General features: G+C 71.9%; 37 protein-coding genes and 2 pseudogenes (2 of these 39 only partly in view). 26 read left to right on the top strand and 13 right to left on the bottom strand.

Annotated features, from left to right (window positions below; all coding sequences use genetic code 11):
* The 4 genes from E4198_RS04700 to E4198_RS04685 form a co-directional block, all read left to right on the top strand.
* Positions 1-1,942, top strand: the 3' portion of a protein-coding gene (locus E4198_RS04700; protein ID WP_136182048.1) for a bifunctional GNAT family N-acetyltransferase/acetate--CoA ligase family protein. The gene continues 884 nt to the left of window position 1, outside the view; the window shows 1,942 of its 2,826 coding nt (coding positions 885-2,826); its start codon lies off the left edge, out of view; the stop codon is at positions 1,940-1,942.
* A 137-nt stretch (positions 1,943-2,079) separates the two neighbouring features.
* On the top strand, positions 2,080-2,679 hold the full coding sequence (locus tag E4198_RS04695) for a DUF5998 family protein (protein ID WP_027763157.1): 600 nt from the start codon (positions 2,080-2,082) through the stop codon (positions 2,677-2,679).
* A gap of 62 nt (positions 2,680-2,741) precedes the next feature.
* Positions 2,742-3,893 carry a nucleotide pyrophosphatase/phosphodiesterase family protein gene (locus E4198_RS04690; protein WP_247597856.1) on the top strand — a complete coding sequence of 384 codons (1,152 nt, stop codon included), beginning with the start codon at positions 2,742-2,744 and terminating at the stop codon, positions 3,891-3,893.
* Between the two features lie 96 nt (positions 3,894-3,989).
* On the top strand, positions 3,990-4,760 hold the full coding sequence (locus E4198_RS04685; RefSeq protein WP_136182046.1) for a thymidine kinase: 771 nt from the start codon (positions 3,990-3,992) through the stop codon (positions 4,758-4,760).
* A gap of 22 nt (positions 4,761-4,782) precedes the next feature.
* On the opposite strand, the gene E4198_RS04680 is transcribed toward E4198_RS04685, so the two are convergent.
* Complete coding sequence (locus tag E4198_RS04680) at positions 4,783-5,592, bottom strand: VOC family protein (RefSeq protein ID WP_136182045.1); 810 nt, start codon at positions 5,590-5,592, stop codon at positions 4,783-4,785.
* Positions 5,593-5,719: 127 nt separating this feature from the next.
* On the opposite strand from E4198_RS04680, the gene E4198_RS04675 reads away from it, so the two are divergent.
* Entirely contained in the window at positions 5,720-6,550 is an 831-nt protein-coding gene (locus E4198_RS04675; protein ID WP_136182044.1) for a sulfurtransferase, read from the top strand.
* Positions 6,551-6,617: 67 nt separating this feature from the next.
* Here the strand turns inward: E4198_RS04675 and sepH are convergent, their stop codons facing one another.
* Positions 6,618-7,685: a septation protein SepH gene (sepH, locus tag E4198_RS04670; protein WP_136182043.1), complete on the bottom strand. Its 1,068-nt coding sequence runs from the start codon at positions 7,683-7,685 to the stop codon at positions 6,618-6,620.
* A gap of 411 nt (positions 7,686-8,096) precedes the next feature.
* Positions 8,097-9,416 (bottom strand): D-arabinono-1,4-lactone oxidase, encoded by a 1,320-nt coding sequence (locus tag E4198_RS04665; protein WP_136182042.1) that lies wholly within the window; start codon positions 9,414-9,416, stop codon positions 8,097-8,099.
* Between the two features lie 129 nt (positions 9,417-9,545).
* Between E4198_RS04665 and E4198_RS04660 the strand changes: the two genes are divergently transcribed.
* Both E4198_RS04660 and E4198_RS04655 read left to right on the top strand, forming a co-directional pair.
* Entirely contained in the window at positions 9,546-10,658 is a 1,113-nt protein-coding gene (locus E4198_RS04660) for a ferrochelatase (RefSeq protein ID WP_136182041.1), read from the top strand.
* Between the two features lie 105 nt (positions 10,659-10,763).
* Entirely contained in the window at positions 10,764-11,540 is a 777-nt protein-coding gene (locus tag E4198_RS04655) for an inositol monophosphatase family protein (protein WP_247597855.1), read from the top strand.
* A gap of 381 nt (positions 11,541-11,921) precedes the next feature.
* Here the strand turns inward: E4198_RS04655 and E4198_RS04650 are convergent, their stop codons facing one another.
* A complete protein-coding gene (locus tag E4198_RS04650) occupies positions 11,922-12,116 on the bottom strand; it encodes a hypothetical protein (RefSeq protein WP_136182039.1) in 195 nt (64 codons plus the stop codon).
* Between the two features lie 411 nt (positions 12,117-12,527).
* On the opposite strand from E4198_RS04650, the gene E4198_RS04645 reads away from it, so the two are divergent.
* The 4 genes from E4198_RS04645 (at position 12,528) to E4198_RS04630 (ending at position 16,089) form a co-directional block, all read left to right on the top strand.
* Positions 12,528-13,181 carry a response regulator transcription factor gene (locus E4198_RS04645; protein ID WP_027763166.1) on the top strand — a complete coding sequence of 218 codons (654 nt, stop codon included), beginning with the start codon at positions 12,528-12,530 and terminating at the stop codon, positions 13,179-13,181.
* 3 nt (positions 13,182-13,184) lie between these two features.
* A complete protein-coding gene (locus E4198_RS04640) occupies positions 13,185-14,444 on the top strand; it encodes a HAMP domain-containing sensor histidine kinase (protein ID WP_136182038.1) in 1,260 nt (419 codons plus the stop codon).
* Between the two features lie 426 nt (positions 14,445-14,870).
* A complete protein-coding gene (locus tag E4198_RS04635) occupies positions 14,871-15,170 on the top strand; it encodes a DUF4193 domain-containing protein (RefSeq protein WP_023528427.1) in 300 nt (99 codons plus the stop codon).
* Positions 15,171-15,186: 16 nt separating this feature from the next.
* Complete coding sequence (locus tag E4198_RS04630; protein WP_247597557.1) at positions 15,187-16,089, top strand: EcsC family protein; 903 nt, start codon at positions 15,187-15,189, stop codon at positions 16,087-16,089.
* A 45-nt stretch (positions 16,090-16,134) separates the two neighbouring features.
* Here the strand turns inward: E4198_RS04630 and E4198_RS04625 are convergent, their stop codons facing one another.
* Positions 16,135-16,662 carry a DUF3093 domain-containing protein gene (locus E4198_RS04625; protein ID WP_136182037.1) on the bottom strand — a complete coding sequence of 176 codons (528 nt, stop codon included), beginning with the start codon at positions 16,660-16,662 and terminating at the stop codon, positions 16,135-16,137.
* Positions 16,663-16,723: 61 nt separating this feature from the next.
* Between E4198_RS04625 and E4198_RS04620 the strand changes: the two genes are divergently transcribed.
* The 6 genes and pseudogenes from E4198_RS04620 to E4198_RS04595 all read left to right on the top strand — a co-directional run bounded on the left by E4198_RS04620 (position 16,724) and on the right by E4198_RS04595 (position 20,728).
* The gene (locus tag E4198_RS04620) at positions 16,724-17,317 is read left to right on the top strand and encodes a PaaI family thioesterase (protein ID WP_247597556.1); all 594 of its coding nucleotides are present in this window, start codon (positions 16,724-16,726) and stop codon (positions 17,315-17,317) included.
* A complete protein-coding gene (gene dut, locus E4198_RS04615; protein ID WP_136182035.1) occupies positions 17,314-17,838 on the top strand; it encodes a dUTP diphosphatase in 525 nt (174 codons plus the stop codon). Before E4198_RS04620 ends, dut begins: the two co-directional genes overlap by 4 nt.
* Position 17,839: 1 nt before the next feature.
* Positions 17,840-18,631 (top strand): DUF3710 domain-containing protein, encoded by a 792-nt coding sequence (locus E4198_RS04610; protein ID WP_136182034.1) that lies wholly within the window; start codon positions 17,840-17,842, stop codon positions 18,629-18,631.
* A gap of 134 nt (positions 18,632-18,765) precedes the next feature.
* Positions 18,766-19,523 (top strand): annotated as a pseudogene (locus E4198_RS04605) (ABC transporter ATP-binding protein).
* A complete protein-coding gene (locus tag E4198_RS04600) occupies positions 19,520-19,918 on the top strand; it encodes an OB-fold nucleic acid binding domain-containing protein (RefSeq protein ID WP_136182033.1) in 399 nt (132 codons plus the stop codon). The pseudogene E4198_RS04605 and the gene E4198_RS04600 overlap by 4 nt, the downstream one beginning before the upstream one ends.
* A 3-nt stretch (positions 19,919-19,921) precedes the next feature.
* On the top strand, positions 19,922-20,728 hold the full coding sequence (locus E4198_RS04595; RefSeq protein ID WP_136182032.1) for a DUF3159 domain-containing protein: 807 nt from the start codon (positions 19,922-19,924) through the stop codon (positions 20,726-20,728).
* A gap of 384 nt (positions 20,729-21,112) precedes the next feature.
* On the opposite strand, the gene E4198_RS04590 is transcribed toward E4198_RS04595, so the two are convergent.
* Both E4198_RS04590 and E4198_RS04585 read right to left on the bottom strand, forming a co-directional pair.
* A complete protein-coding gene (locus E4198_RS04590) occupies positions 21,113-21,781 on the bottom strand; it encodes a TrkA family potassium uptake protein (protein ID WP_027763173.1) in 669 nt (222 codons plus the stop codon).
* Entirely contained in the window at positions 21,778-22,449 is a 672-nt protein-coding gene (locus E4198_RS04585) for a TrkA family potassium uptake protein (RefSeq protein WP_027763174.1), read from the bottom strand. Before E4198_RS04585 ends, E4198_RS04590 begins: the two co-directional genes overlap by 4 nt.
* A gap of 69 nt (positions 22,450-22,518) precedes the next feature.
* Here E4198_RS04585 and E4198_RS04580 point away from each other — a divergent pair, with 69 nt between their 5' ends.
* The 3 genes and pseudogenes from E4198_RS04580 to E4198_RS04565 all read left to right on the top strand — a co-directional run.
* The gene (locus E4198_RS04580) at positions 22,519-24,600 is read left to right on the top strand and encodes an APC family permease (protein WP_136182031.1); all 2,082 of its coding nucleotides are present in this window, start codon (positions 22,519-22,521) and stop codon (positions 24,598-24,600) included.
* A 317-nt stretch (positions 24,601-24,917) separates the two neighbouring features.
* Positions 24,918-26,297 carry a class I SAM-dependent RNA methyltransferase gene (locus E4198_RS04570; RefSeq protein ID WP_136182030.1) on the top strand — a complete coding sequence of 460 codons (1,380 nt, stop codon included), beginning with the start codon at positions 24,918-24,920 and terminating at the stop codon, positions 26,295-26,297.
* 241 nt (positions 26,298-26,538) lie between these two features.
* A pseudogene (locus tag E4198_RS04565) lies at positions 26,539-27,094 on the top strand (transposase); the annotation flags it as partial.
* A 440-nt stretch (positions 27,095-27,534) separates the two neighbouring features.
* Here E4198_RS04565 and E4198_RS04560 read toward each other — a convergent pair.
* The 6 genes from E4198_RS04560 to E4198_RS04535 form a co-directional block, all read right to left on the bottom strand.
* On the bottom strand, positions 27,535-28,452 hold the full coding sequence (locus E4198_RS04560; protein WP_136182028.1) for a DUF6039 family protein: 918 nt from the start codon (positions 28,450-28,452) through the stop codon (positions 27,535-27,537).
* Positions 28,453-28,699: 247 nt separating this feature from the next.
* On the bottom strand, positions 28,700-30,304 hold the full coding sequence (locus E4198_RS04555) for an amino acid adenylation domain-containing protein (RefSeq protein ID WP_168711370.1): 1,605 nt from the start codon (positions 30,302-30,304) through the stop codon (positions 28,700-28,702).
* 8 nt (positions 30,305-30,312) lie between these two features.
* Positions 30,313-30,495, bottom strand: coding sequence for an acyl carrier protein (locus tag E4198_RS04550; protein ID WP_247597555.1), 183 nt, complete (start codon positions 30,493-30,495; stop codon positions 30,313-30,315).
* Between the two features lie 138 nt (positions 30,496-30,633).
* Positions 30,634-31,338, bottom strand: a complete 705-nt coding sequence (locus tag E4198_RS04545) for a Crp/Fnr family transcriptional regulator (protein ID WP_136182025.1) — start codon at positions 31,336-31,338, stop codon at positions 30,634-30,636.
* A 259-nt stretch (positions 31,339-31,597) separates the two neighbouring features.
* Positions 31,598-31,828, bottom strand: a complete 231-nt coding sequence (locus E4198_RS04540; protein ID WP_136182024.1) for a ferredoxin — start codon at positions 31,826-31,828, stop codon at positions 31,598-31,600.
* Between the two features lie 7 nt (positions 31,829-31,835).
* Positions 31,836-33,035 (bottom strand): cytochrome P450, encoded by a 1,200-nt coding sequence (locus E4198_RS04535; protein ID WP_136182023.1) that lies wholly within the window; start codon positions 33,033-33,035, stop codon positions 31,836-31,838.
* A 660-nt stretch (positions 33,036-33,695) separates the two neighbouring features.
* On the opposite strand from E4198_RS04535, the gene E4198_RS04530 reads away from it, so the two are divergent.
* From E4198_RS04530 to E4198_RS04505, 6 genes are all read left to right on the top strand, one after another.
* A complete protein-coding gene (locus E4198_RS04530; RefSeq protein ID WP_168711369.1) occupies positions 33,696-34,850 on the top strand; it encodes an alpha/beta hydrolase in 1,155 nt (384 codons plus the stop codon).
* Between the two features lie 144 nt (positions 34,851-34,994).
* On the top strand, positions 34,995-35,828 hold the full coding sequence (locus E4198_RS04525) for an enoyl-CoA hydratase-related protein (RefSeq protein ID WP_210732778.1): 834 nt from the start codon (positions 34,995-34,997) through the stop codon (positions 35,826-35,828).
* The gene (gene fabD, locus E4198_RS04520; protein ID WP_136182021.1) at positions 35,828-38,137 is read left to right on the top strand and encodes an ACP S-malonyltransferase; all 2,310 of its coding nucleotides are present in this window, start codon (positions 35,828-35,830) and stop codon (positions 38,135-38,137) included. Before E4198_RS04525 ends, fabD begins: the two co-directional genes overlap by 1 nt.
* A 58-nt stretch (positions 38,138-38,195) precedes the next feature.
* A complete protein-coding gene (locus E4198_RS04515) occupies positions 38,196-39,068 on the top strand; it encodes a DUF6039 family protein (protein ID WP_136182020.1) in 873 nt (290 codons plus the stop codon).
* 124 nt (positions 39,069-39,192) lie between these two features.
* Positions 39,193-52,581, top strand: a complete 13,389-nt coding sequence (locus tag E4198_RS04510; protein ID WP_136182019.1) for a non-ribosomal peptide synthetase — start codon at positions 39,193-39,195, stop codon at positions 52,579-52,581.
* On the top strand, positions 52,578-57,671 hold the beginning of the coding sequence (locus E4198_RS04505; RefSeq protein ID WP_136182018.1) for an SDR family NAD(P)-dependent oxidoreductase. Its footprint extends 17,079 nt past the window's final position; 5,094 of the gene's 22,173 nt are visible here — the first part of the coding sequence; it begins with the start codon at positions 52,578-52,580; the stop codon falls past the right edge of the window. The genes E4198_RS04510 and E4198_RS04505 overlap by 4 nt, the downstream gene beginning before the upstream one ends.

Below are 57,671 nucleotides of genomic sequence, written 5' to 3'. Positions count from 1 at the left end.
CGTCGTCGCCGTCCCCGCCGCGGAGGTGGCCGACGTCGTCGCCGACTGCGGCGAACACGGCGTGCAGGGCCTGGTCGTGCTCTCCGCCGACTTCACCCGCGACGGACAGCGCGAACTCGTCCGCCACGCCCGCTCGTACGGCATGCGCGTCATCGGGCCGAACGCGCTCGGCATCATGAACACCGCCCCGGACGTGCGCCTCAACGCCACGCCGTCGCCGCGGATGCCCCGGCGGGGGCGGGTGGGTCTGTTCACCCAGTCCGGCGCGATCGGCATCGCGCTGCTCGAAGGGCTGCACCGGCGCGGCGCGGGTCTGTCCACCTTCGTCTCCGCCGGCAACCGCGCCGACGTCTCCGGCAACGACGTGCTCCAGTTCTGGGACGAGGACCCGGACACTGACGTCGCGCTGATGTACCTGGAATCCATCGGCAACCCGCGGAAGTTCACCCGTCTCGCCAAACGGATCTCCGTCCGCAAGCCCGTCGTCGTGGTCAAGGGTGCCCGGCACAGCGGCAGCGCCCCGCCGCCCGGGCACGCCGCACCGGCCTCGCGTACGCCCGCCGCCACCGTGTCCTCGCTGCTGCGGCAGGCGGGGGTGATCACCGTCGACACCGTGACCGAGCAGGTGGACGCGGGAGCACTGCTGGCGTCCCAGCCGCTGCCCGCCGGGCCGCGCGTCGCGCTGCTCGGCAACACCGAGTCGCTGAGCCTGCTCACCCACGACGCCTGCCTCACCGACGGACTGCGCCCCCTGCCGGCCCGCGACCTCACCACCGCCGCCACCACGGGCGACTTCCGGGAGGCCGTCCGCGAGGCGCTGGCCGAGGCGCAGACCGACGCGGTCGTCGTGACCGCCATCCCCGGCGTCGGCGAGGTGCCGGTCGGGTCGCTCGCCGACGCGCTGGCCGACGCCGCATCCGGTGCGGAGAAGCCGCTGGCCGTCGTGCACCTGGCGATCGCCGGGCTCGACGAGGCGCTGGCCACCCGCGGCATCCCCAGCTACCCCTCACCGGAACGGGCGGTGCGTGCCCTCGCCCACGCCGTGCGGCACGCGGCATGGCGCCGCGACGCACAGGAGCCGGGCCGCGTCCCGCAGTTCGACGTGGACGAAGGGGCAGCCGCCCGGCTGGTCGCCCGCGCCACCCGCGGCGACGGGTCCGGGGAGGACGCCCCCGGCGCCCGTACGGCCCACCCCGCGGCAGCGCGTGCGGCCCGGCCCACGACGGTGGCCGCCGCCGAACCCGGGCTGCACGGCAGCCTGCCGCTGGGCCAGGCCGGGACGGCCGAGCTGCTCGGCCACTACGGCATCGCCGTCCAGCCCACCCTGCCCGCCGCCTCCGCGGACGACGCCGTCGCCGCGGCCCGCCGGCTCGGCTACCCGGTGGCGCTCAAGACCACCGCCCCGCACCTGCGGCACCGTGCCGACCTCGGGGGCGTACGCCTGGACGTGGCGAGCAAACACCAGCTCCGCCGGGCGTACGCCGACCTGACCTCGTCCCTGGGGAAGCCCGCCGAGCTGCGGCCGGTCGTGCAGGCCATGGCACCGCGCGGCGTGGACACCGTGGTCCGTGCGGCCGTCGACCCGTCGATCGGCGCCGTGCTGTCCTTCGGCCTCGCCGGGGCACCGTCGGAGCTGCTCGGCGACACCGCGCAGCGCCTGGTCCCCGCCACCGACCGGGACGTCCAGGGGCTGGTCCGGTCGCTGCGCGCGGCCCCCCTCCTCTTCGGCTGGAGGGGGGCGCAGCCGGTCGACACCGCCGCCCTGGAGGACCTGCTGCTGCGGGTCTCCCGGCTGCTGGACGACCACCCGCGGATCGTTGCGGTCGATCTGGAGCCGGTGGTGGTGGCGCCGCGCGGGCTGACCGTGCTGGGCGCGGCCGTACGGGTCGCCGAACCGCCGCCGCGGGGCGACCTCGGCCGCCGCACCCTGCCCGCGTACTGACCGGGCCGCCTTCCCCCGCCGGACCGGGCCGCCGTCCCGGATGCCGCCCGCCCGGTCCTGCGGCATACCGGCGAGGCGGACCGGCGCCGCCGTACGGACCGGCAGAACCTTCCCTCGCAGGCCCTAGGATGGTCCGCATGGCGAAGACCGGTACGACGACCCAGGGACTGCGCTCCGCGATCGAGCGCAGCGGCTACTACCCCGCCCTCGTCGCCGAGGCGGTCGAGGCGGCCGTCGGCGGCGAACCCGTGTCGTCCTACCTGGTGCACCAGGAGACGACGTTCGACTCCAACGAGATCCGCCGGCACGTCACCGTCCTCGTCCTCACCGGCACCCGCTTCCTGGTCAGCCACACCGACGAGCAGCCGGCCGACGGCACCTCCGCCTCGCCGTACGCCACCACCTCGACCGAGTCGGTGAAGCTGGAGCGGATCGCCTCCGTCGTCCTCTCCCGCGTCGTCGCCGACCCGGAGTCCTACACCCCCGGCACCCTGCCGCGCGAGGTGGTGCTGACCATCGGCTGGGGCGCGGTCTCCCGCATCGACCTGGAGCCCGCGGCCTGCGGCGACCCCAACTGCGAGGCGGACCACGGCTACACCGGCTCCACCACGGCCGACGACCTCTCCCTCCGGGTGAGCGAGGCGGGCGACGGGCCGGAGACCGTACGGCAGGCGCTGGCCTTCGCGCAGGCGCTCTCCGAGGCGACGGCGGCGGCCCGCCCGGGTGCCCACCGGTGACACCGCCGCACACGGCGCGACCCGTCCCGGAGGACCCCTACCCGGCCGACGAGGCGACGCCCCTGGATCCGCGCACCGCGCCCGTTCCCCGCTACGGCGACGGCTCACTGGCCGACCTGCTGCCGACCCTCGCCTCCGGACAGGGGGTGCCCGGCCTGGAGGCGGGTCTCCCGCTGGAGCCGGCCGACCGGGTCTGCGTCTTCCTGGTCGACGGAATGGGGTGGGAGGCTCTGGCGGCCCACCCCGAGGAGGCGCCGTTCCTCACCTCGCTGCTGCCGAGTTCGCTGGGCGGCAGCGGACGCCCGCTCACCAGCGGATTCCCCTCCACCACTGCCACCTCGCTGGCCTCGGTCGGCACCGGCCTCCCACCCGGCGCGCACGGCCTGCCCGGCTACACCGTCCGCAACCCGGACACCGGCGCGCTGATGAATCAGCTCCGCTGGCGCCCGTGGACGGACCCCCACCTGTGGCAGCCGCACCCCACGGTCTTCCGCCTCGCCCACGCCGCCGGCGTGGCGACCTGCCAGGTCACCGCGCCGCACTTCGAGCACACCCCGCTGACCACGGTGGCCCTCTCCGGCGGCACCTTCCACGGACGGCTGGCCGCGGAGGAGCGGATGGACACCGCCGCGGAACGCCTCAGCGCCGCCGACCGCACCCTGGTGTACACCTACTACGCCGAACTCGACGGTCACGGCCACCGCTACGGCATGGACTCCGACGCCTGGCGCGGCCAGCTCCAGTACGTCGACCGGCTCGCCCAGCGCCTCGCCGAGCAGCTGCCGCCCCGCTCCGCCCTCTACGTGACCGCCGACCACGGCATGGTCGACGTACCCGAAAGCCCGCAGTTCCGCTTCGACTTCGACGAGGACTGGGAACTCTCCGCCGGCGTCGCCTCGCTCGGCGGCGAGGGACGCATGCGGCACCTGTACGCGGTGCCCGGCGCGGCCGGCGCCGTCGCCGACGTCTGGCGCGAGGTGCTCGCCGGCCACGCCTGGGTCGCCACCCGTGAGGAGGCCGTCGCACTCGGCTGGTTCGGCCCTCGGGTGGAGGACCGCGTCCGCGACCGTCTCGGCGACGTCGTCGTGGCGATGAACGGGAACGCCGCGGTGGTCGCCACCCGGCGGGAGCCCAAGGAATCTGCGCTGATCGGCATGCACGGCTCCGCGACCCGCGCGGAGCAGATGGTCCCGCTGCTGGAGGTCCGCACCTAGCGCCACGCCGCACGACGGACCGTCACGCCCCACCGTCACGCCCCACCGCGACTGCGACCGCCCACCGTCCCCCGACCCGAAAGGTCCGTCTTCTCCATGCCCGAGCTGGTCTTCTTCTCCGGCACGATGGACTGCGGCAAGAGCACGCTGGCCCTCCAGATCGAGCACAACCGGTCGGCACGCGGCCTCCAGGGCATGATCTTCACCCGGAACGACCGGGCGGGGGAGGGGCTGTTGTCCTCCCGCCTGGGCCTGGTGACGGAGGCAGTCGAGACGGACGAGGACTTCGACTTCCACCTGCATCTCGTCCGGCACCTGACCGCGGGCGGGCGCAGCGACTACGTGATCGCCGACGAGGCGCAGTTCCTCTCCCCGGACCAGGTCGACCAGCTGGCCCGCATCGTGGACGACCTCGGCATAGACGTGTACGCCTTCGGCATCACCACCGACTTCCGCACCAAGCTCTTTCCCGGCTCCCAGCGGCTGATGGAACTGGCCGACCGCATCGAGGCGTTGCAGGTCGAGGCGCTGTGCTGGTGCGGTGCCCGCGCCACCCACAACGCGCGTACGGTCGGCGGGCGCATGGTGGTCGAGGGTGCGCAGGTCGTCGTCGGCGACATCGGCGGACGGGGCGGCCCGGCCGCGGAGATCGGCTACGAGGTGCTGTGCAGGCGGCACCACCGCCGTCGGCTCACGGCGGTGACGGCGGGTGCCGCGCCGCTCTCCCCGGACGTTCTGCCCGTGGATGCCGTGGCCGCGCCTCCGCCGCCGCGCCCGGCTCCCGGCGGAGTGAACGGCTCGGCCCCCGCGAACGGCTCGGCCCCGGCGCCGGAGGGTGTGCGGGGGCCCGGAGGCTCACCCGCCTGAGACCGCCGGGCTCGCGCCCCCTTCAGGACGCATCGCCGGACGCCCCCGGCTGCTCCCGTACGCTGAACTCCGCCCCCTCGGCGTCCGCCACCGTCGCCCGCACACCGTACGGCGTGGGATGCGGCTCCCGGACCAGTCGGCCGCCCAGTTCCCGGGCCCGCCGCACCGTGTCCTCGACGTCGCGGACGGCGAAGCAGGTCTTCCAGTGCGGTCCGTGCGCCGACGGCCGGGCCCCGTCCGTGCCGCGCACGGTCGCCACCGGCCGGTCTCCGACCAGCAGTGTCAGCCGGTCCTGCTCGTCGCCTCCCGGGTCGGGCTTGGTCCCGTAGCCGAACACCGATGGATAGAAGGCGCCCGGCCCCGCGGTCGTGTGCGTCAGCAGCTCGAACCACACGGGCGTCCCCGGGGCGTTCTCCACCACCTGGACACCGGTGTCCTCGTCGCTCTGCCAGACGCCGAACGCGGCGCCGCCGGGATCGGCGGCGACCACCAGCCGTCCCGTGTCGCCGAAGTCGAGCGGGCCCACGGCGACGGTACCGCCGCACAGCCGGATGAGGGCCGCCGTCTCGTCGGCGTCGTCGCTGGCCAGGTAGGGGGTCCAGGCGGCAGGGAAGCGCCGGCCCGACGGAGTCTCGCCGAGTCCGGCCACCTCACGCCCGTCGAGCACCGCCCTGACGTACGGGCCGAGCTGTTGCGGTCCGGCGGTGAACTCCCAGCCGAAGAGGCCCTGGTAGAAGTCCCGGCTGCGGTCGAGGTCGCGCACCATGAGACTGGCCCAACACGGCGTGCCCGGAGTCTGCCGTCGCTGCCGCGCGCTGACTGTCTGCGTCATCTGCTGCTCCCCTGACCATCGTCGGTGCGGTCTCTTCCGTGTACCCGTGCGGTGGATTGTGTCATCCGGTCCCGTAGCGCGGGCGGAGGCGCGGGACGGCGGGACGCGGTTGCGGGAGGATGGCGTCATGACCGCACTCCTCACCGCCTCCGCGCTGGCAGCCGAACTGGCCGGTCCCCGGCCGCCGGTGCTGCTCGACGTCCGCTACGTCCCCGGCGGCCCGCCCGGCCGCCCCGCCTACGCCGAAGGCCACCTGCCGGGCGCCGTCTACGTCGACATGGACACCGAACTCGCCGCGCCCGCGGGGCCGGGCACCGGACGCCACCCGCTGCCCGCGCCGGAGGTGTTCGGCGCCGCGATGCGCCGCGCCGGCGTGTCCGCCGACCGTCCCGTGGTCACCTACGACGGGGGCCTCGGGTGGGCCGCCGCGCGCGCCTGGTGGCTGCTGCGCTGGGCCGGGCACCCGGACGTGCGCGTGCTGGACGGCGGTCTCCCGGTCTGGGACGGGCCGCTGACGAAGGACCTGCCCGAGCCCGCCGTCGGCGACTTCACGCCCGTACCCGGTTCCCTGCCCACGCTGGACGCGGACGGGGCGGCGGAGCTCGCCCGCCGTGGGGCGCTGCTCGACGCCCGTGCCGGCGAGCGGTACCGCGGCGAGGTGGAGCCGCTCGACCCGGTCGCCGGACACATCCCCGGCGCCCTCTCCGCGCCCACCACCGCGACCGTCACCGACCGGGGCACTTTCCGCCCGGCCGCGGAACTCGCCGCGCACTTCGCCGCGCTCGGCGTCACACCGGGCACCGAGGTCGGCGTGTACTGCGGCTCCGGCGTGTCGGCCGCGCACGAACTGCTGGCCCTCGCCGAGGCGGGGATCGACGCCGCGCTCTACCCGGGCTCGTGGAGCGAGTGGACCGCCGACCCGGCGCGGCCGGTGGCCATCGGCCCGGAAGCGGGCTGAGACCGGCCTGGGCGGCCGGCCCCGCCCCTCCGCGGGAAGTCCGCGAGGGGCGGGGCCGGCCGCCCGGTCACTCCTTCTTGCGCCGCGTGCCGAAGACGATCTCGTCCCAGCTGGGCACCGCGGCCCGCCGGCCGGGCCGGACGCCGTCCGCCTCGGCCTGCCGATCGGTGTTCCCCGTGAGCCGTTCGCGGTGCGCCTTCACCGAACGGGGCATCAGCACGTCCGCGTACGCGGAGCCCGCGCTGGCCGCGGGGGCGGGCGGGTCGATCTGCTCCCGGTCCTCGTCGGACTCGCGGTCGGCGACGGCCGTGCCGTCCTCCTCAGCGTCGGCCGACTGCACGGCGGCGGGCCGCTCGGGCACGACCAGGTCACCCCGGAAGCTCGGCACCGCCTCCAGCAGGCTGGTCAGCGAGTCGGCGGCTTCCGCGGGGGCGCCGTCGGCCGATGCGGGCGGCAGTGCGGCGGGCTCCAGATCCGGCCGGTCCCCGCGCTCGCCCCGGTCTCCGCGGTCCCGCGGCAGTCGCGCGATGCGCGGCACGAAGGGGAAGCTCGGCTCGGGGGTGTCGTCGGTCTCGCCGATGAGTGAACGCGCCTCGTCGTCCACGGCCTGCACCAGCCGCCGCGGCGGGTCGTACGTCCAGCCGGCCGAGTGCGGTTCGCCGGCGACCCGGTAGGCGAGCACCACTTCCCAGGTGCCGTCGTCCCGGCGCCAGGAGTCCCACAGCACGGTGTCCTTGTCCGCGCCGCGCAGCAGCAGCCGCTCGGCCACCACCTCGCCGAGCTGCGGACCGGTGCTCTCGCCCGGGCGACGCACGGGTGTCTTCCGGGCGCGCTCCGCCATGAACGCGCGCTCGGCCAGTACCGGGCCCTCGAAGCGGCGGACCCGCTCGACGGGGATGCCGGCCATCTGCGCGACCTCTTCGGCGGTGGCGCCGGCTCGTATCCGGGCCTGGATGTCCCGGGGGCGCAGGTGGCTCTCCACCTCGATTTCGATCTGCCCCAGGCGCGCACGGTCGTTGCGCACCGCGGCGCGCAGCCGTTCGTCGATCGGAAGGGTGTATTCCGTGCTGTCGGCAGCCTTGAGCACCAGCCGTGTGCCGTCGTTGCTGACGGCCACGACACGCAGTTCGGGCATGGGAACCTCCCCGGTGGTGCCTGCCGACGTCACGTGCGTCGCTGCTCCCGCTTGGACGAGTGTGGCCTGCCCGGGTGCAGCCTGCCACAACCTTGCCGACTCGCCCGGCGTGTCGAGCCCCGGTCCCGCTCCGCCGTTATGGCACGGTGACACGTTGGCCACTCAACGTGACGGGATGTCACGCTGGGCAGCGAAGCCAGGGTCGGGGCCGAGGCCAGGGCTCGTCACACTACTCCATTCGGACCATCCGGGTGTGGGTGACGCGCCGCCGAACTCCCGTCCGCGGGTGGGCTTCAGGCGCTCGGCGCGCCCTCGCGCGCCGCGTCGAGCCGTCCGGACATTCACTAGATCGACACAAGTGGAAGGCTGCGATCCGGTCTCTGGGGAGTTGGGTGTCCCACCCGACTCCGCTCAGTCCCCGAGTACCCGCCTCAGATAGTCGTTGCCGAACGCCCGCCCCGGGTCGAGACGGTCACGCAGTGCCAGGAAATCCCCGAACCGCGGGTACGCCTCCGCCAGCCACGTGGCGTCCCGCGAGTGCAGCTTCCCCCAGTGTGGGCGCCCGCTGTGCGCCGCCATGATCCGTTCCGCGGCTGTGAAGTACGCCTCGTGCGGTGCCCCCCGGTACATGTGCACGGCGAGGTAGACGCTGTCCCGCCCGCTCGCCGTCGACAGGGTGATGTCGTCGGCCGGTGCGGTGCGCACCTCGACGGGGAAGCTCACCCGGAAGTCCGACCGCTCGATGAGAGCCCGGAGTTCGCGCAGCGCCGCCATCCCGGCCTCGCGCGGCAGCGCGTACTCCATCTCCAGGAACCGCACCCGCCGCGGCGTGGTGAACACCCGGTAGGGGACGTCGGTGTAGCTGCGCGCGGACAGCGCCCGGCCGGCGATCCGGGCGGTCCCGGGAACCGTTCCCGGCACGGCTCGGCCCAGTGCGCACACGGCGCGGAACACGCCGTTCGACAGCAGTTCGTCGTCCACCCAGCCGCGCACGCGGTGCAGCGGCCTCGGGGGGCCCGGACTGCGGTTGTTGCGCTTGGTGTTGCAGTGCTCGGTGTGCGGGAACCAGTAGAACTCGACGTGCTCGTTCTCCGCCGCGAGCTGGTCGAACTCCTCGGTCACCCGCCCGAACGGCATCGGTTCCTCCCGGGCGGTGAGCAGGAACAACGGCTCGACGGCGAAGGTGAGTTCGCTGATCACGCCCAGTGCGCCCAGACCGACGCGGGCCGCGGCGAACACGTCGGCGTTCTCCTCGGCCGAGCACCGCAGGACCGAGCCGCCCGCGAGCACCAGCTCCAGCCCGACGACCTGTGCCGCCAGCCCCGCCGAGTCGCGGCCCGTGCCGTGCGTGCCGGTGCTCACCGCCCCGGCCACCGTCTGCTCCATGATGTCGCCCATGTTGGTCAGCGACAGACCCTCGCCGGCGAGGGCCTCGTTGAGCTGCCACAGCGGCGTGCCCGCCGCGACCGTGACCGTGCCGGCCGCCCGGTCGATGTTCCGCACCCCGCACAGCCGGTCCGTGCGCAGCAGCACACCCTCCGTCGCCGCGACCGTGGTGAAGGAGTGGCCGGTGCCTGCCGCCTTCACCGGCAGGCCGTCCTCCGCCGCCCGGCGCACCGCCTCGGCCAGCGCCGCCGTCGAGGACGGCGCCACCGTGCGGACCGGACGCATCCCGACGTTCCCCGCCCAGTTCCGCCACGTCGGCGAGCCGCTCCTGCTCGGTGCGCGCATACCCGACCCCCTCCTGCGGCGGACTCCTCGTACGGCCCGTGCCCACGGGCCGCCTCCCCCGGCGGCTGCGGGGATCATACTCACGGGCCCTGCGCGGCTCGGGGCGGCCCGGGTGGCAGGATCGATGACATGTCCGACGCGCTCGAAGCCCGCCCCTACGACGCCCTGCTCCTCCTCTCCTTCGGCGGCCCGGAGGGACCCGAGGACGTGGTGCCCTTCCTGGAGAACGTCACCCGGGGCCGCGGAATCCCCCGGGAACGTTTGGAGGAGGTCGGACGGCACTACTACCGGTTCGGCGGCGTCAGCCCCATCAACGCGCAGAACCGGGCACTGGCGGAGGCGCTGCGCAAGGACTTCGCCGCGCACGGACTCCACCTCCCGGTCCACTGGGGCAACCGCAACTGGGAGCCGTACCTCACCGACGCCCTCCGCGACGCCGTCCAGGGCGGCGCGCGCCGCGTCCTGGTGCTCACCACCAGCGCCTACGCCTCCTACTCCGGCTGCCGGCAGTACCGCGAGAACCTCGCCGAGTCGCTTGCCGCGCTGGAGGAGGAGGGCCTGGCGCTGCCGCGCGTCGACAAGCTGCGCCACTACTTCAACCACCCCGGATTCCTCGACCCGGTGACCGACGGCGTCCTGGCCGCCCTGGGCAGGCTCCCGGAGGCCGTGCGCGACGGCGCCCACCTCGCCTTCTGCACCCACTCCATCCCCACCGCGTCCGCCGAGACCTCCGGCCCGGACGGCGGCGCGTACGTCGCCCAGCACCTGGACGCGGCCCGGGTGATCGCCGAAGCGGTACGGGAGGCCACCGGCGTCGACCGGCCCTGGCAGCTCGTCTACCAGTCGCGCAGCGGCTCGCCGCAGGTGCCCTGGCTCGAGCCGGACGTCTGCGACCACCTGGAGGACCTGTACGGCTCCGGTGCGCCCGCGGTCGTCATGATCCCCGTCGGCTTCGTCTCCGACCACATGGAGGTGCTGTACGACCTCGACACCGAGGCCATGGCCAAGGCCGAGGAACTGGGACTGCCCGCCGCCCGCTCGGCGACCGTGGGCGACGATCCGCGCTTCGCCGCGGCCGTCCGCGAACTGGTGCGGGAACGGGCCGCCACCGAACGCGGCGAACGGCCGCGGCGCTGCGCGCTCGGCACCCTCGGGCCGAGCCACGACGTGTGCCCGGCCGGCTGCTGCCCGGCCCGCACGCCGAAACCCGCCGCGGCCGGCGCGGACAGCCCCTACACCTGACCCCGCCCGACCCCGACGACGAGGAGCACGACCACCGTGACCGACGGACACCACCGCCCCCGCGCCGCCTCAGACCCCGACGCGCTCGAGCGGCTCAAGGCCGACCTGCTGGAGACCGCGCTGGCGGCGGCGGAACGGGCCGGTGTGCTGCTGCGCGACGGGAGGCCGGACGACCTGGGAGTGGCGGCCACGAAGACCAGCCCCATCGACGTCGTGACCGAGATGGACCTCGCCGCCGAGAAGCTGATCACCGGGCACCTCGCCGAGCACCGGCCGGACGACGGCGTGCTCGGCGAAGAGGGCGCCTCGGTGGACGGCACCAGCGGAGTGCGCTGGATCATCGACCCGATCGACGGCACCGTCAACTACCTCTACGGCCTCCCGTCCTGGGGCGTCTCTGTCGCCGCGGAGTACCGGGGCGAGACCGTCGTCGGCGTCGTCGAGATCCCCTCCCGCGCGGAGACCTTCCGGGCCGTCGCCGGACACGGCGCCTTCCGCAACGGCCGGCCGGTGCGGTGCCGGACCTCTCCCTCGCTCGACCAGGCCCTCGTCGGCACCGGTTTCAACTACGTCCAGGAGCGGCGCGTCGCCCAGGCGGAGGTGGCGCGCCGTCTCGTCCCGCAGGTCCGCGACATCCGCCGGTCCGGCTCGGCGGCCGTCGACCTCTGCGACGTGGCCGCGGGCCGGCTCGACGGCTTCTACGAACGCGGACTGCACCGCTGGGACTGGGCGGCCGGCGACCTGATCGCCCGCGAGGCCGGTGCGCTGACCGGTGGCCGGCCGGGCGAGCCGCTGGGCGAGGCCCTGACGGTCGCTGCCTCCCCGGGGGTCTTCCGCGCCCTCCAGCCCCTCCTCGACGCCCTCGGCGCCTGGCACGACTGAACCCCCGTCCGTGCGGGTCTCCGCACAGCCCGCAGAGGGGCGCCGGCGGCCGTCGCCGCCTCCCCGGAAGCACCGTCGTGAAGGCGCTCGCCGGGCGCAATGGTGCCGTCCGGCTGAGCGGGAAGGCCCGGCAATGCGCGGTCCTTGGCGGTCCTCGGTCCCGCCAGGTGCTCGCTGTCCGGGCGGGACCGAGGTGATGCACCCCGACCGCGTCCCTCGCGCGCGTGAGCCGACCACCGGCCCTCGCTCCGCACGCCGGACCGGCGGTCGCTCCGCACAGGGGTGTGCCCCGGGCCTTCGGGCCCGGGGCACATCCCTGTGTCGGCTGTGTCGGCGGCGATGGCGCAGCCCGTCGTGGAGGGACGGCCGCGAACGTCAGTGTCAGCAGGGGGAGGCGCTGACCCCCCGGCTGATGCGGTCCACGTCCACGCCGTGATCGGCGGCGATGCGCCGCAGATCCTCCAGTTCGGCCTGCTCGACGTCCACGAGGAAGTCGTCGCCCGACTCACGAGCGGCGTGCAGATCGGACTGGGTGCTCCGTATCCGCTGCAGAATGCCTGCGGTGAACGCGTCCATGTGCGCCCCCTCGTCATGGTCGGCGGCACGGGGGTGTGCCGAGGGTGATGGGCACGATCACGACGTGCTGCCCGGCCGGCGCGAAAGCCCGGGTGGGTCGGGCCATGCCGCCGGCAAGGCGTGATCGTTGGGTGTGCACTCGTCCTCCCCACCTTGATGCCGGGGAAAACCTCACCGGCGGTGAAAAAAATCCCCGGTCGTCCCGCGTACACTCCCGCAGTCCGTCACCTCCTCTTACCGCCGGTTTACCGGCAGGGCGGGCAGGATGAGGGGAGCACGCCGCTGGGGTGCGGCGCGGTGGTCCCGTGCCGCCGCACCCGTGACCGCCCCGGCGGCACAGCTGCCCGCCCCGCCGGGGTGCACCGAGGACAGGGCCGGACCGACCGGACCGGACAGGGAAGGAAGACCGCCGTGCGCGTACTCGTCGTCGAGGACGAGCAGCTGCTCGCCGATGCCGTGGCGACCGGACTGAGGCGGGAGGCCATGGCCGTCGACGTGGTCTACGACGGCGCGGCCGCCGAGGAGCGCGTGGGCGTCAACGACTACGACGTCGTCGTCCTCGACCGGGACCTGCCGCTGGTGCACGGCGACGACGTCTGCCGGGCGATCGTCGAGTCCGGTCTGCCCACCCGCGTGCTGATGCTCACCGCGTCGGGCGATGTCAGCGACCGCGTCGAGGGCCTGGAGATCGGCGCCGACGACTACCTTCCCAAGCCCTTCGCGTTCAGCGAGCTGATCGCCCGGGTCCGTGCCCTGGGCCGTCGTACGACGGCCGCGCTGCCGCCGGTGCTGGAGCGAGCGGGGATCAAGCTGGACCCCAACCGCCGCGAGGTGTTCCGGGAGGGCCGGCAGGTGCAGCTCGCGCCGAAGGAGTTCGCGGTGCTGGAGGTGCTGATGCGCGGCGAGGGGAATGTGGTCTCCGCCGAGCAGCTGCTGGAGAAGGCGTGGGACGAGAACACCGATCCGTTCACCAATGTCGTCCGCGTCACCGTGATGACCCTGCGCCGCAAGCTCGGCGAGCCTCCGGTCATCCTCACCGTCCCCGGCGCCGGGTACCGGATCTGAGCCATGGCCGACGCTCCTACGCCCGCGCCCGATCCGCCGCCCCCCGACGCGCCCCCGAAGCCCACCTGGGACCCGCGTGAGCCGTCCCGCCCGTACCCCTGGCTGCGGCCCACGATCCGGATACGGCTCACGCTCCTGTACGGCGGCATGTTCCTCATCGCCGGCATGGTGCTGCTGACGATCATCTATCTGCTCGCCGCCCAGGCGCTGTACGAGATCAACGAGCTGCCGTTCAAGATCATCGGCGTGGAGGCGCAGCTGACCTCCAACACCTGCCCGGAGCTGGCCGGGCGGATGCCGGCCGAGGAGCTGATGCGCCGCCTCGCGCAGTGCAACGACGTGCAGCGTGCCCATGCCCTGGACGAGCTGCTGCGCAGCTCGCTGCTGGCGCTCATGGGCCTCGCCCTGGCCGCGTTCGCGTTCGGCTACGTGATGGCCGGCCGGGTGCTGTCTCCGCTGGGCCGCATCACCCGCACCGCTCGCCAGGTGGCCGGGTCGGACCTGCACAAGCGCATCGAGCTGGAGGGTCCGGACGACGAGCTGAAGGAGCTCTCCGACACCTTCGACGAGATGCTGGACCGGCTGGACCGGGCGTTCACCGCGCAGCAGCGCTTCGTCGCCAACGCCTCGCACGAGCTGCGCACCCCGCTCGCCATCAACCGCACGCTGCTGGAGGTGCAGCTCTCCGACCCGGACGCCTCCCCGGAGGTCCACCAGCTCGGCAAGACCCTGCTGGCCACCAACGAACGCAGCGAGCAGCTGGTGGAGGGCCTGCTGCTGCTCGCCCGCAGCGAGAACGAGATCGTCGACCGCAAGCCCGTCGACCTCGCCGAGGTGGCCGGCCGGGCCGTGGAGCAGATGCGTGCCGACGCCCAGACGGCGCGCGTGGAGCTGGGCGGCCTGCGCCCGCCGGCGTACGTGCAGGGGAACGGGGTACTGCTGGAGCGGGTGGCGCTGAACCTGGTGCAAAACGCCGTGCGCTACAACCTTCCCGAGGGCGGCTGGGTGGCGGTGAGCACCGAGGCGCAGCCCGGGCACGCGCTGCTGGTCGTGGAGAACACCGGGCCGCACGTCCCGGCCTACGAGGTGGACAACCTGTTCGAGCCGTTCCGGCGTCTTCGTTCCGAGCGGACCGGAAGCGACCGGGGCGTCGGCCTGGGGCTGTCCATCGTGCGGTCCGTGGTGCGGGCCCACGGCGGCACAGTGCAGGCGCGGCCGCGGGACGAGGGCGGCCTGGTCGTGTGGGTCGTGCTGCCCGTCTGAGCCGTGCGTCGCGGCTCGCCCGAGGGTGGACCGAAGGGGTGTGAGGAGGAGCACATGTACGGAATTCGGCGGACACGGACGCCACCGGGACGGGCGCCCGCGCGGCTGTGATCGATCACACAGGCAATTTCGGCCGCATCGACGCTGTGTGATCTTCGGCCGGGAAGAAATGCCGGAACGTCCGGGTTTCGCCTGGTGTCGATCGTGGGCAGACCACGGAGTGGCGCGCGCCAAGTGCGACTTTCGGACCATCTACGGTCCTGATCGACTGCCCACCCGATCGCCTCTTCGGGGGTCGGGGCGGGTGTCGATTGAGTAACAGACCTTGATGTGAGGCAAAATCTCCGCCTCAGGTCGGGCACAAGCCCGGCCTCTCACGCGTTACGTGCGCTGAGACACCGCATACACCCAGAGGGGGAGAGCGACATGGCAACGGATTACGACACCCCACGCAAGACCGACGACGACGTCAACGAAGACAGCATCGAGGAACTCAAGGCGCGACGTAACGACAAGTCCGCTTCCAACGTCGACGTGGACGAGTTCGAGCAGGCCGAGGGCCTCGAACTGCCCGGCGCCGACCTGTCCAACGAGGAGCTGTCGGTCCGCGTCCTGCCGCGGCAGGCGGACGAGTTCACCTGCATGAGCTGCTTCCTGGTGCACCACCGTTCGCAGCTGGCGGCCGAGAAGAACGGGCACCCGATCTGCCGCGACTGCGCGGCCTGATCAGCTACGCCCCGCCGTGGCGGCAGACGACGCACGTGATGCCGAGCGAGGAGCCCAGGACGAGGGCGCCTCGCTCGCACCGGTGCCCGCGCGCCGCCGCCTGCCGCGCGTCCGGTGGGCGCGCCGGAGCGGCGCCGACGCGGCCGACGGCGACGTCGGTGCCGTAGGAGGGGCGGAACCGGCTGCCGAGGCCGAGCGGGCCGGGAGCGGGGACGTTCCGGAAGCAGCAGACCCCCTCGATCCGGACGCCCCCGACGACCGCTCACGGCGCGGCCGGGTCCGCGCCTTCCTCGGCGTGGTCGCCGACCGCATCGTGCAGACCGCGCCGCGCATCCCGGTGCGCGACCTGGAGACACTGCGCCGCCAGTTCCCGGGCCTCGGCCCGGAGGAGATCGCCGACCGCCTCGTCTCGGGTGCTCTGAAGGGCTCGGCGACGGTCGGCGCCGGGGTGGGCGCGGCCGCGATGATGCCCGTCCCACCGGCGATGCCCACCGAACTCGCCGCCGAGATCGTCGGCGTCGCCTCCATCGAGCTCAAGCTGATCGCCGAACTGCACGAGGTGTACGGCCGCCGTGCCCCCGGCACCCTCCAGCAGCGCACCACCGCCTACCTCCAGGCGTGGACCTCCGAGCGGCGGATCGACCTCACCAAACCCGCGACGGTGAACGCCGCCCTCGGCGTGCAGATGCGCCGCGAACTGCGGCAGCAGCTCCTCAAACGGACGCTGCGCAACCTGCCCAGCCTCACTCCGTTCATGGTGGGTGCGGCCGTGGGTGCGGTGATGAACCGGCGCGACACCGCGAAGCTCGCAGAGCGGGTCCGCACCGACCTCCGACGGGTCGCCGTCCCCTGGCACGAGCTGCCACCGCCGGGTGAACTTCCCCCGCCCGGTGCTCCCGGGCTCCCGCCCGGCCGCTGAGCCCGCCCGCAAGGGTCCCGGGCCCCACGAGTCCCTCAGGGCCCGTCAGCCCTCCGGAGCGCCTGCCCCGGCCGCCTGCAGCGCCACCACCAGCGCCTCGGGCCGACGCGTCGAGACGTACACGTACGGCGTCGGGTCCTCCGGGTCCGTGACCTCCACCCGCACCGCCGTGCGCACGTACCCCCGCAGCAGCATGTGCGCCCGCGGGTCGGCCTTGTACGTGCGCCACGCCTGCGCCTCGTCCGCGTCCAGCGCCCATGCCTCACCCAGCGCGGCGACGGGGATGCGCGCGTCCCCGGCGACCAGTGAGCCGGCGACGACCCGCACCCGGGCCGAGCCGTACGCACTCACCCCGACCGCGGCAGCCGCGCCCGTCACCACCAGCCCGACCAGCATGGCCACCGCCCCCACCGGCAGCAGGATCAGCCCGCTGGACAGCCCGGCCAGCACGGCGATCAGCCACCACGACCGCGGCGCCGTCAGCCGCTCGTCGAACGGCCTGGCCGGCCGTGCGGCCCCCTGCGGGGAGGGTGCGGACGGGGACGACGCCGAGGGGGTGGAAGGCTGCTCCATGCCTCCAGCTTGGCACGGCCGCGCGGAGCCGCCGCCCTCCGCGCCGGTAAGGTCTGCACACGTGAGTGCAGACCGACCCGCCCGAACCTCCCTGACGCCGCCGGACGACGCCGTGACCCCGGTCCGTCACCCCGATGCGCCCGCCCCCGGCGAGGTGCTCGGCTCCCACTACGACCAGTGCTTCGGCTGCGGCGAGAAGCAGCCGCACGGCCTGCACCTGGAGGCCCGCGCGGGGGAGGGCGTGACCGTCACCGCCGAGTTCACCGTCAAGCCCGCCCACCAGGGCGCACCCGGTCTCGCCCACGGCGGGGTGCTCACCACCGCCCTGGACGAGACCCTCGGCTCCCTCAACTGGCTGATGCACGTCATCTCCGTGACGGGCCGTCTGGAGGCCGACTTCGTCCGCCCGGTCCCCGTGGACACGGTGCTGCACCTGGACGCCCGTGCCCTCGCCCGGCACGGCCGCAAGATCTACTGCACGGCCACCGGCCGCATCGGCGGCGCGGACGGGCCGGTCGCCGTCCGCGCGGACGCCGTCTTCGTCGAGGTCAAGGTCGAGCACTTCGTCGACCACGGCCGCGAGGCCGAGATCAAGGCCGCCATGGCCGACCCGGACCAGGTCCGCCGCGCCCGCGCCTTCGAGGTGAACCCGTGAGCCGGCCGCCCGTCGACGTGCTGATCCGCCGCCTCGCCCCCGAGGTGCCGCTCCCCGCCTACGCCCACCCCGGCGACGCCGGCCTCGACCTGGTCACCACCGAGGCCGCCGTGCTCGCCCCCGGCGAACGGACCCTGCTGCCCACCGGGGTTTCCCTCGCGCTGCCCGACGGGTACGCCGCCTTCGTGCACCCCCGATCCGGCCTCGCCGCCCGCTGCGGCCTCTCGCTGCTCAATGCCCCCGGAACCGTGGACGCCGGGTACCGTGGAGAGATCAAGGTGATCGTGGCGAACCTCGACCCGCGCGAGACGGTGCGGTTCGAACGGTTCGACCGCATCGCCCAACTCGTCGTTCAGCAGGTGGAGAAGGTGCGCTTCCACGAGGTGGAGGAGCTGCCGGGCTCGGCACGGGCCGCGGGGGGCTTCGGTTCGACCGGGGGCCACGGCACCGGCACCGCTGCACGCCAAGAAGATTCCGTTGTGGTCGAATCCGGCCTGGACGCCGACCTGAGAGGACAGTGACGTGTTCGGACGTCGTCGCAAGAAGAGCGAAAAGCCTGAGAGGGGCGCCTCGGACGAGTTCGAGACCGAGCAGTCCGACGGTGGCGGGGGCGACGCCACCGGCGCCGACGGCGTGACCGACGCCGAGGCGCAGCGCGTCAAGCTGCCTCCGGCCCCGCGACCGGACGGCCCGTGGGACCTCTCGGAGGTCGGCGAGCCCGGCAAGGGTCGCGTCAATCTCGGCGGCATCTACGTTCCCGGCGTGGAGGGCATGGAACTCCGCGTCGAGGTCGCCGGCGACGCGATCGTCGCGGCCACCGTCGTGCTCCGCGACAGCGCCGTCCAGCTCCAGGCCTTCGCCGCGCCCAAGCGCGAGGGCATCTGGGAGGAGGTCCGCGAGGAGATCGCCGCCGGCATCACCAAGCAGGGCGGCGTCATCGACGAGAAGGAGGGCTCGCTCGGCTGGGAGCTGCGTGCCCAGGTCCCCGTCCAGCTGCCCGACGGCAAGCATGGCGTGCAGGTCGTGCGGTTCATCGGCGTCGACGGCCCGCGCTGGTTCCTGCGCGGCGTGATCTCCGGCCAGGGTGCCGTCCAGCCGGAGCAGGCCGGGCTGCTCGAGTCGATCTTCCGTGACACCGTCGTGGTGCGCGGCGACTCGCCGATGGCCCCGCGCGACCCGATCGTCCTCCAGCTCCCCGAGGACGCCCAGATGGTTCCCGAGGGTGTCCGGCAGGAGACCGTCGAGGAGGGCTCCCGGTTCGCCGGAGGCATCGACAAGCTCCAGCGCGGCCCCGAGATCACCGAGGTCCGCTGACCCCTGCCGCAGCCGCGCACCGCGCGGTACGGTCGTCCCGGCCCCGCCGCCGCGACACGCCTCGGGGCGTCGCGGAGCGGGGCCGGAGGTCCGTAGGAGGGGCCTCCGGGCACGCACGGGGACCAGGGACGCACATGAGCGACGCCGCACCGGCGGAGGCCGGCACCTCGCCGGAGCAGCGGCCCGAGCCGATGGTCGTCGAGGGCCTGCACCGCACGTACGGCAGCGGCGCCACCGCCGTGCACGCGCTGCGCGGCGTCTCGTTCACCGTGCCGCGCGGCCGGCTCACCGCCGTCGGCGGACGCTCCGGATCGGCTAAGACCACTCTCCTCAACCTCGTCGGCGGGCTCGACACCCCCGACGACGGCACGGTCACCGTCGACGGCACCGCCCTCGCCGACCTGACCCGCGAGCAGCTGCTGGAGCTGCGCCGGGACCGCGTCGGCTTCGTCTTCCAGGGCTTCGGCCTGCTCCAGGTGCTCGCCGCGGCCGAGACCGTCGGCGTCCCGCTGCGTCTGCGGCGTGCTCCCACCGCCGAACGCGAGGAGCGCGTCGCGCTGCTGCTCTCCCTCGTCGGCCTCGCCGACCATGCCGCACAGCGTCCCGGTGAACTCTCTGGCGGCCAGCAGCAGCGCGTCGCGCTCGCCCGCGCCCTCGCCAACCGCCCCCGCCTGCTCCTCGCCGACGAGCCCACCGGCCAGCTCGACGCCGACACCGGACTCGCCGTGATGGAACTGCTCCGCGCCGTCGTTCGCAGCGAGGGCATCACCGCCCTGTGGCCACCCGCGACGAGGCGCTCCTTGGTCTCGCCGCCGAGGTACTGGAGCTCACCGACGGCCGGGTCCCGCAGGGCCGGGATCCCTTGCCCGGCGCGGGTACGCTGGCGCTATGAAAGGTGCCACCCGCGACGAGCCCGCCCACGGGCGCTTCCGGCGCTTCCTGGAGCGGCTGTCCTCCTCGGAGGAAGATCTGCGGTCCGCCGAACTGCGCGAGGACACGGCGACCACCGGCTGCACGCGCATCAGCGAGTGCGCGGACCGGCAGTTCGTCCGCGTGACCGGTACACTGCGCACCGTGACGCTGCGGCCACGCGCCGGAGTTCCCACCCTGGAGGCCGAACTCTTCGACGGTTCGGCCGCCCTGGACGTGGTGTGGCTCGGCAGGCGGGCGATCGCGGGTATCGAACCCGGGCGCAAGGTGATCGCCTGGGGCCGGCTGGCGATGAACCGGGGCCGCCCCGTGCTCTTCAACCCCAAGTACGAACTGCGACCCCTCGGACAGGAGTAGCGGGTGACCTCACTCGACAGGGACACCGCCCACCAGAACCGTGAAGGGGTCACGCCCCCGCCCGCTGAGGACGGGACCCCGGCGTCACCCGACGGAGCGACGTACCAGGCCGAGACGCACGCCGCGCTGCTGGAGGCGTTCGGCGGCCTCCGCGGGTTCATCGAGACGACCGTCCCCGGGCTCTGCTTCATCCTGATCTACACGATCAACCGGGACATCCACACCGCGGCCATCGCCGCACTCGTCCTCTCCGCCCTGATGGGCGTCGCACGGCTCCTCGGCCGCAGCACGGTCAAGCATGCCTTCAGCGGCGTCTTCGGCGTCGCGGTGGGCGTAGCCTTCGCCGTCTTCACCGGGGACGCGAAGGACTTCTACCTGCCGGGCATGCTGTACGGGCTCGGCCTCGCGCTGGCCTACCTGATCAGCGCGGCCACCGGCTATCCGCTGCTCGGCATCATCCTGGGGCCGATCTTCAAGGAGAACCTCTCCTGGCGCACCCGTAACCCGGGCCGCAAGCGCGCCTACGTCAAGGCCAGCTACGCCTGGGGCTTCATCTTCCTGACCAAGTCGGCGATCCTCTTCCCCCTGTACTTCTTCGCCGACCCGACCCGCTTCGGCTGGGTCACCGTCGCCCTGAAGATCCCCCCGCTGCTGCTGGCCGTCTACCTCACCTGGATCTTCCTGGCGAAGGCCCCGCCGCCGATCAACGTCCTCGCCGAGATGGAGGCCGAGGAGGAGGCGAAGGCCGCGGAGGCCGCCCCGAAGGCCGACGACACCCCCGCGCCCGAACGCGGCCGTCACCGCGCGTAGGCCCTCCGGGCCGGGCGGCCGACCCGCCCGCCACGGGCCGGGCACAGCCCGGAGGGCGGTGCTCCGCCCGCGACCGCCCCGCACTGTTCGGCGCCTCGGCCCGCCGCAGCAGCGGCGGGTCGAGCGCGTGCCCGACGGCGCCGCCGGGACCCGGCCGGTCGCGGGGGACTGGAGCGCCGACGGGCGCCCCCTCTCCGCCGTCACCGGCTCCCCGCCCACACCGGTCGGCCCGACGTGGCGGCCTGCGGGGTGGTCTCCGGGCGCGCGGGGCCGCAGCGTGAGAGCCACCGGCGTCACCTGCGTTCACCGGGAGTCCTCCGGACACGTGCGGGCGGGGCGGAACCCCGCAGCCGCGAGGCGCCGTACGTCGGCTGCCCCCGGGCGTCAGCCTGACCCGCGGACGGACAGCAGGTCCTCCAGCTGCTCCTCCCGCGCCGGCGCGGCCACGAACAGCAGCTCGTCCCCGGCCTCCAGGGCGTCGTTCGGGTTCGGTGTGAGCACCCGGTTCCCCCGGATGATCGTCACAAGCGCGGTGTCCTGCGGCCAGGCCACGTCGCCGACCCGCGTTCCCGCCAGCGCGGCCTCCGGCGCGAGCGTCAGCTCGACGAGGTTCGCGTCGCCCTGCGAGAAGCGCAGCAGCCGCACCAGGTCGCCGACGCTCACGGCTTCCTCGACCAGCGCCGACATCAGGCGCGGTGTCGACACCGCGACGTCGACGCCCCACGACTCGTTGAAGAGCCACTCGTTCTTCGGGTTGTTGACCCGGGCCACCACCCGCGGCACCCCGTACTCGGTCTTCGCCAGCAGCGAGACCACGAGGTTCACCTTGTCGTCGCCGGTCGCTGCGATCACCACATGGCACCGTTCCAGCGCCGCCTCGTCCAGCGACGTGATCTCGCACGCGTCGGCCAGTAGCCACTCCGCCAGCGGGACGCGCTCGACGGAGATCGCCGACGGCGTCTTGTCGATGAGCAGCACCTCGTGGCCGTTCTCGAGGAGTTCGCCCGCGATGGAGCGGCCGACGGCTCCGGCACCCGCAATCGCCACCCTCATCGCTGCTGCGCCTCCTCGGGGCCCTTCGCGAAGGCCGCTTCCGTCTCGGCGACCTGGTCGGTGCGCATCATCACATGCACCAGGTCACCCTCCTGCAGCACGGTCTGCGACGTCGGCAGCATGGCCTCGCCCAGCCGGGTGAGGAAGGCCACGCGTACGCCCGTCTCCTCCTGGAGCCGGCTGACCCGGTGGCCCACCCACTCCTCGGACGCGTGCACCTCCGCGAGCTGCACGCCGCCGCTGGGGTCGCGCCACAGTGGTTCCGCGCCCGACGGCAGGAGCCGTCGCAGCATCTGGTCGGCGGTCCAGCGCACGGTCGCGACCGTGGGGATGCCGAGCCGCTGGTAGACCTCGGCGCGGCGCGGGTCGTAGATGCGGGCGGCGACGTTCTCCACGCCGAAGTTCTCCCGCGCGACCCGGGCCGAGATGATGTTGGAGTTGTCGCCGCTGCTGACGGCGGCGAACGCGCCGGCCTCCTCGATTCCGGCCTCCCGGAGGGTGTCCTGGTCGAAGCCGAGCCCGGTCACTCGACGCCCGCCGAAGCCGGAGCCCAGCCGACGGAACGCCGTGGGGTCGCGGTCGACCACGGCGACCGTGTGACCCTGCTGTTCCAGGGCCTGTGCGAGCTCGGCGCCTACGCGTCCGCAGCCCATGATCACAATGTGCACGCCCGTCCCTCTCATCCGCTGCAGCGGGCCGTATCAGCATCGCACGACTGCCCGCGTACGATCCTCCCCGTGCCGAAGTTGACCGACCTGCCGAAGCGGATTCTCATCGGGCGGGCCCTGCGCAGCGACCGGCTTGGACAGACCCTCCTGCCCAAGCGCATCGCCCTTCCCGTGTTCGCCTCGGACCCGCTCTCCTCCGTGGCGTACGCGCCCGGCGAAGTGCTGATCATGCTGTCACTCGCCGGGGTCACCGCGTACCACTTCTCGCCGTGGATCACACTGGCGGTTGTCGTACTGATGTTCACCGTCGTGGCGTCGTACCGGCAGAACGTGCGGGCCTACCCCTCCGGCGGTGGCGACTACGAGGTCGCGAACACCAACCTGGGCCGGCGCTCGGGTCTCACCGTGGCGAGCGCGCTGCTGGTCGACTACGTGCTGACGGTCGCGGTGTCGATCTCCTCCGGAGTGGAGAACCTGGGGTCGGCGATCCCCTTCATCGTGGAGCACAAGATCGCCTCCGCCGTGGCGATCATCGCGCTGCTCACCGTGATGAACCTGCGAGGCGTGAAGGAGTCGGGGAGGCTCTTCGCCATCCCCACCTACTGCTTCGTCTTCGGCGTGTTCTGCCTGATCGCGTGGGGCGCGGTCCGTCACTGGATGTTCGGCGACGACCTGCGCGCGCCCAGCGCCGGCTACGAGATCCAGACCGAGCACCCCGGCGGCCTCACCGGCATCGCCCTCGCCTTCCTGCTGCTGCGGGCCTTCTCCTCCGGCTGTGCCGCGCTCACCGGCGTCGAGGCGATCAGCAACGGCGTGCCCGCGTTCCGCAAACCGAAGTCGAGGAACGCGGCCAACACCCTGGCGATGATGGGCGCCATCTCGGTCACCATGTTCTGCGGCATCATCGGCCTCGCCCTGGCGACCGACGTGAAGATGGCGGAGAACCCGGCCACGGAAATCCTCATCGACGGGGCGCCCGCGGGCGAGGACTACACCCAGGACCCGGTGATCACCCAGGTCGCTGCGGGCGTCTTCGGCGACGGCTCGTTCGCGTTCGTCTTCCTCGCCGCCGCCACCGCCCTGGTCCTCTTCCTCGCCGCGAACACCGCCTACAACGGTTTCCCACTGCTCGGCTCGATCCTCGCCCAGGACCGCTACCTGCCCCGCCAGCTCCACACCCGCGGCGACCGGCTGGCCTTCTCCAACGGCATCGTGCTGCTCGCCGGCGCCGCCGCGATACTGGTCGCCGTCTACGACGCCGACTCCACCAAGCTCATCCAGCTCTACATCGTCGGCGTGTTCGTCTCCTTCACCGTCAGCCAGACGGGCATGGTGCGGCACTGGAACCGCCTGCTGTCCGAGAACCCCTCCCGGGCCGCGGCCCGGGCCATGAAGCGTTCCCGCGCCATCAACGCCTTCGGCGCCTTCTTCACCGGCCTGGTGCTGGTCGTCGTCCTCATCACGAAGTTCACCCACGGCGCCTGGGTCTCCCTCGTCGGCATGGCGCTCTTCTACGCCGTGATGACTGCGATCCGCCGCCACTACGACAACGTCTCCGAGGAACTCGTGGTCGAGGAGACCGAGGAGGAGCCCGTGCGTCCCTCCCGGGTGCACTCCATCGTCCTCGTCTCCAAGATCCACAAGCCGACGCTGCGCGCCCTCTCCTACGCCCGCCTCGTCCGCTCCGACACCCTCGAGGCCGTCACCATCAGCGTCGACGAGGAGGAGACCCGCGAGCTGCGCGCCGCGTGGGACCGCCGCGGCATCGACGTACCGCTGAAGATCCTGGAGTCGCCGTACCGCGAGGTGACCCGTCCGGTGATCGACTACGTGAAGCGGCTGCGCCGCGAGTCGCCGCGCGACGTGGTGGCCGTCTACATCCCGGAGTACGTGGTCGGCCACTGGTACGAGCAGCTGCTGCACAACCAGAGCGCGCTGCGCCTCAAGGGCCGCCTGCTCTTCACCCCCGGCGTGATGGTCACCTCGGTGCCGTGGCAGCTGGAGTCCTCGGAGATCGCCAAGCGGCGGGCCCGCAAGTACGCCGACTGGAACGCGCCCGGCGCCGTCCGCCGGGGGCCCGTCCCCGGCGCCCCACCGCGTGGCAACGGCAACGGCCATCGCAACGGCGACGACGGCCGCCCGCCGCGCTGAGCCGCCGCCCACGCCGTCCTCCGGGCGGGAATCCCGTCGCCGGCCCGGCACTAGGGCACGTTTCGAAAGTCCCGCCCGAGGGGCGGCGCCATGCACGCCCATCTGCTGCGTTGTCGGTCGTCAGCGCAGCCCGCTGCGCTTTCCTCCCTCCGCCTTGCATCTGCACGCTCCCCCAGGGCTTCGCCTGGGAGGTGCCCCCACGACGCCGCCCCGCCCGCTCTCCGGGCGGACGGCGCTACTTTCGAAACACGCCCTAGACTGGACGGCTGCCGCCCCAGCAAGCCCGTCAGCACCCGACGCAGTGGAGCCACCCCCTCATGTCCCAGTCCCCGGACGCCCCCGGCGCCGACCGTCCCGTCGATGCCGCCGCCACCGCCTCCGGTGAGGCGTCCCTCGTCGGCCAGGAGCACACCGTGACCGTCGGGCCCGTCGCCCACGGCGGCCACTGCGTCGCCCGCACCGACGAGGGCCAGGTCCTCTTCGTGCGGCACACTCTCCCCGGCGAACGGGTCCGCGTCCGCGTCACCGAGGGCCAGGAGGGCGCCCGCTTCCTCCGCGCCGACGCCGTCGAGGTGCTGGAGGCGTCCAAGGACCGCGTCCCCGCCCCCTGCCCGTTCTCCGGCCCCGGCCGCTGTGGCGGCTGCGACTGGCAGCACGCCAAGCCCGGCGCCCAGCGCCGGCTCAAGGCCGACGTGCTCGCCGAACAGCTCCAGCGCCTCGCCGGCCTCACCGCCGAGGACGTCAACTGGGACGGCACCGTCGAACCCGCCCCCGGCGACAAGGTCCCCGCCGGGGAGGTCCCCGCCTGGCGCACCCGCGTCCAGTACGCGGTCGACGCCGACGGCCACGCCGGTCTGCGCCGGCACCGCTCGCACGAGGTCGAGCGCATCGACCACTGCCTCATCGCCGCCCCCGGCGTCAGCGAACTCGGCGTCGAGAAGCACCTCTGGCCGCAGATCGCCACCGTCGAAGCCACCGCCGCCACCGGCTCCAGCGACCGCCAGGTTCTCCTCACCCCGCGCCCCGGCGGACGTCTCCCGCTCGTCGAACTCGACCGGCCCGTCTCCGTCCTCCGCGTCGGTGAGAAGGACAAGAACGTCCACCGCGTGCACGGCCGCCCGTACGTCCGCGAGCGTGCCGACGACCAGACCTGGCGGATCTCGGCCGGTGGCTTCTGGCAGGTCCACCCGCAGGCCGCTGGGCTCCTTGTCGACACCGTGATGCGCGGCCTCACCCCGCGCAAGGGCGAGACGGCCCTCGACCTCTACTGCGGCGCCGGACTCTTCGCGGGCGCCCTCGCCGACCGCCTCGGCGAACAGGGAGCCGTCCTCGGCATCGAGTCCGGCAAGCGTGCTGCCGAGGACGCCCGCCACAACCTCTCCGGCTTCCCCCGCGTCCGCGTCGAACAGGGCAAGGTCGAAGCCGTTCTCCCGCGCACCGGCATCACCGAGGCCGACCTCGTCGTCCTCGACCCGCCGCGCAGCGGCGCCGGCAAGCAGACCGTCCGGCTCATCGCCGCCCTCGGCCCCCGCCGCATCGCCTACGTCGCCTGCGACCCCGCCGCCCTCGCCCGCGACCTCGCCTACTTCCGCGAGGCCGGCTACGTCCCCCACTTCCTCCGCGCCTTCGACCTCTTCCCGATGACCCACCACATGGAGTCCGTCGCCATCCTCAAGCCTGCTCCGCAGGACGCCTGATCTGCTGTTTTGCCGATGTGCTTTATGTGCGCTGTGCGCGTTACGGGCGATATCTTGACGCTGAAATGACGCTTGCGACGCTCATTGGACGCTCGTTGATCATGGTTCGGGTCGGTCTTGAGCGGCTGCCTGACGGGTTGGTCGACCGTCGCCTGGGCCGGCCGTTGGCCCCCTTGACGCGGCTGGGCGACTGAACCGTTCCGGGTCTGATGGAGGCTCGATTCCCTGAGAGGATCGAGTCATGACCCGTCCGTCCCCCTACCCTCCCGAGCTTCGTGAGCGTGCGGTCCGCATGGTCGCGGAGGTCCGCCCGAACTACCCGACCGAGTGGGCCGCGATAAAAGCGGTCGCCGCAAAGCTCGGAATCGGTGCGGCGGAGACCGTGCGGACCTGGGTCCGGAAAGCCCAGGCCGACGCCGGCCAGCCGCCGGGGGTCACTTCTGAAGAAGCCGCCGAGATCAAGCGCCTCAAGGCCGAGAACGCCGAGCTGAAGAGGGCGAACGAGATCCTCAAGGCCGCATCGGCTTTCTTCGCGCCGAGCTCGACCGGCCACACAGGCGATCGTAGCCTTCATTGACGAGTTCAAGCAGGTGTTCGGTGTCGTGCCGATCTGCCGTGTCCTGACCGGACACGGACTGCAGATCGCAACCAGCACCTACTACGCGGCCAAGAACCGCCCGCCCAGCCCCCGATCCGTCCGGGACACAGAACTGAAGGAGCACATCGGCCGCGTCCACGCCGACAACTACGGCGTCTACGGCATCCGGAGGGTGTGGCGGCAACTGGACCGTGAGGGCGGGCGTGGGGGGCTCAAGTCCCCCCTCGGACACCATCTCTTACGTCTTTTACCTGCGATGTCGCCGACAGCGGTCGTTCTCGTGGCTCACGGCGTGACCGACGCACAAGGGATCTTGTGCGAGGGCGCGTACGTGATCACGTACGGGCCCTCGCGCCTGCCCGTTCCGTTGCAGACGCGCCCGCGCCTTCCCTCGGGGATGGCGGCGAGTCGAGAACTGCGGCGGGACGACACGTGGCAGCCTCCGTCAGGTCCTCTGCACAATTGCTTCCGCGAGGGATGCCCGGCAGTCGCGTCGTTCGGACGTCGCCTGTGGAAGTAGGGCGTCTGGTATGGCGTCGCCGACGGTGCCGAGAGGGACTTCGGCGCTCCTGCCGTCGATGCCCGGCATCGACGGCAGGGCCGTGTGGAGCGGGCGCGCGTCTCCGGTGGGCGACCCTTTCAGAAGCCGGTGACTGTTCCGCTGTGCAGCGGAGTCAGCACGGTGTCCCGAATGCCGGCGTCGACGAAGGTCCGCTCCCACGTGCCCCCGCCCTTCCGGGCCGGGACGAACTGCTGGCCCAGCATGGCCCGGAATTCCTGGTCCGAGTCCTTCAGTTCGAGCAGGCGGCGGTAGCTGTCAAGATTGTCCAGATGCAGCATCCAGTGGATGCGGTCCTGTTGCCCGAAGGTCTCCTCGTACAGGTACGCCGTGACGTCTCCGGTGAGGGCACGGTTGACGTGGCGCGCCCATTCGAAGGCGAAGTGGCGGGCCTCGTTGCGGAACTCGAACTTGGTCTGAGCGGAACGGAGGATGGTGAGGCCGGTGTCGGCGGAGTGGCGCAGCCGGTCGACCGGGAGTCCCGTCTGGTGCAGCGCGGGAGGCACGAAAGTCTCCGGCTCCTCTCCCTCCTCGTCGTCGTGGTGGTCCAAGCCGTGCTGGGGGACGTACACCCGTTCCTGGAAGGACCCCTCGACGTACATGCGTTCCCAGTTGCCCCCGTCGCGTTGGGGCAGGCGGTCGCCCTCCGTGATCTCCTTGAACGAGGCATCGTGGTCCGCCACGTGCAGGAAGCGACGGTAGTCGTTGGGCATCTTCATGTGGATCAGCCAGTGCAGCCGGTCGACGTCGCCCAGGATCTCCTCGAAGACCATGATCGTGGCGACGCCCGCCACCGGCTTGTTGAGGTAGCTCACCAGGTCGCTGGCGAACGCGCGGCCTTCAGCGCGGAACTCGTGCCTGAGCTGACCGGCTCGGTGAATGATGAGTCCGGCGTTGCCGGAGTGCAGCAGTGAGTCGCCAGTATCCGGCATGGTGGCCAGCGCGGGGAGGAAGGTGCTGCCGGTTTCCGGCCGGTCCGACTTCTCAGTCTGGGCCATGGCGAGTCCTTTTCTGGTCTGGACGAGATGGTGGGTGAGACCGGCTTGTAGCGCCCGGCCCACTCCATGCTTCTCGCGGACGGCCGCCCTGGCTGCTCAGATCTGAGCATTTCCGTGCGCATCCGGCGACGCCGCGTCCGGAATATTCCCGTGGGTGCGTGATCGTCCTTGGTACGCCGACGCTCAGCCGGGCTTCCGGCTTGCCCGTGGGGGCGGAAAAGCCGTACGGATCCCGATCCGAGAACGCTCAGGCGGAGGACCGGACGTTCGCCGATTCCTTCTGCGGAGGGAGCGCCGCCATGCGTCTCCCGGCCTCCTCGCGGAGCCAACCCCTGTCGATCTTGCCATTCGCTGTGAGCGGGGGATCGGAGAGCGGCCACAGATGCCGCGGCAGCATGTAGAAGGGAAGGTGCTCGGCCATCTTTTTCAACAGCGCTGCGGTGTCCAGGTCGCTCACGCGGAGGACGAAAGCGGCGAGCAACGTGCCGGAGGGGGCGGGCAGTGCGAGAACCACGGCGTCCAGATCGGGTGCGGCACGCCGCACCGCCTCCTCGACCTCGCCCGGTTCGACGCGGTAACCGTGGACCTTGACTTGGTCGTCCATTCTGCCGAGGTGTACGAGTTCCGCGCCCTCCCACCGCACCCGGTCGCCCGTCCGGTACCAGCGTGCGCCGTCGACTTCCACGAATCGTCCCGCGTCGTTCTCCGGGTCGAGGTACCCGTCGAAGCGTTGCAGTCCGCTGACACACAGCTCACCCGCGACGGCTGAGGCGTCGCCGTGCTCGTCCAGCAGAAGGCAGCCTACGCCGCTGAACGGCCGGCCTATGGGAACGATGCCGTTGCTGTGGTCGGAATCGGCACGGTCCGGGTCCCAGCGGTGGCCTGTGCACGCCACGGTGAGTTCGGTCGGCCCGTACAGGTTGTCGATCACCGTGTTCGGCGCCACCGTCGACCACTGACGTGCGGTCTCCGTCGGCAGGGGTTCGCCGCAGAACACGGTGTAGCGCAGATCGGGAAGGGCTCCGGCAGACACGGTGCCGCGGCTCTGCACCGCTGCGGCGAGGCTCGGCGTCGAGGTCCAGACGGTGACGCCTCGACGTGCCGCGAACCTCTCCGGGGCCAGCGCCTGGACGCGGTTGAGCACGGTGAGACAGGCTCCGCTTCCCCACGCCGCCCAGACTTCGAACATGGAAAGATCGAAGGTCAGTTCGTAGACCTGGCTGAAGACATCCTTGGGTCCCAGCGCGTACCGGGGAAGGGCGGCGCGCAGGAATGCACTGATGTTGCCGTGCCGTACGGGCACGCCCTTCGGGCGGCCAGTGGAGCCGGAAGTGAACAGGACGTACGCGTGCCCGTCTTCCCCACCGCGCTGTGGTTCGGTCCTCTCGCTCCCGTCGGGGACGACCAGCCGCACGCCGGAGGGGGAGTCGGAGCTCGCTGAGGCGGTGAGGCAGACCTGCAGGGGCGCGACCGCGGCCAACGCGCCTATCTGCACGGCGCCGGCCCTGTCGACAACCAGAGCTTCGAGTCCGGCCGCGCGGGCGACTTCGCGATTGCGCTCGAGGGGATGTTCCGGGCTGAGAGGCACGACCGTGCTTCCCGCGTAGAGTCCTGCGAGAAGTCCGATGTAGGCCTCCGGCGTCTTGGAGGCCAGAACGCCGACGCTCCGGGGTGTCCGGCCGCAGCCGGCGAGAAGCGCCCCAGCCCAGTCGCACGACATGCGGTGCAACTCCTCATAGGTCCAGAACGCGTCCCCCAGTCGCAGTGCGACACTTTCCGGGGCTGCAGCGAGTCCGTCCAGAAACCACTCGTGCAGCAAGGTGACCCTCTCCTTGTCCGCCAAGGTGTCCACGGGCGCCCTCATCCGGCGGGCTCGTCGTGGCCGAGGGGTACGAGGGGTAAGAGCATGTCCCAAACCGTGCGCGGCGTGGCGAAGTTGGCCGGGACGACTGCCTCGTCGGGCAGGGTGAGGGCGTACGCTTCCTCGAGATCGGTGATGAGCCCGAAAACTCCCATGGAGTCCAGGCCGTGTGCGGAGAGCAACAGGTCGGGGGTCAGTGGTGTTTCCGTATCCAGATGCGGAAGGTGGTTTCTTACTATGGACTCGAAGCGATGATTCCACATGGCGAATCGAGCTTCCTCTCGGCGTATCCGGATCCAGGTCGGCGGGCGAGTTGGGGGTCAGCTGTGCCGCGTTTCGAGGTACGCTGTAAGTCGCGGTCGGTGGATGATGAAGCGGGACGACGGAGAGATGTCCAGCAGCCCGTGGGCTCGGAAGGTCTTCAGGAAGAATCCGATGCGGGACCGTGTCGTGCCCACCATGCGGGCTAACTCCTCATGAGTCAGGCGCTGTTCGATGCGGGTGTAGACCGGATCGCCGTTTCCGAGTTTGTTGGCCAAGTCGAGCAGTGTGGTGGCCAGGCGCTGTTCGCTGTCCACGGTGGTCAGATTCGTTATGGCCTGTTGTTGCTCGGCCAGCCGGTACGCGAGGTAGGCTACAAAGTCGCCGACGAGTCCCTCGTCGGCGATGGCGCTGAGGAAGCGGGAGTACGGCATCCGCCGCATGACGCTGTCCTGCATCGCGATGGTCGACTCCGATCGAACGTGGCCGAAGACGCTGCCCTGTTCGCCGAACACCTCCCCCGGGCAACATATACGGAGGAGACATTCCTTGCCGTTCCGGGAGAAGGTGACCGTTTTGAGACTTCCACTCTCAAGGAAGTAGATGTTCCGGTCGGGATCGCCGCAGCTGTACGCGCAATCGTTCTTTGCCAGGGTGACGCGTGTGCCGATCCGCGTACGGCATTCCAGGCTTTCTCTGATTCTGCTCATGAAGCTGGTGGGAGATGTCACCGCAGGGCTTGTGGGGGCGTACGAGATGCTCATCTGGCGAGTACTCCTGTGAGGCAGGGAAGCCGGGAGAACCGGCTGCTGTCGGCAGTCGTCCGGATCTGAGCTGAGCGATTCGGGGCAGCGCACGCCCCGGTGAGAGAACGCGGAGAGCACCCCCGTCGCACCGGAGTGGCGGAGACTCGGGCATGCGCACCAGGGGAGCGCCCTGCGTTGCACAGGACGAGCGGCCGGGAGCCTGGGTGCCCGTGGAGGGAGGAGGCGCGCCCCGCAGTCGCCCCTCGCGGTCGGGGAGTCAGATGGGGCTCAGGATTTCACCGCTCGCAGCGTCAAGTATGCGCAGCGCTTCCATCGGGCATGACTCGACCGCGTCCCACACCTCCTGGTCCGGGGGCGACTCCTCGGGAGTGGGGACCGAGCGGCCATCGATGACCCGAAAGCGGTGCGGAGCGATACCGGCACAGATTCCGGTGCCCATGCACGCGCCGTGATCGGCTTGCACGCGCCAACGGGAGCCAGTGGTCATCGAATCCTCACCATGCGATCGGCAGTCGTCGAGGGCCTCGGAAGAGACCCCCCCTTTTCCACTCGACCTCTTCCGGTGCTACAGCGAGGCGTATTCCCGGGAAGCGTTCCAGGAGCGCCCCCAGAGCTACTCGCAGTTCGAGGCGGGCCAGTTGGGCCCCCAGGCAATAGTGCGCTCCGTGTCCGAAGGCCAAGTGTGGATTCGTCTCCCGCGTCACGTCCAGGCGGTCGGGATCGGTGAACACGCGGGGGTCTCGGTTGGCGTTGACCGCGGCGGCCATGACGCCTTCGCCCGCTCGGACCGTGCCCCCGCTCAAAGCGACGTCCTCGGTCGCGATCCGGGCATTACCGATACCGTTGCCCAGCGGCACGAAACGCAGCAGTTCCTCCACCGCTCGCGGAAGGAGATCAGGGTTCTCGCCAAGGAGCGCCCGCTGGCTGTCATGGGTGAGGAGGACGTACACCATGTTCGCCAGTTGATGGGCCGAGGTCTCGTGCCCCGCCACCAGCAACGTGACACCGAAGGTGATCAGCTCCTCCTCGGTCAGCCGATCCCCCTCGTCCCTGGCCGCCACCAGGTCGCCCAGCAGGTCGTCGTGGGGCTCGGCCCGACGAGCAGCGACGAGATCCCCCAGATAGCGGCGGATGGCGGCATCGGCCTCCTCGGCTTCCTCCCTGGAGTAGGTGGTGGTCGACATGATCACCTCCGACCAGTGCTGGAAGCTGGCGCGGTCGTCGTACGGCACGCCAAGCAGGCGGCATATCACCGCGATGGTGAACTGCTCGGCGAGGTCCTTCACGACGTCGGCGGGCGGCCCCTTGCGTTCCGCGGCATCGAGCAGGGAGGAGAAGAGTTCCTCGAGCCAAGGCTGCAACGCGGCCATACTGCGCGCGGTGAAAGCCTTGGACAGCAGACGGCGCAGGCGAGTGTGCTCGGGCGGGTCCATGCTGAGAATCGTGTCCCCTCGGCGTGCCAGGGGCGTGGTACGAGGGGTGTCCTCTCCGATCGACGCACGGCTGAAACGCGGGTCGGAGTTGGCGCTCTTCACGTCCTCGTAGCGGGTGACCAGCCAGCCGTCGCCGCCGTACGGGAGACGCAGTCGGGCTAGCGGTTCCGTTTCGCGGAGTTCGGTGAGACGGGGGTGGATGTCCAGCCCGTCCACCTCTCCTTCGAAGGGGTAGGTGTGGACCCGTTCCGAACTCGTCATGCCGTTCGAACTCCTCACGCCCTTGACAGCAGGGAACGCGTTGACCGGTGGGACTCCTGGCCACGCGAGACTGGCGGACCGGGGAAGCTTTGGTCTGCTCACTCTTGAACAACCATTCGTACACGGAGAGTGTGATCGTGTGAACCCCAAGGCGGGCCATGTCGTGAGATGGGTCACGACCGGAGTCTGCGGCCTTCGGGGGCAACTGCCCCGTCCGGGGCGCGGATGGTTGCCGCCAGGTTGACTGGCCGACCCGTGTCGACCGGCCCACCGGCCCCATCCTCGGCCTGCCTGCCTGCCTGCCTGCCCGTCACCGGCCGCTGTCGCCCGTCCCTCGGCACAGCCGCCGCTTCGGCCCGACGCCATGGGGCGCCCTGTCGGGCCGTGCGCGATTTCCGGGAGAAGAGCGAGGCGCGCCGCTCAATTCTGGGCAGTGCGGCGCCGGGGCAGGGCTGGAGGCTGGCCGACAGACCTCCGACACCACAGGGACGGCCCGCGTTGGATGCCATCGAAAGATTCCTGCCGCTCCTCGACGCGGTACACGACACGGTCGTCGAGGTTCGGGCCCGTTCCACGGACTACCTCGGCCGACACCCGCTGACCGTGCCAGAGGTCCTTCTGGAGAGGGCCACGGGCCCCGGAAACGGGGGAGCTGCGCACTTGGCCGCCCGCCTCGGGCGGGCTTACGGGGTGACCGTCCGCCCGACCCAGGACGAGCACGGCCCCACCGTCGTCGACCGCCTGCTGGAGCACCGGGCGTCCCGCGGATCCTCCCACCGCGGCGTCACGCACCCAGCCGGCCCGGGCGCCGTCCCGTGGTCGGGAACCGACGCCCTGATCGAAGCCGCCCGTCGTCGGCAGAACGAGTCGGACCGACTGCTGGACACCCAGGCGGCGCACGTCGCCCAGGAACCGCTGCGGCGGGTTGGAGTCATGGGGGGCGTCCTGACGTACCATGCGGCGGGCGAACCGGACCCCTCGCGCGCGCCCGTCGTCGTCCTCAACGCACTCGGCATGGGGCTCGGCCCGTGGCACCGGCTCATCGCGGTCCTCGCGCACGACCACCGCGTCCTCGCCTGGAGCCCTCGTGGCTGCGCCCCGGGAGAGCGTCCACTGCGTCTGAACGATCACGTGGCCGACCTGGTGGCCGTGCTGCACGCCGAGGGTGTCCGCGACTGCCACCTGCTGGCCTGGTGCACGGGTCCCAAGGTGGCTTTGGAATTCCACCGGCGTGCACCCGCAGCCGTACGGTCCATGGCGTTCCTCCACGGGTCCTTCCGCGTGCTCGACCGCCCCGACGACCCGGACACCGCGTATGAACGGAACCTGGAGTCGATGTGCTGGTCGGTCGCCCGCCGGCCCGCGCTCGCGGAGGCGATGCGGCGGATGCTGGCCGGCGACCTGGAAAAACCCCCGGACGCCGCCGCTTCGGACGCGGCCGCCTGTGCCCGGCATGTCCTGTCGGCTCCGTCCCGCGCGCTGGCGGAGGAGGCGCGACGACCCTTCTCGAGTGCCCCGGTCCTCCGTGCGTACGCGCGTCAGCTCCTCGACTTCTGGACGTGTGATCCACTGCCGCACGCCCCACGGGTCACGGTCCCCGTCCTCGCAGTCACCGGTGCACTCGACCGGACCGCGTCCCCGGACCGGCTCGTACGGGACGTCCGCCGGTTCCCCGGCGGTCGTCATGTACAGCTGTTGGCAGCGGGACACCATGTGGTGCACGACCGGCCGCACGAACTCGCAGAACTCCTCGGCACGTTCTTCGCACGGTCCTCGAACGCGGAGCCGGCCGCGGAGCCCGGGCTCGGGTCATAGGGGCCGATCGCCTGCGCCCCGGGCCGGAGCCCCCGCTCAATTGTGAGCGGCACTGCGCAGGTCGGCCCGCTAAGGTCCGACGGCGAAGGACCTGGAGCCTTCGGCGAACCGCGGCCCTGCACGTCCTCACGACTGGAGCATCCCGTGGATCCCTCCGCCCTCCCCGAACCGCCGCCCGAACGGACCGGCACCGCGCTGCGGGTGACGCGTGAGTCGGCCGTCCTGCGCGTCACCCTGAACAGGCCAGAACGCCAGAACAGTCTTGACGGCGCAGTTGTGGACGAACTCGGGCACGCCCTGACCCGGGCGGAGTCCGACCCGGACTGCGTGATGATGGCGCTCGAGGGCGCGGGCGGAATCTTCAGCACCGGCCTGGACTTCTCCAGCGCGGCCGCCGAGGTGTCCGGCGGCGCCTCGATGGCGGCCGGGGGCGAGGCGTTCCTGAACCTGATGCGCCGCTTCACCACCGCTCGGGTGGTGGTCGTCTCCTGTGTGGATGGCCGGGCGGCAGGTGGCGGGGTCGGTCTGGCCGCGGCCAGCGACTTCGTCTTCGCGACCGGACGCAGCCGGTTCAGCCTACCCGAGGCGCTGTGGGGCCTGCTGCCCTGCTGTGTCCTGCCCTTCCTGGTCAAGCGCACCGGTCTGCAACGGGCGCACACGATGGCGCTCGGCACTCAGCCCGTCTCGGCGCGTGAGGCGGAGCGCTGGGGCCTGGTCGACGAGGTGGTGGACGACCCGGAGCACGCTCTCCAGCGTTTACTCGTCAGGACGACCCGGATCGACCCCGTCACTGTGGGAGAGCTCAAGGCGTATATGCGGGCCCTGAGGCCCGACACCGAGGAGACCGAGGAGCACGCGCTGCGGGAATTCACACGGCTGATGAGCTCACCCGTCGTCCGCCGGCGGGTCGGGAGCCTGGCCACCGCCGGCAGGCTCCCCTGGGAAGTGCGTCCCGACGAGGGCGGGGGCCGAAACTGATGACGGTACTGGTCTTTCCCGGGCAGGGCTCCCAGCGCAGGGGCATGGGAGGGGACCTGTTCGCTCGCTTCCCCGAGTTGACGGCCGCGGCTGACGCCGTCGTCGGACACTCGATCGAGGAACTGTGCCGCACTGGCGGCGACGGAAACCTCGACCGCACGGAGTACGCGCAGCCCGCCCTGTTCGTGGTGAACGCGCTCTCCCACCTCGCACGGGACCCGGCGCTCCCCGCCCCCCGGTATCTGGCCGGACACAGCCTGGGCGAGTACAACGCGCTGCTCGCCGCTGGTGTCTTCGATTTCGCCACCGGAGTGCGACTGGTCCACCGCCGCGGCGAGCTCATGGGTCAGGCCGCGGCCGGTGGGATGCTGGCCGTCCTGGGAGTATCCGGTGAAAGTGTGTCAGCGCTGACGAACGGCGCGGACCGTGGACTGGTGGACGTGGCCAACCTCAACTCCGCCTCGCAAGCCGTGCTGTCGGGGCCGACGGACGTACTGCGTGACGTGGCGAGAGAGCTGTCGCGTCACGACGGCGTGCGCAGCGTCCCGCTCAGGGTCAGCGCGGCCTTCCACTCGCGGTACATGAAGGAGGCCGCGGACGAGTTCGCGGAGTACCTGCGCGAGTTCTCGTTCGCCGACCCCCGCATCCCCGTACTCGCCAACGTCACCGCCGCCCCCTACGGGGCCGGCCAGGTGGCCGAACTGCTCGCTCGTCAGATGCACCAGCCCGTGCAGTGGCACCGGACCATGCGGTACCTGGTCGACCACGGGGTCGAGGATCTGGAGGAGACCGGTCCGGGACGCGTGCTGAGCGGCCTGTGGGCCGACGCCAAGAAAAAGTCCGCCACGGAGCCAGCCGGCGGTGCCGCGGGGACCGACGGGGTGTCCGGGTATGGGCGACCGCCGTCGGCCGAACCCGCCCCCGGTCCTGTGGGAGGCGAAGGACACCGCCTCGTCCGAGCAGGTGAGCTGGGGTGCCCGGAGTTCCGCCGCGATCACGGACTCCGTTACTCCTACCTCGCGGGGGCGATGTTCCGCGGCATCGCCTCGGCGGACTTGGTGATCAGACTGGGGCAGAGCGGGCTGAAAGGCTTTTTCGGGGCGGGCGGTCTGGACCTCGGCACGGTCGAGAAGGAACTGCTGCGCATACAGGGTGCGCTGGGTACGGGTGACCGGTTCGGCATGAATCTGCTGCACTCGATCGACGACCCCGGGTACGAGAACGCCGTCATCGACCTATACCTTCGGCACGGCGTCCGTACCGTCGAGGCCGCAGGGTTCACCCAACTTACTCCCGCCGCCGTCCGCTTCCGCTTCGCGGGCGCTCACCGGGATGCGCAGGGCGCGCCCCTGGCGCCGAACCAGGTGATCGCCAAGGTCTCCCGCCCCGAGGTGGCGGAAGCGTTCATGTCGCCCGCCCCGGCGGCGCTGGTGGACCGCCTCGTCGCAGAGGAACTCCTCACTCCCGAGGAGGCAAGGATCGCCACCGAGTTGCCCGTGAGCGGGGACATCTGCGTCGAAGCCGACTCCGGGGGGCACACCGACGGCGGCGCCGCCTTCACCCTGCTGCCGGCCATGCTCTGGCACCGGGACGCCGCCATGGAACGCCACGGCTACCGCAAACGTATCCGGGTGGGAGCGGCCGGAGGCATCGGAGCACCGTCGACCGTGGCGGCGGCCTTCGTCCTTGGCGCGGACTTCGTCCTGACGGGAAGCGTCAACCAGTGCTCCGTCGAGGCAGGGACGTCCGATGCCGTGAAGGACCTGCTCGCGGGGCTCGACGTCCAGGACACCGCGTACGCCCCCGCCGGCGACATGTTCGAGTTGGGCGCCCGGGTGCAGGTGGTCCGAAAGGCCACCATGTTCGCAGCCCGGGGCAACAAGCTGTACCAGCTCTACCGCCAGTACGACGCCTGGGAGTCGATCGACGAGACGACGCGCCGCGTGGTGGAAGAGACCTACTTCCAGCGTCCGTTCGCTCAGGTGTGGGAGGAAGCTCGCGCCCACCACCTGGCCCGGGGCCGCGGCAGGGAGATCGAAAAGGCGGAACGCTCGCCCAAGCAGCGCATGGCCCTGACCTTCCGCTGGTACTTCGCGCGCAGCGTCACCTGGGCGTTGGAGGGCGACCCGGCCCAGCGGGTGAACTTTCAGATCCAGTGCGGGCCCGCCATCGGTGCGTTCAACCACCACGTCCGCGGTACGCCGATGGAGGACTGGCGGGACCGGCATGTGGACGCGATCGCCGAAGCACTGATGACCGGCGCCGCCGAGGTGCTGGGCAGGCGCTTCGCCCGCCTGGTGCACACGTGATGTCCGGCGGAGCCCGACCGGGCACGCGCCGATCGAGGACCGAGACCGAGGAGTGAAGATGACCGTGAGCCCGGCTCCCGTGCACGCGCACCGGCAGACGTCGGTGAGCGCGGAGACGCTGCTGCACTCGACCAACGCGGGCGTGGTGGTGAAGCGGACCGCTCAGCTGAAGCAGGCCCACCGGGCGGAGGGGCGCCGTATCGCGCTGCTTCAGGCCGAGTTTCTCAACACGAAGTACGCCGGTGAGGTGACGGTGTTCGTCTTGGAAGAGGCTTTCGGGCGGCGGGACCGTCTGCACTGGATGATCCACCTGCGGTCCCTCGCCGGCTTCAGGGCCGTTTCCGCACTCTTGGACGGCGACGAGGGCCCGGCGGCGGAGACCGACTGGCAGGGCATGTTCACCGACGGGTCCTTCGAGGAGACGGCACTCATCCCGCAGGGGTGGGGTATGTACGGGACCGACGAGGTGCTGCCCGACGGCACGCGGATCGCGGACGCCACTCCGGGCCTGCGGGTGCCCCCGGCGCAGGAGCAGACCGCCGTGGCCCCGCGGGACACGGTGCACTCGGCGAACGCCGGTCTGATCATCCACCGGGTGGCTCAGCCCCGCTACGCTTTTCGCGCGGAGGCGCGGATGTTTGCCCGCCGCATCACGGAGTCCATCAACACCCGGCTGCCCGGCATCGCCTCTTCTTTCCTGTACGAGGAGGCTTTCGGCCCGGCCGACCGTACGCACTGGCTGATCCACATGCATTCGGAGAACGCGTACTACGACCTCATCGACATGCACATGCGCATGGATGACGAGGTCCGAGACATCTACCTCGACGAAATCATCGCGCCCGAGAAGGGCGGCGGCACCTGGAACCGCATCTTCGTGGACGGCAGCATGGGCGACGTGGCCTGCGCGCCCCTCCCTCCGCTGAGCTGACCCCGTCTCGACTCTCTTACGGAACCCGTCTTTTGCTCACTTCTGAGCGAATAGACGGGTTTTGTCTTTCTATGCTGCTTGCGTCGGAGCAAGGCAGACACTTCCACCTGGGGGAGTACGACACATGGCGGTCGCATCCGGTCCTGAGCCCGGCGAGCACACGCGGGCAGACGACCCCCTGCCAGTGCGTATAGGGGAGACGCTCAGCCGGTTGCTGACCGGGTTGCGGCCCGGCGAGACAGCCGTCACCCCAGACACGCAACTGAAGGGCCTGGGACTCGACTCGATGACGACTGCCCGTCTCTGGCTCGCGCTGCAGGAAGACTTCGGCATCGAAACACCCCTCGGCTGGTTCACGGAGGCAGCCACACTCGGCGAGTTCGGGGCGAGGGCGGCAGAACTTGCCGAACAGGAAGGGTCGGCGGGCGAGACGGGCGGCCACTTGGTGACCGTGACCGCCGACCCTGCCCGGGCGTCGGACCCCTTCCCGCTCACCCCGCTCCAGCAGGCGTACCTTGCCGGCCGCACGCCCGAGCTCACGGACGACCCCGTCGGCTGCCACCTCTATCGTGAGTTCGACGTGCCCGCGCTCGACACGGGCCGACTCCGCGCCGCCTGGCAGCGTCTGATCGAGCACCACGAAATGCTCCGGTCCGCACGCACCGACGACGGCAGGCAGCAGATCCTCACCGTGGGGCCCCGCTGGGAGATTCCCGTCTCGGAACCGGACCCGGCCGCGGAGCCCGACGACTTCGACCTCCGCGCGGCCCGCACCCGCGCAAGGATGTCCCACGCCTGTTTCGGTTCCGACGCCTCCGTGCTCTTCGCTGTCGAGGTGACGCGCCGCGCCGACGGGCACGCCCGGGTGCACTGGAGCATCGACGCTCTCATCACTGACGGAGCCGGGTTGGACCTGCTGGCCGCCCAGTGGAAGGCCCTGTACGAGGACCTCGATCAGGTCCTCCCCTCGCCTCCGTACACAGCACGGGACTGCCTGGTCGCACTCGCCGACCGCACGCACACCGCCGGCCACCGTCGGGCGCTCGCCCACTGGACGTCCCGGCTGGCCGAACTCCCCGGGCCCCCCGCCGTGGTGCGGGACGACGTCGCGCCACGCCCGCCGGGTGCCCCCGGGCTGCGACGCCGCGCGCGCTCCGACCGGCTGACACCCGCGGAGTGGAGCGCCGTGCGCCGGCGCGCCGCCGCGTTCGGCGTCACCCCCACCTCGCTGGTGCTGACCCTCTTCACCGAGGCGCTGGCCCGATGCGGGGCGTTTGAGCCGTTCTCCGTCACCATCACCACTAGCCGACGCACCCTCCTGCCGTCGGGCGCCGACCAACTCGTCGGGCCCTTCACGAGCACGGTCGCGGTGGAGGCCGTCCTTCCCAACGAACTCACCCTGGAGGAAGCGGCACGGCAGACCCATCAGGAGTTGTGGAACGCGCTGGAACACTCCGCGGTCTGCGGCGTCACGGCCCGGCGCGCCCTGCGCGGCCGAGGCGCGGATGCCTCCCCCGTGGTCTTCACCAGCATGCTCGACGCCGCCGCCCCGCAGCGCGAGCGGGGCTTCGCCGACGCCTTGGTGTACGCCACCAGCCAGACGAGCGGTGTGTGGCTGGACCACCAGATGTGGGAGCGATCCGGCGGGCTGGAACTGCGTTGGGACGTCGCTGACGCGATGCTCCTGCCGGGCGTCCCGGACGCGGCGTTCGCAGCGTTCCGCAACGCCCTGCGGACCCTCGCGGGTGACTCGAACGAACGCGAACGACGCCCGCTCAACGAGCTCCAGCAAGCCTACTACGTGGCCCGTCGTACCGCGGAGCGACAGACCTGGAGCGGTTGTCAGGTGTACGTCTCCTACGAAGTGCCCGGAACTGTCGACCTGGTGCGGCTCGAAGCCGCACTCGTGCGTCTCGCGGCCGCCCACGACGTCCTCCGCTCCGCGGTCACCCTGGACGGTGCCGTCGACGTCTCCGCGTGGGCCCCCGAGGAGTGGACGATCCCGGTCATCGAGGGCGCGAGCGTCGAAGAGACCAGGGAGGCGATGATGGCGACGCCTTTCCCACCCGCACGCCGGCCGCAGTGGGACCTTCGCCTCACCCGGGGCGAGGACCACGACACCGTCCACCTGTGCCTGGACCTCACACTCGCGGACGCGGTCAGCATCCACGCTCTGGGGCGCTCGCTGATGCGGCTGTACGCCCGGCCCCAGAGCACCCCGGAGACCGGCGAACCGTACGAGCGGCACCTCAGGGCCCTCCGCGATCGTCGCGCGGCCCCCGAGCAGAGCGAATGGCGCGCCCACTGGGAGCAGGCCCTCGCCGGCTTGCCGTCCGGGCCGGTACTTGGCGGCCCGGCGGACGACGGAGCCGAACCCCGACGGATCCGCCTGCAGGGCCGCGTCGCCGGTTGGACCGCCTTCACCGACCGCGCCGCACGGCACGGCCTGACACCGGACGCCGCACTCCTCACCGCGTTCACGGACATCCTCTCCCTGTACCACGACGGGGATTTCGCGGTACCGGTGGTGCGCTGGGACGGTCCCGACGCGGCGTACCGCCCCGGGGAGTTCACGGCGCTCAGCTGGCTGGCGCGTCCGTCGGGCGACCTGCCGTTCACCGAGCGGGCCCGTGCCCACCTCACAGCCCTCACGAGCGACGCGGCGGTACCGACCAGCGGTCTGGCGCAGCTGCGCCGCCGGACGGCGACGGGAGAGACGGGCCACCCCGTCGTCTACACGTCCGTCCTCGACCTGACCGGCGACCCCCTGCCGGACGGTGTCCGACAGGGGGAGTGGCGCACCTGCACACCCAACGTCTCCCTCGACTGCATCACGACCGTGGAGGACGACGGAACGCTCCACTACTGCTGGGACGTCCGGCAATCCGACTTCGACGAGGCCGACCTGCAGGAGTGGTTCTCCGCCTACGGCGCTGCGGTGCAGCACCTCGTCACCGAGGAGGAGTGGGACTCTCCGGCGGTTGAAGGGCCGGCGCCCCTCACCGAGGAGGAACGCCGGGTGATCCTGCACGAATGGAACGACACCGCGCACGAGTTCGACGGCGATCGGCTCATCCACACCGCCTTCGAGGAACGTGCCCGTCTCACCTCGGAGGCTGTCGCGCTGCGCTGGCGCGGTGGCAGCATGACCTTCCGCGAGGTGAACCAGCGGGCCAATCGTCTCGCTCGAGAGCTTCGCAGTAGGGACGTCGGCCCCGAGACGGTGGTGGCGGTGAGCCTCCCCCGCGGCCCCCTGATGGTCGCCGCGGTCCTCGGCGTCCTCAAGGCCGGCGGCGTCTACCTCCCCATCGAACCAGGGCTTCCCGCCGAACGTGCCGCCGTCGTCCTGGAAGAGGCCGGGTGCGCGACCGTGGTCACCACCTCCGACCGGCGGGGGTGGCTGCCGCCGGACGGCGTGGCCGAGGTACGCGCCGACGAACTGCCCGCAGACCCGGAGGCCGACAGCTCCGATCCCGAACCGGTGGCCGAACCACACCAGACCGCGTACATCATCTTCACTTCGGGCAGCACCGGACGCCCCAAGGGCGTGGCTGTCGCGCACCGGCCGGTCCTCAACCTGCTCGACTGGGCTCGGCGCACCTTCGCCTTCGACGCCTCGGACCTCGGCCTCTGCGTGACCTCGCTCGGGTTCGACCTGTCCGTCTTCGACGTCTTCGGTCTGCTCGGATACGGTGCCGGGCTGTACATCGCCGACGAGGAGCAGCAGCGCGACCCCGCGCTGCTGCTCGACGTTCTCCTGAGCGAGCCCGTCACCTTCTGGAACTCGGCACCCACCACGCTGGCCCAGATCGCTCCGCTGCTCGCCGACCACCATGGCAGCGCCGGCACCGAGACCCTGCGCCTGGTGTTCCTCAGCGGCGACTTCACTCCCCTCTCGCTCCCCGGCGACGTGCGTGCCGCGTTTCCACGGGCCGATCTGGTCAGCCTCGGCGGCGCGACCGAGGCGACCGTCTGGTCGAACTGGTTCCCCATCCGCGACATCGACCCGGAGTGGCGCAGCATCCCGTACGGCAGGCCCTTGGACAACTGCCGCTACCACGTCCTGGACGACTCAATGCAGCCCTGCCCGGTGGGCGTCGAGGGCGACCTGTACATCGGCGGCGAGTGTCTCGCGCTCGGCTACGTGAACCAACCGGAGCTGACCAGCGAGAGGTTCCTCCCGGACCCGTTCCACGACGACCCGGCCGAGCGGCTGTACCGGACGGGGGACCGGGCGTCGTATTTCCCTGACGGCAACCTGTGCCTCCACGGCCGGGCGGACGGCCAGGTCAAGATCCGCGGCTTCCGCGTGGAGCTGGGAGAGATCGAGCACCGCCTGCGGCTCCACGACGCGGTCAAGGACGTCGTGGTCGTCAGCCGCGGGGAAGGGGAGGAACGTACGCTCGTCGCTTACGTCGTCCCCCGCGGTGCGGCACCCGCCCCGCGCGCGCTGCGGGCTCATGCTGCAGCCGCGCTGCCCGACTACATGGTCCCGAACTTCTTCGGCTACCTGCGCTCCTTCCCCGCCACGGCGAACGGCAAGCTGGATCGCCAAGCCCTGCCGTGGCCGGTCCCCGGGCCGCCGGAGCCGGGCGAACGGGCCGTGCCGGCCGCGTCGGGCGAGGCGCCAGGGGACGCTCCTCCGGACGAGTCGCACGGGGACGAGCCAGGCACGGTGGCGGATACCCGCATCGCTGCGGCATCCGCGGGCCCGTCACTCGATGAACTGCGCGACGAAATAGCGGGTCTCTTCGCCGACGCCCTCGGCGTGCCCCAGGTGGACCCCGAGGCCGACCTGTGGGATCAGGGGGCCACCTCCTTCACCATGGTGCAGGTTTCGGGCACCCTGCAACGCCGCCACCACCAGCGGATACCGGTGTCGGCCCTGCTCGACAAGCCATACGTCACCGCCATCGCAAGCCGACTGCACCGGGGGGCGACGGACGAAGTGGCCGCCGTCGCTCGACCTGCCGAATCTTCGACGTCCGAAGGCCGGGGCGACGACGAGCGCCCGGAGGACGGTGAACAGCCGCCGGTCCGGGCGCCGCACAGCGGCTCGCGGGAGGACGGGCCGGGACCCGTGGACTTCTTCTCGCCGGAGGAGCGTGCCCGCTTCAAGGCCGGACGCTGGAACAGCCGACCCGCCCGTCCCGGTGAGCCCGTCGTGCCCCTGAACGCCGAGCCCTTCGATGAGGAGCTCTACGCCTGGCGGGCCAGCCGCCGTGACTTCCTCGACCGGCCCGTACCGCATGCCGACTTCTGCCGCCTGCTCAGCCTTCTCCGGGACGCCCCCACCGCGTCGGGAAGGCGCCGGCTGCACCCCTCGGCCGGGGACACGTACGCGGTGCAGACCTACCTCCATCTGACGGCTGACGCCGTCACCGGCATCGATGAGGGGCTCTACCACTACGACCCGTCCGAGCACGTGCTGCGCCGGATCGACCCTGTCCAACGCGCCCTGCGCAGTGGCCACTTCGTCTACAACCGGGAGGTGTTCGACCGCTCCCGCTTCGGCATCTACCTCGTCGGCCGACGCCCCGGCATCGAACCGTTGTACGGCGAGGAGAGTCTTCGCTACCTCACCCTGGAAGCGGGCCACATGGGGCAGCTGCTGATGATGGGACAGGCGGCGGCCGGTGTCGGCCTGTGCCCGATCGGCGCGCTCTCCTTCGAGGGGCTGGCCACATCCCTGGGGCTCGACGAGGGACACGTCTTCCTCCAGGCATTCCTCGGCGGTGCCGCGTCCCACGCCTCCAGCTCCGCGGCAGGGCTGCGCCCCCCGTTCGGCCGCCCCGCGACGACACCGGTGGGCACCGTGGCCGCCGTACAGACCGGGCCGTGGCCGCAGCTCCCCGCCGCGCCGGAACCGATGGCCGTGATCGGCATGGCGGGTCGCTTCCCGGGAGCGGACGACCTGGACACCTTCTGGGACAATCTGGCCTCCGGAAGGTCCGCCGTCGGGCCTGTGCCTCCCTCCCGCGGTGAGGTCGCGCGGGGAGGAACACGTCCCCGCGGTGGCTTCCTCGACGGCATCGACCGGTTTGAAAGCCTGCTCTTCCACGTCTCGCCGGCGGAGGCGCCCTTCGTGGACCCGCAGGCCCGGCTCCTGCTGGAGGCGGTGTGGAGGTGCCTGGAGGACGCCGGGCACACAGCCGAGTCGCTGCGCCTGTCGGCCGGGCGGGTCGGAGTGTTCATCGGCACGATGTGGCAGGACCACCGGCTGCGCGGTGCCGACCACTGGGCCGACGGAGGCCCGGCACGGACACCGGCGACCGCGTCCGACGTCCCCAACAGGATCTCCCACTTCTTCGACTTCCAAGGCCCCAGCATGGCCGTCGACACCTCATGCGCGTCCTCCCTGGCCGCCCTCCACCTGGCGGTGGAGAGCCTGCGGCGAGGCGAATGCGGGGCGGCCGTCGTCGGGGCGGCCAACCTGCTCGCGCACCCCTACCACTGGGGACTCCTGGAGGGCATGGAACTGCTCGCGACGTCCGGCACTCCGGAAGCCTTCCCCGCCGACGGGTCGGGCTGGTACCCGGGCGAAGGCGTAGCAGCGTTGTTGCTGCGCCCCGCGGCAGCGGCCACAGACGCGGGCGACGTCGTCCACGGACTCGTGGAAGGCACCCGGATGTCCCACGTCGGACGGGCCCCCCGCTACGGTGCGCCCCGTGCCGAGCGGCTCGCCGACTCGCTCTCGCGAGCCCTCGCCGAGGCGGGCTCAGCCCCCGGGGACATCGACTACGTGGAGTGCGCGGCCGCCGGATCCGGCATCGCGGACGTCGCCGAACTGGAGGCCCTCAGCGAGGTCTTCGCGACGTCCGGCGACGCACCGCGCCTCCCCGTCGGTACCCTCAAACCCAACATCGGGCACCTGGAGGCGGCCTCGGGCCTCTCCCAGGTCATCAAGGTCCTCCTCCAGATGCGTCACGGCACCATCGCACCCACCACGGTCGCCCGCCGCCGCAACGACCTCGTCGACTGGGCCGCTCTCCCCGTCGAGGTGGTGGACCGCGGCCGCCCCTGGACGGAGAAGGCGGCAGACGGCCGTCGCACCGCTCTCGTCAATGCTGTCGGGGCCACCGGCTCGTACGGTCATGCGATCCTGACGTCCCGTCCCCCCGACCGCGAGCAGGCGGCGGACGCGGTCCCCGAGTCCGCGACGTTCGACCACGATGCCGGAGGCCCCGACACCCGCCGGCTCCTGCTGCTCTCCGCCGACACCCGCGAGCGCCTCGCCACCGCCGCACGAACGCTGTGTGACCACCTGACCACGCACGCCGCGAACCTGAACCTCCCGGATGTCGCCTGGACCCTGCAGACCGGGCGAGTACCTCACGCCCACCGGCTTGCCCTGACCGCCCGGACCCTGCCCGGGGCGGTCGCCGGCCTTGGCCGCTTCCTCGACGGGCAGGCCGGTTCCGACCTGCGGACGGGCGTCGCCGACCCCGCAGCGGGGGCTGCCGACGGTGACCCCGCCCGGGTCGTGGACCAGTGGTTGCGCGGTCACGAGGTGGACTGGGCCCGTATGTGGCCCGTCCCCGGGCGGCGCGTCACCCTCCCCGGCCACGTGTTCGCCGGGGACCGCCACCGGTTCGGCCCGCCCGCAAACAGCAGCCCTGCTCCCGACGCCGCCCCGTTGCCGCCGGAAGCGGAACCCGCCTCCGCCGCCGGGGAACAGGCGTTACGCCGTGCCGAGCGGTACCTGACGGACCTGTACGCCGAGGCGAGCGGCATCCCCGCCGAACGACTCCATCCGCAGGTGCCGCTTGAGCAGTACGGACTCACCTCGCTGCTCGTCTCCCGGCTCAACGCCCGGTTGCAGGCGGAGGTCGGTCCCGTGACGCAAACGGTGTTCTACGAGTACCGCGACCTCGCCGGCGTCGCCGACCATCTGGTGCGACTGCACGACGGGCCGTGGACCGAGAACAGTGGGGAGTCCGCCGCCGGGGAACCTGCTGACGGAAAGCCCGCTGCCGCGGCAGCCGGTCCAGCGGTGCCCGCTCCTCCCGCCCCGGCCGTGAGCGCCGCACCCCCTGCCCACGGCGGGACACCGGAGGCGGAGCCCCTGGCCGTCGTCGGTCTCGCCGGGCGCTACCCGCAGGCGCCCGATCTGCGCGAGTTCTGGCGGAACTTGGAGCAGGGCAGGGACTGTGTGACCCCCGTCCCCCCGGACCGTCCCGTCGCGGCCTGTGGAGCCCAGCTCATGCACGGCGGGTTCCTGGACGGCGTGGACCGCTTCGATCCCCTGTTCTTCGGGATCACGCCTCGTGACGCCCGGCTGATGGATCCGCAGGAGCGCTTGTTCCTGGAAGTCGTCTGGGAGGCCCTGGAGGACGGCGGTTACAGCCGTGCCCGCCTGCGGGAGCGCATCGGCTCCCGGGTGGGTGTTTTCGCCGGGACGATGTACAACGAGTACCCCTTCTTCGGCGTCGAGCGCTCCCTGTCCGGCGAACCCGAGGACACCGGGTCGGCGGTCGCCGGCATCGCGAACCGGGTGTCGTACCTGCTCGACCTGAGCGGCCCCAGCATGGCCGTCGACACCATGTGCTCCTCGTCCCTCACCGCGCTGCACCTCGCCGCGCAGAGCCTACGGCGCGGCGAGTGCTCGGCAGCCGTGGTGGGCGGGGTCAACCTGTCCCTGCACCCGCACAAATTCCGTCAGCAGGCGCGGCTGGGCATGACCTCCAGCGACCACCGCTGCCGCAGCTTCGGCGCGGACGGTGACGGGTTCGCCCCGGCGGAGGGGGTTGGCGCGCTGCTACTCAGGCCGCTGGGGGCGGCCCTCGCCGACGGCGACCGCATCCACGCGGTCATCCGCGGAACGTCCGTGAACCACGGCGGCCGCACCACCGGCTACATGGTCCCCAACCCCGCGGCGCAGGCGGAACTCGTACTCCGCGCCGTACGGGAGTCGGGGGTGGACCCGAGCACGATCGGCTACCTGGAAGCCCACGGCACCGGCACCCGGCTGGGTGACCCCATCGAGATCAGCGGTCTGACCACGGCGTTCGCCGACGCCCATCTGCCGCCGGGCTCCTGCGCCATAGGGTCGGTGAAGTCGAACATCGGCCACCCGGAGGCCGCCGCGGGCATCGCTGGCCTCACCAAGGTCATCCTGCAGATGCGCCACCGTCGCCTCGCGCCGTCGCTGCACTCCAGAGAGCTGAACCCGGCGGTGGACTGGGAGACTTCGCCCTTCCGCGTCGTGCGGGAGGCGGAGCCGTGGCACGCCCCGGTCACAGCGGACGGCGCTGCCGCGCCCAGACGGGCCGGTCTCAGCTCCTTCGGCGCCGGAGGAGCCAACGTCCACGTCGTCGTCGAGGAGCACGTGCCTGCCCCCGACGGGTCACCGCCTCGCCCAGGAGGGTCGGAACCCGATCCTCAGCTGATCGTGCTGTCGGCCACTCACCCTCACCGCCTCCGCGAGGTGGCACGGCGCCTGGCCGAGCGGCTGCGGACCGACGAAGCGGCGGGCGAACGCGCCGCACTCCCGGAGGTGGCCTACACACTCCAGGTGGGCAGGGAAGGGCTGCGGGAGCGGCTCGCCGTCGTGGTCGCCCAGGAGGAACGCCTCCTCGAGCTGCTCGACGAGGTCGCAGCGGGCAGGACCCCGGAGGAGGTGCTGCGGGGACGTGTCCCCGGTGATGCGCGCCCGGTCGGCGTCTGCGCCGCCCCTCGCCCCGGGAAGGACCGGCTGGCGGAACTGCGCCGCGTGGCCGTCCACTGGGTCGCGGGCGGCGACGTCACCTGGGACGCCCTCCACGCCGAGCGGCGGCGGCTCGTCTCACTGCCGTCCTACCCGTTCCTGCGCGACCGCTACTGGCTGCCCGCCCCGGCACAGGACGGGCCGGAGGAGCCCGGCAGACCGGGACCATCACCGGGCACGGCCGCCGCTCACCTCGGCGACCCGCAGCGGCGCCGTTCCGTTGAGGCGGAGCCGTCCCCGACACTCCACGGACCGGCTCTCTACACGTCCGTCTGGACGCCCGAGGCCCTCCCTCCGGGCGTGGGGGCGCTCACCGGGCGCGTGGTGTGCGTCTTCACCCACCGGACCGAAGCACTGGCCCGCGCCCTCGCCGTACGACTCGGAAGCCACCGCGTCACACTGGTGCTGCACGGGACGGGCGCCGCGCTGGGGGGCGACATCCTGGACGACGAGTCGGCGGCCGACCGTATCGCGGCCCGGTGCGCGGACGGAGCGGACGGAGCGGGTGACGTCGCCGCGCTGGTCGACCTGTGCGACGCCGCAGGGGGACAGCGGGCCGACGATTCCGCGCCGTGGACAGCGCGTCTGCGGCTACTGCAACGGTTGGTGCGCGTGCGGCGCGGACACGACCTGCGCGTCCTCCTCGTGACGGAGGGACTCCACCGGGTGCCGGACACCGGCCCCGCGCTCGACGGCGCTCGCATGGCGGGATTCGTCAGGATGCTGGGTGCCGAGAACGCTCGGGTCTCCGCCACCGTCGTCGATGTCCCGGCAGGGGGGACCCATCCGGAGCGGGCCGCCCGGCTGATACACGCTGAAATGCTCGCCGGGGACGGTCTCACCGAGGTGTGCCACGACGGCGAGGTGCGACGGCGCCGGCGACTCGTGGCCCTACCTGCGAGCCCCGCGCGACCTGTGGAGCTCGACCCGCACCGCGCCTACCTGGTGACGGGCGGTACCGGGGGGATCGGTGCGGCTGCCGCACGACGGCTGGTGCGGCGCGGAGCCCGCCTCGTAGCGCTCACCGGTCACCGGCCGGTGCCGCCGAGGGCCCAGTGGTCCTCGCTCGACCCCGACTCGCGCGACGGCGCTGTGGCGGCACTCGTCAGGGATCTGGAAGCGGCGGGGGCTCACGTTCTCCTGCACGCGGGTTCCCTCGCCGACATCGGGCGGAGCCGCGCGTTTCTCGACCGTGTACGGGACGAGCTCGGTCCGCTGGGAGGTGTGCTGCACTGCGCCGGGAGGGGGCCGCTCGGCACTCCTTCCTTCGCCGGCAAGTCCGTCGCCGACGTGAGGGCCGTGATGGAACCGAAGGCGGAGGGTGTGGAGACGCTCGCCCGGCTCTGCGCTTCCGACGAACTCGACTTCTTCGTGCTGTTCTCCTCCCTCTCCGCCGTGTCCCCCCTTCTCGCGAGGGGCGTGTCCGACTACGCGGCCGCGAACGCCTTTCTCGACTACTTCGCGGAGCACCGCGCCCTGGGGCTGCCGGGACTTCGTTCGGTCAACTGGCCCACCTGGAGCCAGAACGGCATGGGAGCGGACCACCCGGACGGTTGCGCTCCCGCCGGGGTGGGTTCCCTGAGTGAGGAGGAGGGGCTCCGGCTGCTCGAGCGCCTCCTGACGCTGCCGCCGGACGTGTCACGCGTCGTCGTCTGCCCACCCCTGGACAGCGAGCTCGTTTCGCCGGACGCCCTTCTGGGCGCCGATCCCACGCATGAGGAGCCCCTCGCGCCGGGGCGGCTCGCGCGCCCTGGCACGGCGCCCTCCACCCCCGGTGCGGTCCCGGACATCTCCGCCCCGACCGCCGCTGATGTCACCACCGCCCTCCCCGGGGCCCCGTACGCCCCGAGCAGCTCGGCCCTCCAGTCCGGTGCCCAGCACACCCCCTCGGGCTCCCCCGTCCCGCAGCCGTCGCCCGTGGAGCAGCTCGTGACAGAATCGCAGGAAGACGCTCTCGCCTGGCTCACCCCGTTGTTCGCCGAGGTGCTGGCCATCGACGAGGCGGACCTCGACCCGACCGTCCCGTTCGGTGATCTGGGCGTCGAGTCGGTCATGCTGGGCGAGTTGGTCTTCCGCATGGAGGAGGCCACCGCGGCCTCCCTCGACCCGGCAGTCCTGCTCGAACACCCCACACTGCACCAGCTGGCGTCGCACCTCGAAGCCCTCGGCGTCCGCTCCCGCGCCGACGTGCCCCGCCCCTCCGGCCCGGCCCCCGCCCCTGCCACCGGTGCGCCCCCCGTCGAAGACCACGGCGGAATGTCGGGACGCGTCGCCGTGATCGGCATGGCCGGCAGGTTCCCGGGAGCACCCGACGTCGCCGCATTCTGGGACAACCTCGTCGCCGGGCGCTGCTCCGTCACCGAAGTACCCCCCTCCCGTTGGGACGTGCGGGATCTCTACCGGACCGAGTACGCCCACGGCCGCAGCGTCAGCAAGTGGGGCGGCTTCGTCGAAGGCGTCGAGTACTTCGACCCCGACTGGTTCGGTATGACGGAGGCCGAGGCCGTCGCGCTGGACCCGGTGATCCGGCTGTTCCTCGAGGAGGCGGCCACCTGCCTCACGGACGCCGGGTACCGGGAGCAGGAGCTCGCCGGCCGGGCCGTGGGGGTCTTCGCCGGAGCCCGCACCACCGGCTACGGCCGACGGGCCCGCACCCTGCCGGGCGGGGTCGGCATGGGCGGTGACCAGAACTTCGTCAGCGCCCGCGTGGCACACCGCTTCGACTTCCGCGGCCCGAATGTCGTCGTGGACACCGCGTGTTCCTCCTCGCTGGTCGCACTGCAGGCGGCCTGCCGCAGCCTGCGCGAGGGGGAGTCGGAGATGGCGCTCGCGGGAGGGGTGGACGTCCTGCTCGACGAGGAGCCCTACCTGGACTTCAGCGCGGCGCACGCACTGTCCCGCGTGGGACGGTGCGCGACGTTCGATGAGAATGCTGACGGGTTCGTGCCGGGTGAGGGATGCGCAGTCGTCCTCCTGAAGCCGCTGGAGTCCGCCCTGCGGGACGGCGACCGCGTGCACGCCGTGATCGAATCGGTCGCCGTCAACAACGACGGACGCACCATGGGTCTCACGACGCCGAACCCCGTGGCGCAGGCCGAGGTGATCGGGCGCGCTCTCACAGAAAGCGGCCTGCGGGCACGGGACATCGGCATGATCGAGGCCCACGGCACCGGCACCATGATCGGTGACCCGATCGAACTGCGGGCCCTCACCGAGGCGTTCCGGCGGGACACGGACCTGACCGGCTTCTGCGCCGTCGGCTCCGCCAAGAGCAACGTGGGGCACCTGCTGAGCGCCTCCGGGATGGCCGGTCTCGTCAAGGCCGTCCTGGCCGTGCGCGAGGGCGTCATCCCGCCGACGCTGTTCTGCGACACCCCCAACCCCCGTTTCGATTTCGACGCTTCGCCGTTCTTCCCCAACCGGGTGCCGCGGACCTGGACGCCCCCGGCCGGCGGGCGGAGGATCGCCGGGGTGAGCGCCTTCGGGCTGGGCGGCACCAACGCCCACATCCTCGTCGGATCCCCGGAGTCGCCCGCACCATCCGCCCCCGCCCCACGGAGCCCCCTGCCGGCCCCCGAGTTCCGCCGCCGCCGACTGTGGCTGGAACGCGAATCCGTGTCCGTACCCGAACCCGCGTCCGCACCCGGACCGGCGCACACGATTCCCTCGGCACGTCCCCATCAGGGCGAAGACTCCGCCTCACGCCCCTCGCTCACCACCTCCCTGCTCGACATCGGCCCCGGTGCAGCCGCCTCGGCAGGTCGCTGGGTCGTGCCCGCCTCTCGCCCGGAAGGACAGCAGTGTTGAGTCCGCGCACAGGTCAGGAACCCGAGGTGGAGTACCGCCTCGTCGTCGAGCACTCCGACTTCGTCATGCAGAACCACCGCGTCCACGGCGTCTCCGTGATGCCCGGGGTGACGTTCCTCGACCTCGTACTGCGTGTCCTGCAGGCCGAGGGATTCGACGTCGCCCGCGCGGAACTCCGCAACGTCCTCTTCCAGGAACCACTCGCCACGACCGAAGGCCACGAACGGGAGATCCGCGTGGTCGTCACGCGCCCGGACGAGGGCGCACGTAGAGTCACCGTCGAAAGCAGGTGGCGTCGTGACGGCTCCGCCCTTTCCCCGTACCGGCAGCACGTCGAGGCCGAGCTGCTCTTCCGCGACCGGCCGGAGCCGCCGCCGCTCGACGTCCCGGCCTTGCGCGGGTCCGCCCACCGCACCACGGACATGGACGACATGTACGCCCGTGCGCGCGTCGAGCGCATCGTCCACGGGGACGCGATGCGCTGCTTCGGCCGGATCCACCACGGCCCGGCGTGGCTGCTCGCCGAACTGACGCTCGACGCCGGGTCGGCAGGTTTCGACAGCGCCTTCCGACTCCATCCGGCGAAGCTGGACTGCTCCACCATCGTCGCCTTCACCCAGGTCGATCCGGTCGGCGACGACCCGTTCATACCGGTCTTCATCGAGTCCTTCCGCGCGCCGCGCCCACTCGGCGGAACGGTCCACGCGCACGTGCCACAGCCGGAGACGCAGGCTCCCAGCGGCGACGTCATGCACAACAGCTATACCCTGCACGACGACGAGGGTCGGCTTCTCGCCGAGTTCACCAAACTCACCTGCAAGCGCATCCGGCATCCCGAACTCATCGGCAAACTGCTCGTGGACACGGCACGCGCACCCGGCGCCGACGCCGCGTCCGCCCCGACGGGGACGCGGACGGACGGGACGTCCGAAGACACCGGGATGCCCGGGCCCGCCGAGAGCGGTACCGTCGCTCACCTGCGGGACATGGTGGCCACCCGGCTCGGAAGGCGCCCGGTGGACGTCCCTGTCCAGGCCGGCTTCTACGACATGGGTCTTGACTCCGCTCACATGCTGGAGATGAGCAGGGAACTCGAGGGCTACGTGAGGGCGCCGCTGTACCCGACTCTGCTCTTCGAGTTCTCCGACGTTGCCTCGCTCGCTGCCCACCTGGACGCACGGTACCCCGCCGCCGACCGTCCCGCTCCCACTTCCGCCGCGCCTCCCGCAACGACCCCCTGGCCGGAGAACGCTCCGACAGAACCGGAACCGGAATTACTCTGCTACCGCCCTTGCTGGGCAGTCGCCTCGCTCCCGGTGGATCCGCCGGGAGGAGCCGACGGGGGCCCGTTCGTCCTGATCGGAGCGGACGACGGCCTCGTCGACGCGATGGTGGTGCTGGCCGGGGAGGACCGTATCGTGCGCGTCGAGCGCGCCCAGCGGTACGAACAGGTCTCCGAACGGCACTTCCGGCTCGACACCACCGATCCCGCACAGCTCGGCGAACTGTGCGCAGCCGTGACGGACGGCTCAGGGGACGCACCCGTCGCCTACGTCCGGGTGGCGGCGCCGGGCGGCCCCCCGGACGAGGACGACGCTCCCGTACCCCTCGCGCATCGTGAGGGCCATGCCCTGGCCACTGCGGTGACCCGCACCCGGCCCACCGCTGTCGTCGCGCTGCTGTTCCTCCACGCTACCGAGGGAGAGGGGCGGGCCCGGCCGGCGGAGGGAGCTCTCGCCGGGTTCGCCCGCACGGTGGCCGCGGAGGCCCCCCTGCTCCGGTGCCGCACCGTCGGCTACGAGACCGGCCTCCGCGCGGAAGCGCTCGCCCGCATCCTCCTCGCCGAGTCCGCCGACCGCTCGGAGGAGTCGGAGGTCCGCCACCGAGGAACGGTTCGCGAAGCCGTGCGCTTCTCGCCGCTGAGGCCACCCGTCGCGCCCGCGGACGGCACGCCGGCGCCGCGGTTACGTGAGCACGGCGTCTACCTCGTCACGGGAGGTGCCGGCGGAATAGCCGGGCTCCTCGCAGACCGTCTCGTGCGCGAAGTCCGTGCCCGTATCGTCCTGACGGGGCGCCGCGCCCCCGACGCCGCGCTCGAGGAACGGATGCGCGACTGGCGCGCCCGAGGCGCCGAGGTGAGCTACATCCGGGGCGACGTCTCCCTGCCCGAGGACGTCGACGCCGTGGTCGCCCGAACCCGCACCCTCTTCGGCCGCATCGACGGGGTGTTCCACTGCGCCGGGGCCGTCCGGGACGGAATGTTCTTCCGCACGGACGCCTCCGCTGTGGCCGAGGTGCTCGCCGCCAAGGTCCGCGGGACACGCCTCCTCGATGCCGCCACAGCATCCGATCGGCTCGACTTCTTCCTCCTGTTCTCTTCCATCTCCGCGACCCTGCCCAACCTTGGGCAGAGCCACTACGCCTACGCCAACGCGTTCCTGGATCATTTCGCCGAGCACCGGACGGCTCGCCGTGACCGGCACGGTGTCACGGTCTCGCTGGGCTGGTCGCTGTGGGCGGACGGTGGCATGCAGGTGACGGACGACGTCCTGCGCCGTTCCGCATCCGCCACCGGGTTCCACCCCATGCCCTCCGAACGGGGGCTGGACGTGCTGCTGGGAGCCCTCGCCGCCGACACGCCGCGCCTCGTGCTCCCCCACGGGGAGAGCGGACGTCTCGCCGCCGCGTTCCCCGAGCCTTCCGCGGCGGTGTCGGCCATGCGGAACCCCACTCAGCCGGAACACGCGCCCGGCGCACCGCTCTCTTCGAGCGGGGCTCCGGCAGCCGGCTCCGCCCCGCACGACCCCCTTTTGCCGTCCGCCCCGACGCCCGGCCTCCCATCCGAGGGTGAACCCGTGGCCGTCATCGGTTTGGACGGTCGGTATCCCGGGGCCGACGGCCCAGCCGCCCTCTGGGCCCTCCTGGAGGAGGGGCGCGACGGCATCACAGAGGTGCCCGCCGACCGCTGGGACCACTCGGCGGTCTACCACGAGGAGAAGGGCAGGAGAGGGCACACCTACGGCCGCTGGGGAGGTTTCCTCGACGGTGCCGACCGCTTCGACGCCGAGTTCTTCGGCATCTCACGGCGCGAGGCCGAGCGGATGGACCCGCAGGAACGCCTGTTCCTCACCGTCAGCTGGCGTGCCGTCGAGGACGCGGGGTACCGGCCGGACACGTTGGGTGGCGGCAACGTCGGTGTCTTCGCCGGCGTCATGTGGAACCACTACCAGCTGCTCACCGACCCTGCCGACGGGGTGGCCCCCACTGCACTCCACTGTTCGGTCGCCAACCGGGTCTCCTACTGCCTGGATTTCCGTGGCCCCAGCATGGCCGTCGACACCGCCTGCTCGTCGTCCTTGACGGCTCTTCACCTCGCCGTCGAGAGCCTGCGTCGCGGTGAGTGCGACGCCGCAGTGGCCGGCGGCGTCAACCTCGCGGTGCATCCGCAGAAGTACCTGCAGCTCGCCGAGGGCCACTTCCTCTCCGAGGACGGCCGCTGCCGCAGCTTCGGCGAGGGCGGCACCGGCTACGTGCCCGGCGAGGGTGTGGGGGCCGTCGTCCTCAAACCGCTCTCGCGCGCCCTGGCCGACGGGGACACGGTGCATGCGGTGATCCGGGGTTCCTTCCTCAACCACGCGGGCCGCACCAGCGGGTACACGGTGCCGAGCCCGTCGGCGCAGGCGTCCCTCATCCGCCGGGCGGTGGACCGTTCGTCCCTCGACCCGGCCACCATCGGCTACATCGAGGCGCACGGCACCGGTACGTCCCTCGGGGACCCCATCGAGATCGAAGGGTTGCGCAGCGCTTTCGCCGATGTCGACCTGCTCCCCGGGAGCTGCGCGATCGGCTCGGTGAAGTCTGCCATCGGACACCTGGAGAGCGCCGCGGGTATCGCCGCCGTCACCAAGGTCCTGCTGCAAATGAAGCACCGGCGGTTGGCGCCCTCGCTTCACGCCGAGCGCCTCAACCCGCACATCGATTTCGCCTCCTCCCCGTTCCGCGTCCAGCGGGAGGCGGCGGACTGGCTTCCCGCCCCGGGCTGCACAACGCTCCGCGCCGGTGTCTCCGCCTTCGGCGCCGGGGGCGCCAACGCGCACGTTCTCCTGGAGGAGTGGCCGCGCACCGGCGTGCCCGAGGAGGAAGCGGGTGAGGAGACCGCGCCGCGTCTCTTCGTCTTCTCCGCCCGGGACCGGGACGCCTTGACGAGGCTGCTGCGCCGGCATGTCCGCCACGTGCAGCGGCCGACCGTCGGCACCGGCACGACCGCCACGGCGCCCGCAGGCTCGTCAGCCGTACGGGTCACTGCGGAAGTGGCAGCGGTACTGGGCGTCCCGGAAGAAGCCGTCGACCCCAGGGAGCCGCTGGCCGACCTCGGCGTGGACAGGCTCGGCCTGGCGGAACTGGCGCGTCGTCTCGGTGGGCGGGTGCCCGCCGCATCCGTACGCGGCGGTGCATCGATCGCCGAGCTCGCCCATCCCGCCGAAGGGGACGGTACGTACCCCCGGCGCCTCTCCGCCGCGGACGTGGCTCACACCCTGCAGGTCGGCCGCGTCGCTCTTCCCGTCCGTGTGGCTGTCGTGGCCCGCGGACTGGACGAACTGCTCGGCCGGCTGGAGGAGTACCTCGACGGCGAGACCGCGACGTCCGGGGTGTATGCCGGAAGTGCGCCCGGGGAAGGCAGCGCCGACGCCGACACCCCCGCGGCGCGTCACCTCGTCGAGCTCTACCGGGCCGGAGAGTTGCACGAGGTGGCGCGGCAGTGGGTCGTCGGCACGGACATCCGCTGGGAGGACTGTTACGTGCACACGGCCGGCCGCAGACCGCTGAGGGTGCCGCTGCCGGTACAGCCCTTCACCGAGAAGCGGTACTGGGTGGGGGAGTGGAACGAGGCAGGGCAGCGGCCCGCCACCACGGCGGAACCCACCGTCCCCGTCGAGGTCGCAGACTCCTCACCCACTCCCGCAGCGCTTTCTGGGCCGGCCGACCCGGCACCCGTACGGGCGGAGACCTCGGCCGTCCCCCCGGCCTGGCCCGAGCCCGGCGTGCAGGCGGTTCGAGACACTGATCGGGAGGAGGTGAGGCAGGCCGTC

Origin of the sequence: Streptomyces sp. RKND-216 (assembly GCF_004795255.1) — a bacterium.
GTDB lineage: Bacteria > Actinomycetota > Actinomycetes > Streptomycetales > Streptomycetaceae > Streptomyces > Streptomyces hazeniae.
This window is presented reverse-complemented; position numbering and strand designations above follow the sequence as displayed.

Bases quoted from the DNA above. Each gene is read 5' to 3' on its own strand.
- E4198_RS04695 (WP_027763157.1), top strand. From the start codon at position 2,080: ATGGCGAAGACCGGTACGACGACCCAGGGACTGCGCTCCGCGATCGAG.
- E4198_RS04685 (WP_136182046.1), top strand. From the start codon at position 3,990: ATGCCCGAGCTGGTCTTCTTCTCCGGCACGATGGACTGCGGCAAGAGC.
- E4198_RS04680 (WP_136182045.1), bottom strand. From the start codon at position 5,592: ATGACGCAGACAGTCAGCGCGCGGCAGCGACGGCAGACTCCGGGCACG.
- E4198_RS04675 (WP_136182044.1), top strand. From the start codon at position 5,720: ATGACCGCACTCCTCACCGCCTCCGCGCTGGCAGCCGAACTGGCCGGT.
- sepH (WP_136182043.1), bottom strand. From the start codon at position 7,685: ATGCCCGAACTGCGTGTCGTGGCCGTCAGCAACGACGGCACACGGCTG.
- E4198_RS04665 (WP_136182042.1), bottom strand. From the start codon at position 9,416: ATGCGCGCACCGAGCAGGAGCGGCTCGCCGACGTGGCGGAACTGGGCG.
- E4198_RS04660 (WP_136182041.1), top strand. From the start codon at position 9,546: ATGTCCGACGCGCTCGAAGCCCGCCCCTACGACGCCCTGCTCCTCCTC.
- E4198_RS04650 (WP_136182039.1), bottom strand. From the start codon at position 12,116: ATGGACGCGTTCACCGCAGGCATTCTGCAGCGGATACGGAGCACCCAG.
- E4198_RS04640 (WP_136182038.1), top strand. From the start codon at position 13,185: ATGGCCGACGCTCCTACGCCCGCGCCCGATCCGCCGCCCCCCGACGCG.
- E4198_RS04635 (WP_023528427.1), top strand. From the start codon at position 14,871: ATGGCAACGGATTACGACACCCCACGCAAGACCGACGACGACGTCAAC.
- E4198_RS04625 (WP_136182037.1), bottom strand. From the start codon at position 16,662: ATGGAGCAGCCTTCCACCCCCTCGGCGTCGTCCCCGTCCGCACCCTCC.
- E4198_RS04600 (WP_136182033.1), top strand. From the start codon at position 19,520: ATGAAAGGTGCCACCCGCGACGAGCCCGCCCACGGGCGCTTCCGGCGC.
- E4198_RS04590 (WP_027763173.1), bottom strand. From the start codon at position 21,781: ATGAGGGTGGCGATTGCGGGTGCCGGAGCCGTCGGCCGCTCCATCGCG.
- E4198_RS04570 (WP_136182030.1), top strand. From the start codon at position 24,918: ATGTCCCAGTCCCCGGACGCCCCCGGCGCCGACCGTCCCGTCGATGCC.
- E4198_RS04560 (WP_136182028.1), bottom strand. From the start codon at position 28,452: ATGGCCCAGACTGAGAAGTCGGACCGGCCGGAAACCGGCAGCACCTTC.
- E4198_RS04545 (WP_136182025.1), bottom strand. From the start codon at position 31,338: ATGAGCATCTCGTACGCCCCCACAAGCCCTGCGGTGACATCTCCCACC.
- E4198_RS04540 (WP_136182024.1), bottom strand. From the start codon at position 31,828: ATGACCACTGGCTCCCGTTGGCGCGTGCAAGCCGATCACGGCGCGTGC.
- E4198_RS04535 (WP_136182023.1), bottom strand. From the start codon at position 33,035: ATGACGAGTTCGGAACGGGTCCACACCTACCCCTTCGAAGGAGAGGTG.
- fabD (WP_136182021.1), top strand. From the start codon at position 35,828: ATGACGGTACTGGTCTTTCCCGGGCAGGGCTCCCAGCGCAGGGGCATG.
- E4198_RS04515 (WP_136182020.1), top strand. From the start codon at position 38,196: ATGACCGTGAGCCCGGCTCCCGTGCACGCGCACCGGCAGACGTCGGTG.
- E4198_RS04510 (WP_136182019.1), top strand. From the start codon at position 39,193: ATGGCGGTCGCATCCGGTCCTGAGCCCGGCGAGCACACGCGGGCAGAC.